The 44,440-nt window shown below is 61.7% G+C and carries 39 protein-coding genes; 9 read left to right on the forward strand and 30 right to left on the reverse strand.

Annotated features, from left to right (window positions below):
• Positions 1-220: 220 nt before the first annotated feature.
• The 6 genes from HU720_RS12425 to HU720_RS12450 all read right to left on the reverse strand — a co-directional run bounded on the left by HU720_RS12425 (position 221) and on the right by HU720_RS12450 (position 6,730).
• Positions 221-1,846 carry a methyl-accepting chemotaxis protein gene (locus HU720_RS12425; RefSeq protein ID WP_186520222.1) on the reverse strand — a complete coding sequence of 542 codons (1,626 nt, stop codon included), beginning with the start codon at positions 1,844-1,846 and terminating at the stop codon, positions 221-223.
• A gap of 92 nt (positions 1,847-1,938) precedes the next feature.
• Positions 1,939-2,955 carry an amidohydrolase family protein gene (locus HU720_RS12430; protein ID WP_186520223.1) on the reverse strand — a complete coding sequence of 339 codons (1,017 nt, stop codon included), beginning with the start codon at positions 2,953-2,955 and terminating at the stop codon, positions 1,939-1,941.
• Positions 2,956-3,009: 54 nt separating this feature from the next.
• Positions 3,010-3,735 (reverse strand): dienelactone hydrolase family protein, encoded by a 726-nt coding sequence (locus tag HU720_RS12435; RefSeq protein WP_186520224.1) that lies wholly within the window; start codon positions 3,733-3,735, stop codon positions 3,010-3,012.
• A 62-nt stretch (positions 3,736-3,797) separates the two neighbouring features.
• Positions 3,798-5,705, reverse strand: coding sequence for a molecular chaperone HtpG (gene htpG / locus HU720_RS12440; protein ID WP_186520225.1), 1,908 nt, complete (start codon positions 5,703-5,705; stop codon positions 3,798-3,800).
• A gap of 93 nt (positions 5,706-5,798) precedes the next feature.
• Positions 5,799-6,257, reverse strand: a complete 459-nt coding sequence (locus tag HU720_RS12445; protein WP_186520226.1) for a PaaI family thioesterase — start codon at positions 6,255-6,257, stop codon at positions 5,799-5,801.
• Positions 6,254-6,730 (reverse strand): PaaI family thioesterase, encoded by a 477-nt coding sequence (locus HU720_RS12450; RefSeq protein ID WP_186520227.1) that lies wholly within the window; start codon positions 6,728-6,730, stop codon positions 6,254-6,256. Before HU720_RS12450 ends, HU720_RS12445 begins: the two co-directional genes overlap by 4 nt.
• A 134-nt stretch (positions 6,731-6,864) precedes the next feature.
• On the opposite strand from HU720_RS12450, the gene HU720_RS12455 reads away from it, so the two are divergent.
• Positions 6,865-7,152 (forward strand): hypothetical protein, encoded by a 288-nt coding sequence (locus HU720_RS12455; RefSeq protein WP_186520228.1) that lies wholly within the window; start codon positions 6,865-6,867, stop codon positions 7,150-7,152.
• Between the two features lie 67 nt (positions 7,153-7,219).
• Here HU720_RS12455 and HU720_RS12460 read toward each other — a convergent pair whose 3' ends face one another.
• The 11 genes from HU720_RS12460 to sdhC form a co-directional block, all read right to left on the reverse strand.
• Positions 7,220-7,969, reverse strand: a complete 750-nt coding sequence (locus HU720_RS12460) for a DUF599 family protein (RefSeq protein WP_186520229.1) — start codon at positions 7,967-7,969, stop codon at positions 7,220-7,222.
• 220 nt (positions 7,970-8,189) lie between these two features.
• Positions 8,190-9,503, reverse strand: a complete 1,314-nt coding sequence (gene brnQ, locus HU720_RS12465; protein WP_186520230.1) for a branched-chain amino acid transport system II carrier protein — start codon at positions 9,501-9,503, stop codon at positions 8,190-8,192.
• A 519-nt stretch (positions 9,504-10,022) separates the two neighbouring features.
• Positions 10,023-10,907 carry a succinate--CoA ligase subunit alpha gene (gene sucD / locus HU720_RS12470; RefSeq protein ID WP_003254203.1) on the reverse strand — a complete coding sequence of 295 codons (885 nt, stop codon included), beginning with the start codon at positions 10,905-10,907 and terminating at the stop codon, positions 10,023-10,025.
• Positions 10,907-12,073: an ADP-forming succinate--CoA ligase subunit beta gene (gene sucC / locus HU720_RS12475; RefSeq protein ID WP_186520231.1), complete on the reverse strand. Its 1,167-nt coding sequence runs from the start codon at positions 12,071-12,073 to the stop codon at positions 10,907-10,909. The genes sucD and sucC overlap by 1 nt, the downstream gene beginning before the upstream one ends.
• Positions 12,074-12,245: 172 nt before the next feature.
• Positions 12,246-13,682 carry a dihydrolipoyl dehydrogenase gene (gene lpdA / locus HU720_RS12480; RefSeq protein ID WP_186520232.1) on the reverse strand — a complete coding sequence of 479 codons (1,437 nt, stop codon included), beginning with the start codon at positions 13,680-13,682 and terminating at the stop codon, positions 12,246-12,248.
• 95 nt (positions 13,683-13,777) lie between these two features.
• Entirely contained in the window at positions 13,778-14,989 is a 1,212-nt protein-coding gene (gene odhB / locus HU720_RS12485) for a 2-oxoglutarate dehydrogenase complex dihydrolipoyllysine-residue succinyltransferase (RefSeq protein ID WP_186520233.1), read from the reverse strand.
• A gap of 42 nt (positions 14,990-15,031) precedes the next feature.
• Positions 15,032-17,863, reverse strand: a complete 2,832-nt coding sequence (locus HU720_RS12490) for a 2-oxoglutarate dehydrogenase E1 component (protein WP_186520234.1) — start codon at positions 17,861-17,863, stop codon at positions 15,032-15,034.
• Positions 17,864-18,108: 245 nt separating this feature from the next.
• A complete protein-coding gene (locus tag HU720_RS12495; protein WP_186520235.1) occupies positions 18,109-18,813 on the reverse strand; it encodes a succinate dehydrogenase iron-sulfur subunit in 705 nt (234 codons plus the stop codon).
• Positions 18,814-18,824: 11 nt separating this feature from the next.
• On the reverse strand, positions 18,825-20,597 hold the full coding sequence (gene sdhA, locus HU720_RS12500) for a succinate dehydrogenase flavoprotein subunit (RefSeq protein ID WP_186520236.1): 1,773 nt from the start codon (positions 20,595-20,597) through the stop codon (positions 18,825-18,827).
• A gap of 3 nt (positions 20,598-20,600) precedes the next feature.
• A complete protein-coding gene (gene sdhD / locus HU720_RS12505) occupies positions 20,601-20,969 on the reverse strand; it encodes a succinate dehydrogenase, hydrophobic membrane anchor protein (RefSeq protein ID WP_186520237.1) in 369 nt (122 codons plus the stop codon).
• Positions 20,963-21,349 carry a succinate dehydrogenase, cytochrome b556 subunit gene (gene sdhC, locus HU720_RS12510; RefSeq protein ID WP_186520238.1) on the reverse strand — a complete coding sequence of 129 codons (387 nt, stop codon included), beginning with the start codon at positions 21,347-21,349 and terminating at the stop codon, positions 20,963-20,965. The genes sdhD and sdhC overlap by 7 nt, the downstream gene beginning before the upstream one ends.
• A 352-nt stretch (positions 21,350-21,701) precedes the next feature.
• Here sdhC and gltA point away from each other — a divergent pair, with 352 nt between their 5' ends.
• From gltA to HU720_RS12525, 3 genes are all read left to right on the forward strand, one after another.
• The gene (gltA, locus tag HU720_RS12515; protein ID WP_186520239.1) at positions 21,702-22,991 is read left to right on the forward strand and encodes a citrate synthase; all 1,290 of its coding nucleotides are present in this window, start codon (positions 21,702-21,704) and stop codon (positions 22,989-22,991) included.
• A gap of 152 nt (positions 22,992-23,143) precedes the next feature.
• Positions 23,144-23,902: a hypothetical protein gene (locus tag HU720_RS12520; protein ID WP_186520240.1), complete on the forward strand. Its 759-nt coding sequence runs from the start codon at positions 23,144-23,146 to the stop codon at positions 23,900-23,902.
• 33 nt (positions 23,903-23,935) lie between these two features.
• The gene (locus tag HU720_RS12525; RefSeq protein ID WP_186520241.1) at positions 23,936-24,571 is read left to right on the forward strand and encodes a hypothetical protein; all 636 of its coding nucleotides are present in this window, start codon (positions 23,936-23,938) and stop codon (positions 24,569-24,571) included.
• Positions 24,572-24,617: 46 nt separating this feature from the next.
• On the opposite strand, the gene HU720_RS12530 is transcribed toward HU720_RS12525, so the two are convergent.
• From HU720_RS12530 to HU720_RS12570, 9 genes are all read right to left on the reverse strand, one after another.
• Positions 24,618-25,223 carry an START domain-containing protein gene (locus HU720_RS12530; protein WP_186520257.1) on the reverse strand — a complete coding sequence of 202 codons (606 nt, stop codon included), beginning with the start codon at positions 25,221-25,223 and terminating at the stop codon, positions 24,618-24,620.
• 33 nt (positions 25,224-25,256) lie between these two features.
• On the reverse strand, positions 25,257-25,511 hold the full coding sequence (locus HU720_RS12535; protein WP_186520259.1) for a YkgJ family cysteine cluster protein: 255 nt from the start codon (positions 25,509-25,511) through the stop codon (positions 25,257-25,259).
• Positions 25,512-25,618: 107 nt separating this feature from the next.
• Complete coding sequence (locus HU720_RS12540) at positions 25,619-26,065, reverse strand: hypothetical protein (protein ID WP_186520242.1); 447 nt, start codon at positions 26,063-26,065, stop codon at positions 25,619-25,621.
• Positions 26,066-26,131: 66 nt separating this feature from the next.
• Positions 26,132-27,574, reverse strand: a complete 1,443-nt coding sequence (locus HU720_RS12545; protein WP_186520243.1) for a PLP-dependent aminotransferase family protein — start codon at positions 27,572-27,574, stop codon at positions 26,132-26,134.
• A gap of 199 nt (positions 27,575-27,773) precedes the next feature.
• The gene (locus tag HU720_RS12550) at positions 27,774-28,583 is read right to left on the reverse strand and encodes an OmpA family protein (protein WP_186520244.1); all 810 of its coding nucleotides are present in this window, start codon (positions 28,581-28,583) and stop codon (positions 27,774-27,776) included.
• Positions 28,580-28,900 carry a DUF4398 domain-containing protein gene (locus HU720_RS12555; RefSeq protein WP_186520258.1) on the reverse strand — a complete coding sequence of 107 codons (321 nt, stop codon included), beginning with the start codon at positions 28,898-28,900 and terminating at the stop codon, positions 28,580-28,582. Before HU720_RS12555 ends, HU720_RS12550 begins: the two co-directional genes overlap by 4 nt.
• A 196-nt stretch (positions 28,901-29,096) precedes the next feature.
• A complete protein-coding gene (locus HU720_RS12560) occupies positions 29,097-29,906 on the reverse strand; it encodes a transporter substrate-binding domain-containing protein (RefSeq protein WP_186520245.1) in 810 nt (269 codons plus the stop codon).
• A gap of 80 nt (positions 29,907-29,986) precedes the next feature.
• On the reverse strand, positions 29,987-30,916 hold the full coding sequence (locus HU720_RS12565; RefSeq protein WP_186520246.1) for an FAD-binding protein: 930 nt from the start codon (positions 30,914-30,916) through the stop codon (positions 29,987-29,989).
• Positions 30,917-31,666 (reverse strand): electron transfer flavoprotein subunit beta/FixA family protein, encoded by a 750-nt coding sequence (locus HU720_RS12570; protein ID WP_186520247.1) that lies wholly within the window; start codon positions 31,664-31,666, stop codon positions 30,917-30,919.
• Between the two features lie 540 nt (positions 31,667-32,206).
• Between HU720_RS12570 and HU720_RS12575 the strand changes: the two genes are divergently transcribed.
• On the forward strand, positions 32,207-33,889 hold the full coding sequence (locus HU720_RS12575; protein WP_186520248.1) for an electron transfer flavoprotein-ubiquinone oxidoreductase: 1,683 nt from the start codon (positions 32,207-32,209) through the stop codon (positions 33,887-33,889).
• A 70-nt stretch (positions 33,890-33,959) separates the two neighbouring features.
• Here HU720_RS12575 and HU720_RS12580 read toward each other — a convergent pair whose 3' ends face one another.
• The 3 genes from HU720_RS12580 to HU720_RS12590 all read right to left on the reverse strand — a co-directional run bounded on the left by HU720_RS12580 (position 33,960) and on the right by HU720_RS12590 (position 36,469).
• Entirely contained in the window at positions 33,960-35,285 is a 1,326-nt protein-coding gene (locus HU720_RS12580) for an MFS transporter (protein ID WP_186520249.1), read from the reverse strand.
• 51 nt (positions 35,286-35,336) lie between these two features.
• The gene (locus HU720_RS12585) at positions 35,337-35,822 is read right to left on the reverse strand and encodes a histidine kinase (protein WP_186520250.1); all 486 of its coding nucleotides are present in this window, start codon (positions 35,820-35,822) and stop codon (positions 35,337-35,339) included.
• Between the two features lie 170 nt (positions 35,823-35,992).
• On the reverse strand, positions 35,993-36,469 hold the full coding sequence (locus HU720_RS12590) for a sigma-70 family RNA polymerase sigma factor (RefSeq protein WP_186520251.1): 477 nt from the start codon (positions 36,467-36,469) through the stop codon (positions 35,993-35,995).
• Between the two features lie 217 nt (positions 36,470-36,686).
• Between HU720_RS12590 and HU720_RS12595 the strand changes: the two genes are divergently transcribed.
• Genes HU720_RS12595 through HU720_RS12605 form a run of 3 tightly spaced genes read left to right on the forward strand, consistent with a single transcriptional unit; the run spans position 36,687 to position 41,238 of the window.
• Positions 36,687-37,865: an efflux RND transporter periplasmic adaptor subunit gene (locus HU720_RS12595; protein WP_186520252.1), complete on the forward strand. Its 1,179-nt coding sequence runs from the start codon at positions 36,687-36,689 to the stop codon at positions 37,863-37,865.
• A 1-nt stretch (position 37,866) separates the two neighbouring features.
• Positions 37,867-39,831: a MacB family efflux pump subunit gene (locus HU720_RS12600; protein WP_186520253.1), complete on the forward strand. Its 1,965-nt coding sequence runs from the start codon at positions 37,867-37,869 to the stop codon at positions 39,829-39,831.
• Positions 39,832-39,834: 3 nt separating this feature from the next.
• Positions 39,835-41,238 (forward strand): efflux transporter outer membrane subunit, encoded by a 1,404-nt coding sequence (locus HU720_RS12605; protein WP_186520254.1) that lies wholly within the window; start codon positions 39,835-39,837, stop codon positions 41,236-41,238.
• Between the two features lie 373 nt (positions 41,239-41,611).
• Here the strand turns inward: HU720_RS12605 and HU720_RS12610 are convergent, their stop codons facing one another.
• Entirely contained in the window at positions 41,612-43,234 is a 1,623-nt protein-coding gene (locus HU720_RS12610; RefSeq protein ID WP_186520255.1) for a twin-arginine translocation signal domain-containing protein, read from the reverse strand.
• Positions 43,235-43,382: 148 nt separating this feature from the next.
• Here HU720_RS12610 and HU720_RS12615 point away from each other — a divergent pair, with 148 nt between their 5' ends.
• Complete coding sequence (locus tag HU720_RS12615) at positions 43,383-44,315, forward strand: siderophore-interacting protein (protein WP_186520256.1); 933 nt, start codon at positions 43,383-43,385, stop codon at positions 44,313-44,315.
• Positions 44,316-44,440: the final 125 nt, after the last annotated feature.

A 44,440-nucleotide genomic window follows, 5' to 3' on the forward strand; every position in this document is an offset into this window, starting at 1 on the left:
TGCTGCGCAGCCCAACGCGGGGCAAGCCCGCTCGCCACAAGGAGATATATCTGGCGGGAACAGGCTTGTACAAAACCATAGAATCTCCCACAGAAACCGCGCACAGTCGCAATATAGAGGCCTTGCCCAGCCCCTGTGGGAGCTGGCGATAGCCTGCGATGAGGCCGAAGCAGGCCTGCACGTAAAGGTGCCCCCAGAGGAATCCTCAAGCCCCGCCGCGCTATACCGAAAACCGTTGCACCAAGGTATTGAGGTCAACCGCCAGCCGCGACAGCGCATGACTGGCCGCCGAGGTTTGCTCGGCACCGGCCGATGACTGCAGGGCGAGGTCGCGGATAGTGGTGATGTTACGGTCCACCTCCCGCGCCACCTGGGCCTGCTGCTCCGAAGCGCTGGCGATTACCAGGTTGCGTTCGTTGATCTGCCCGATGGCTGCGGCAATCGCCTCCAGCGCAGCGCCAGCGGCATGCGCCCCGTCCAGGGTCGAACGGGCCTGGGCATCGCTGTGCTGCATGCCCAGCACCGCGCGCTCGGCGCCACCCTGGATGGCGGTGATCATCTGCTCGATCTCGCGGGTAGACGTCTGCGTACGGTGGGCCAGCGCCCGCACCTCATCGGCCACCACCGCAAAACCGCGCCCGGCCTCCCCGGCTCGCGCTGCCTCGATGGCAGCGTTGAGAGCCAGCAGGTTGGTCTGCCCGGCAATCGCACCGATTACATCCAGCACCTTGCTGATATCACGCACCTGTTGCGCCAATTGACCGACTTCCTCGGCATTGCCGGCAACGCCACTGGCCAGGGCCTCAATGGCGCTGACAGTGGCCTGCACCTGCTCGCGGCCCTGGCGGGCGATGCGGTCCGACTCGCGCGACGCCTCGGAGGTCGCTACGGCGTTACGGGCCACCTCCTCCACCGCTGCGCTCATCTGGTTCACCGCGGTGGCCGCCTGGTCGATTTCCATGCTCTGCTGCTGCAAACCACGGGTCGCGTCATCGGTGACGGCACTGAGTTCCTCCGAGGCAGAGGCCAGTTGGCCGGCAGAGTCTGAAATCCGCGCGATGGTCTCGCGCAGGCTGGTTTGCATGCGTTTGAGCGCAGCCAGCAAGCGGGCAGGCTCGTCCTCGCCCTGCACGTTGATCTGCGGCGTCAGATCGCCCGTGGCGACCGTTTCGGCCACCTGCAGCGACTGCCCGAGCGGGCGCACGATGCTGCGCGTCAGGGCTAGCGCCAGCACCACGGTTAGGGTCAACGCGGCCACCAGCAGCCCCAACACCCATACCCGCGCACCACTGTAGACCGCCTCGGCCATGGCCGTGGCAAGCCCGGCATGCTGGTTGTTAAGTGCGATCAGTTCATTGAGGGTGGCGGTCACCTGGTCGGCGATGTGGTTCATTTCACCGTTGACCATGGTCGCAGCAGCGTCTATACGGCCCTGGGTGGCCAACTGCACGACTTGCGCCTGCAAGGCCATGTACTGCTTCTCCAGGGCCTGATAGCGGGCGAACAGCTCGCGCTCTTCAGGCAGCACGATCAATTCATCGTAATGGGCCTGAGCCTTGGTCAGCCGGCCTTTGATTTCATCGATACGGGTGCTGTTCTGCTGCTGGGCAGTGGCATCGGTGTTGACCAGCAGGCGCAGGGTCAGGGCGCGGATGCGCAGCATGTCCTGGGTCATGCTGGCGACCGAGATGATACTGGGCAGCCAGTTGTCATCGACCTGCTCGGCCTGCTGGCGCATGTCGGTCATCTGCTTCAGGGCAAGGCTGCCCAGGGCCACCACCAACAGCGCCATGATGCCAAAACCAAGGCCTGCGCGCGGGGCAATGTTCAAGCGTCTCAGGTTCATTCGGGTTCCCTCCCAAAAACGATCATCCATCGCTAATAGAAGGTATCGGGCCATCCAGAATTTGCGTAAGACGAAAACGCGATATCAAAACCCTAGTTCCCAGGCTTCGCCGCTTTTGGCAACACCGCCAGGAAATTATCCCGCGCCACCTTGCGGGCCACCTCCTGCGGCAATGCATCGAGGAACGGCTTGAAACCATGCATTTGCTCGCCAATGCTGTCAAAGCGCCCGACCACGTCAGAGCCCAGCATGAAGCGCTCCGGGAAGCGCTCGACCAGTTCAACCCAGGCCTTGCGCGGCACACCGTGCTCATCCAGCAGATACGGCTTTAGCACGCTCCAGGACAGGTCCACATACAGGTTCGGGTAATCCGCCAGCAGCCTGCTCAACACCGGCAGGAGGAAATCCATCTGTGTCTGGTGGCGGTGGATTTCCATGCTGCTGCCCGCGTGGGCCCAGATGAACCGGGTGTGCGGGTGGTTGCGCAACGGCTCTTCGATCTCCGCCAGGTACAGCGGGTTGCGCTCGCGCTTGGAGGTGACATTGGAGTGCAGCAACACCGGCAGGTCGTGCTCGGCGGCCAGGTGGTAGATGCGCGTCATGGCCTCGTTGTTGGCCCGCGGCGTATCGCCGCTGGTCAGGGCGGTCAGGTCATCATGGCGGGTGAACACCTCGCCGATGCCCTGCCACAAGCCTGGGTAGAGTTCGAGCATGCGCTCGATATGGCTGGCAGCGTTCTTGTCCACCGGGTTGAAACCGGTGAGAAACGGGTGAAAGCGGCTGCGCTGCGCTGGGGTGAGCTTTTGCAGGGCAGCAGCTACGTAAACGTCGGTGGCGCTGTACCAGTAGGCATCGGCATCGTCGCCTGCGTAGTAACGCGGGCGCTTGGGCTCATCCTCGTGCCACTTCTTGGCCACCGAAACGCCGGAGATCATCGACTGCTCAACGCCTGCGGCATCCATGGCCTTGAGCAGCGCCGGCATGCCTTCGGTTTCCTGGAAGAAATCCACATAGTGCAGATGGGCGTCGCTGTAACGGTAGTCTCGGGCCTGGGCGGACGGGTGCAGGCAACTGCTCAACAACAGGCAAGCGAGCGCTCGGGCGATCATGGTCAGTTCCTTGGGGATCCAGAACTGAATAGACCCGCGAGCGCTCGCGGCGGTTCAGCGCTGGAACACTTCCTTGAGCAGGTTGTGCATGGCGCGGAACGCGCGCTCAGAGGTGCGGCGGTCATACTGCATCTTGCCCGGCACGTTGGCGTTCGGGTCGGTGAACGAGTGCACCGCGCCGCCGTAGCTCAGAAGCTGCCAATCAACCCGGGCGGCGTCCATTTCGGCTTCGAAGGCGGGCAACTGCTCTTTAGGCACCAGCGGATCGGACGCACCATGCAACACCAACACCGAGCCCTGGATGCGCTTGGCGTCTTCGGCGTTCGGCGTATCCAGCGTGCCGTGGAACGACACCGTGGCGCGCAGATCAGCGCCGCTGCGGGCCAGCTCCAGCGCACAGCAACCACCAAAGCAGAAGCCAAACGCGCCCACCTTGCCGGGCTCCAGCAACGCCCTGGACTGGCCCAGCAACTGCGCCAGGGCTTCCTGCATGCGCTTGCGCAGTTCACCGCGGTCATTTTTCAGCGGCATCATCGCAGCGCCTGCCTCGTCGGCATTGGACGGGCGCAGCGATTGCCCATACAGGTCGGCGATCAGCACCACATAGCCCTGCTCGGCTACTTCCTTGGCGATGCGCTCGGCACCTTCACTGATACCCATCCAGTTCGGCGCCATCACCAGGCCAGGCTTGCGCAGCGCTCCTGGCTCATAGACCAGACGGCTTTCGTAGGTTTTGCCGGACAGGTGATAGACCAGCGATTCGACGATTACCTTGCTCATGCAAACTCCTCAAGCTTCACCATGAAAAAAGCCCGCCGAAGCGGGCTTTGCTGTGCATCAACTCAAGCAGATAGCTCGACCAGCAGCTTGTTCAAGCGACGAACGTAGGCCGCCGGGTCCTTGAGGCTGTCACCGGCCGCCAGCGCCGCCTGATCGAACAGGATGTGCGACAGCTCGGCGAAGCGGTCTTCGCTCTGCTCGTTGTCCAGCTTGCCAATCAGCGGGTGAGACGGGTTGAACTCGAAGATCGGCTTGGACTCCGGCACTTTCTGCCCGCTGGCTTCGAGGATCTGGCGCATTTGCAGGCCAAGGTCCTGTTCGCCAATGGCGAGAATGGCTGGCGAATCGGTCAAGCGGTGCGAAACACGCACTTCGGCAACGCTGTCGCCCAAGGCGGTTTTCAGACGCTCGACCAAGCCTTCTTTTTCCTTGGCCACTTCTTCCTGGGCTTTCTTGTCCTCTTCGGAGTCCAGCTTGCCCAGGTCCAGGTCGCCACGGGCGACGTCGGCGAAGGTCTTGCCGTCGAACTCGCTGAGGTAGCTCATCAGCCACTCGTCGATACGGTCGGTCAGCAGCAGCACTTCGATGCCTTTCTTGCGGAAGACTTCCAGGTGCGGGCTGTTCTTGACCTGCGCGTAGGTCTCGCCGGTGAGGAAGTAGATCTTGTCCTGGCCTTCTTTGGCACGGGCCAGGTAGTCGGCCAGCGAAACGCTCTGCTCGCCGCTTTCATCGTGGGTGGAAGCAAAGCGCAGCAGGCCGGCGATTTTTTCCTTGTTGGCGAAATCTTCGGCCGGGCCTTCCTTCAGCACCTGGCCGAAGTTCTTCCAGAAGCCTTTGTACTGCTCAGGCTCGTTCTTGGCGAGTTTTTCCAGCATGTCCAGCACGCGCTTGGTCAGCGCGGTCTTCATCGAGTCGATGATCGGGTCTTTCTGCAGGATTTCGCGGGAAACGTTCAGCGACAGGTCGTTGGAATCGACCACGCCCTTGATAAAACGCAGGTACAGCGGCAGGAACGACTCAGCCTGGTCCATGATGAACACACGCTGCACGTAGAGCTTCAGGCCGCGTGGCGCTTCGCGCTGGTACAGGTCGAACGGGGCGCGGGCCGGCACATACAGCAGCGAGTTGTATTCGAGCTTGCCTTCGACCTTGTTGTGGCTCCAGGCAAGCGGATTCTCGAAGTCATGGCCGATGTGCTTGTAGAACTCCTGGTATTCCTCGCCCTTGACCTCGGAACGCGAACGGGTCCACAAGGCGCTGGCGCGGTTGACGGTTTCCCATTCCTGCGCAGACGCTTCTTCGCCTTCGGCTGCCTCAGGCTGCTCTTTGGGCAGCTGGATAGGCAAGGCGATGTGGTCGGAGTACTTCTTGACGATGTTGCGCAGGCGCCAACCATCGGCGAACTCGTCCTCACCGCTTTTAAGGTGCAGGACAATACGGGTGCCGCGCTGCGGCTTTTCGACGGTGGCGACTTCAAAATCGCCCTCGCCTTTGGACGACCAGTGCACGCCTTCGGCTGCTGGCAGGCCTGCACGACGGCTGAACACGTCGACTTTGTCGGCAACGATGAAGGCCGAGTAGAAGCCGACACCGAATTGGCCGATCAGGTGCGAGTCTTTCTTCTGGTCGCCGGTGAGGTTTTTCATGAAGTCGGCGGTGCCGGACTTGGCGATGGTGCCCAAGTGCGCAATGACGTCCTCGCGGCTCATGCCGATACCGTTGTCTTCGAGGGTGACGGTATTGGCGGCCTTGTCGAAGCTCAGGCGGATCTTCAGGTCTGCGTCGCCCTCGAGCAGCTCGGGCTTGGCCAGCGCTTCGAAGCGCAGCTTGTCAGCGGCGTCGGAGGCGTTGGAGATCAGCTCGCGAAGGAAGATTTCCTTGTTCGAATAGAGCGAATGAATCATGAGGTGCAGCAGCTGCTTTACCTCGGTCTGGAAGCCCAGGGTTTCTTTTTGAGTCTCCACACTCATCGTCTTCACACTCCGATCTGTTGGTTGGTGACGCCGGGCGACCGTACGGCCTGCATTTAACGGCGGATGAGCAACAGATGGGGGCAGGCCAGGCTATTTCAAGGGCTTTTGCGGCTCGATCTTGAAATGCGCACGGGCGGTGGCCACTGGAGTGTCGCGCTCGGCTTGCCAGGCGGTGATGGCGACATTGGTCACCCGCCGGCCCTGGCGCCACAGCTGGCAGTGGGCGAAGGTATCGCGCAGGTGGGCCGCGCGCAGGTAGTCGATGGAAAAGTCGATGATCTTGGGAATGCTCACGCTATCGCTATGGATAAGCAGATAGAGCGCCGCCGACAGCTCCATGAAACCTGCCACTACCCCGCCATGGATAGCCGGCAGCAAGGGGTTGCCGATGTTGTCCGGGTTCGCCGGCAAGCGGAACAGCAATTCGTCACCCTGGCGCTGGCACTCGATGCCGATCAACCCGGCATAAGGGATCAACCCAAGCAACGGGCCGTAGTCGCCACGGGCGTGGGCTTCGTTCAGTTGCTGGCGCACGGCTAACGGGATCATCGGCGCGGCTCACTGAGGTGCTTGCCAACATCCAGGCCACCCTTGATGTTGCCCCCCAGGCGCATGAACGTGCCCACTACCTGGCAGATGGGCTGCGTAGCGTCGTCCTGGTAGGCGCTGGCGCGGGTGAAGATGACATCGTGGGTGACCCTGTAGCAGTGGGCATGGGCATAGATAGCCTTGTGCGGCTGCGCCGCGTGCATGTAGTCGATACGCAGGTCGAGCGTTGGGCACACCTCAAAGCGCGGCAGCACGCACAATGTGGCCATGCCGCAGGTGGTATCGAGCAACGTTGTCAGCGCCCCGCCGTGCACGGCGCCCGTTTGCGGGTTACCGACAATGGCCTGGGACCACGGCAAGATCAACGTGATGCCTTGGTCATCGGCATCGACCACGCGCATCTGCAATAGCTGGCAATGCCTGAGCGCCGATAGAAAGCGTTCGGCCATGGCAATCAAGGGCGTCTGGTTCATCTTCCTCGCCGCATAAAATCGCAAAAAAGTCTATATAGGCCCATGGGTTATATATCTGTAACTTCTGTGGAACTAATGCCACGGGGCTGTGTTCGAAGGTACAAGTCGATTATTCCACCCAGGAGAAACACCCCATGCGTAAACCTTTTGCTTTTGCTCTGATGCTGGCCGCTACCATGGGCCTGGCCGCTTGCGATAAAGCGAGCGAAGACAAGGCCCAAGACGCACAGCAACATGCTGAACAAGCCCAGGAAAAAATGGGCGAAGCTCAGGATAAGATGAACGACGCTGCCAAGGAAAACGCCGAAGCCGCCAAAGATCAGGCTGAAGCGCAGCAAAAAGCCGCTGAAGAAGCCGCTGACGAAGCAGCACCTGCTACCCCGGCACCAGGCACTGCGCCGAGCGAGCCTGCCAAGCAGTAATTGCTTAAAACAAAAAAACCCGACGCTGTCGGGTTTTTTTGTGCCTGTTAGTTAAGGATGAAACGCTTCAGTTAACTGCCACCGTAGTGTCTTTGCCCGCCTCGGGCGGTAATTGCGGCGTGGGTGTAAACACCATCACTTCGAGCACATCGGAGTGGAACTCACGCTGATACAGAATAAACACCACGCCCACGCTAACGCCCATGAACAACCATGGGTTGATGAACCAACTGAGCATGGCCATACCGAAGTAGTAAGCGCGCAAACCGAGGTTGAACTGGTTGGCCGCAAGCGACAACACCCGCGAGGCCCGCTGGGCAAATGCATTACGTTCGAGTTCGGTCACCTGGCGCTCGCCAATCATCGGCGCCGACCCCACCAGCACGGCAGCAAAGTTGTACTGACGCATGCACCAGCTAAAGGTGAAGAAGGCGTAGACAAAGACCGTTGCCAGGCACAGCAACTTGATCTCCGACATGCCTTGGGACGCCTGCTGCACCAACGGCAGGTCTGCAAGCAATGACAGCGCGCGGTCCGAGGCGCCAAGCACCGTGAGGATACCGGCCAGGATAATCAGCGTGCTGGAGGCAAAGAACGATGCATTGCGCTCCAGGTTGCCGATCACGCTGGCATCGGCGATACGGTTGTCGCGCAACAGCATGCGCCGCATCCAGTCCTCGCGGTACAAGTGCAGCACACTGGCAAGGCAGGCGGTGTCGCGGCCCTTCCAGATGGCGTAGCGGGTATAGCCGCCCCAGCAGATGACGAACCAGCACGCTGCCAGCAGGTTAGGAAGATTACTTTGGATCACGTTCATGCAGGGTTCCCGAGGGCCAGATGCACAGATAATGGCGACCGGGATTCGACGCTGGCAAGCAGTAAAAGGCACAGAGCGATGGCGAAATCTGCCACCCCCTCTGCCGCTGGCTGATGGCAATAAAAAACCCCACCCCCTGAACAGGAGTGGGGTTTCGGATTGGCCCCCGTCGCTGCGCCATTAGGCTTGTGGCCGGCGTCAGCGCACGGGGTTCAACCTGTCAGGCCAGTGCCTCGCGCGGCTTACCGACCAAGTGGTCGAAGGCAGCAGCGGCGACCAGCATGATGACCGAAGGCACCAGCCAGGCAAGGCCCTGCTCGCTCAACGGCAGGTGGGCGACCACCTCTGGCAGCCTATCGGCAAGGCTGGTGGTCTTGATTGCGTCGACCAGGCCGAACAGCAGCGAGACCAGCATCACCGGCGCCAGGATGCGCACCGGCGAATTCCACAGCTCTTTGACGAAGCTCAGCGCCACGACCACGATGCACGGCGGGTAGATGGCCGTGAGCACCGGGATCGAGAACATGATCAGCTTGGTCAAGCCCAGGTTGGACACCACCAGCGAGAAGCCGGCCAGAATGACCACCAGCGCACGATACGACAGCGGCAGAATCTGGCTGAAGTACTCGGCGCACGCGCAGGTCAGGCCCACGGCGGTCACCAGGCATGCCAGGGCGATCAGCACGGCCAGGAAACCACTGCCAAGCGAACCGAAGGTGTGCTGCACATAGGCATGCAGAACCGCAGCGCCGTTGCTGGCATTGGCGGCGATTTCATGGCTGCCGGCGCCCAGGCGGAACAGGCTGATGTACACCAGCGCCAGGCCCACACCGGCAATCAGCCCGGCAATGATGGCATAGCGGGTGATCAGCTGCGGCGATTCCACACCGCGCGAGCGGATCGCGTTGACGATGACAATACCGAAGACCAGCGCCCCGAGGGTGTCCATGGTCAGGTAGCCATTGATGAACCCCTGCGAGAACGGCGCGGCAACGTACTGTGGCTGGGCCTCGCCGATGGTCCCGGCAGGCAGCGCAAACGCAGCAATGCCGAGCACCGCCAGGGCGATGATCTTCAACGGCGCGAGGAAGCGGCCGACGGTGTCGAGCAGCTTGCCTGGGTACATCGAGACAGCCAGCACCACGAGGAAGTACACAAGGCTGTAGATGAACAGCGCAGTCGGGCTTTCACCGGTCAGCGGCGCTACACCTACTTCGAACGACACGGTGGCCGTGCGCGGGGTCGCGAACAGCGGGCCTACCGAGAGGTAGCACACCGCCGCCAGCAGGCCGCCGAAGAACTTGCCAATGGGGCTGCTCAGGGCGTCCATCCCGCCACCGACCTTGGCCAGTGCGACCACGGTAATGACGGGCAGGCCAACGGCCGTTACCAAAAAGCCCAGGGCTGCCATCCATACGTGCGGCCCGGACTGCAGGCCAACGATAGGCGGGAAGATGATGTTGCCCGCGCCGACGAAAAGCGCAAACGTCATAAAGCCAAGTGCCAGGATATCCTGGCCTTTCAAAACTTTCATTTGGGGTAGTACCACACTGCTGAAATCGGGATTCGAGAGGGAATTTCCCCATGAATGAGGGAAATGTTGCCCGGCTTGATGAGCCAGACCCGTTTAGCGTGTCGTTCCCTTTTGGGGCACGGGCACAAAGTGAGCGCGTAGATTAACCGTTTTGCCGGGCAAGCGCACTGTAACGGTGCTGTTTGTCCGATGTACGTAGCGGTTTGTCGTCTTGCTGACCGTGGACAGGCGAAATTATCGCAGGGTGCGGGAATTAGTCTGTGTGAAAAATCCGAGTGATGCTGCCGATAATTCTCGCTGTAGCAGATATCTATCGCGGGGCAAGCCCGCTCCCACAGTGACTTTGGCCAGGCTCTGGGGGAGATCCCATGGTTCTGTGCAAGCGTGCGATGAGGCCACACGCAAGTGCCCCCTAAACTCTGCGTGGGAGCGGGCTCGCCAGGCGATGGGGTCTACAATTCAATAACGACAAAGGCCACCCGAAGGTGGCCTCTGTGCGCGTGGGGGGGTGTCGCAGTATTACTTCTTGGCTTCCCAGCCAGTCAGCTCGGCCAGGGCCTTGCCGATGTCAGCCAGCGAACGCACGGTCTTCACGCCAGCGTCTTGCAGTGCGGCGAACTTCTCGTCCGCAGTGCCTTTGCCGCCGGAGATGATGGCGCCTGCGTGGCCCATACGCTTGCCAGCTGGTGCAGTCACACCGGCAATGTAGGAAACCACTGGCTTGGTGACGTGGGCCTTGATGTAGGCCGCGGCTTCTTCTTCAGCCGAACCGCCGATCTCACCGATCATGACGATCGCTTCGGTCTTCGGGTCTTCCTGGAACAGCTTCAGGATGTCGATGAAGTTGGAGCCCGGGATCGGGTCGCCGCCGATGCCGACGCAGGTCGACTGGCCGAAGCCGGCGTCGGTGGTCTGCTTGACAGCTTCGTAGGTCAGGGTGCCGGAACGCGAAACGATACCGACCTTGCCTGGCAAGTGGATGTGGCCTGGCATGATGCCGATCTTGCACTCGCCCGGGGTGATGACACCTGGGCAGTTAGGGCCGATCAGGGTAACGCCCAGCTCGTCGCACTTGACCTTGGCGTCCAGCATGTCGAGGGTAGGAATACCTTCGGTGATGCAGACGATCAGCTTGATGCCACCGAAAGCGGCTTCAAGGATGGAGTCCTTGCAGAAAGGAGCTGGAACGTAGATGACCGAAGCGTCAGCGCCGGTAGCTTCTACAGCTTCTTTCACGGTGTTGAACACCGGCAGGCCCAGGTGAGTGGTGCCGCCTTTGCCTGGGGTCACGCCGCCAACCATCTTGGTGCCGTAGGCGATGGCTTGCTCGGAGTGGAAAGTACCTTGCGAGCCGGTGAAGCCCTGGCAGATGACTTTGGTGTCTTTATTGATCAGGACGCTCATTACTTGCCCTCCGCAGCTTTGACAACTTGTTGAGCAGCGTCGGTCAGGCTGGTTGCCGCAATGATGTTCAAACCGCTTTCTGCCAGTACTTTAGCGCCCAGTTCAGCGTTGTTGCCTTCAAGGCGCACAACAACCGGCACTTTAACGCCAACTTCTTTCACAGCGCCGATGATGCCTTCGGCAATCATGTCGCAGCGAACGATGCCGCCGAAGATGTTGACCAGTACGGCCGCGACATTGCTGTCGGACAGAATGATCTTGAACGCTTCGGTAACGCGTTCTTTGGTAGCGCCGCCGCCCACGTCGAGGAAGTTGGCTGGCTTGCCGCCATGCAGGTTGACGATGTCCATGGTACCCATGGCCAGGCCAGCACCGTTGACCATGCAGCCAATGTTGCCTTCCAGCGCCACGTAGTTCAGCTCGAAGCTGGCTGCGTGGGCTTCACGAGGATCGTCCTGGGACGGGTCGTGGAAGGTTTTCAGCTTAGGCTGACGGTACATTGCGTTGGCGTCGATGTTGATCTTGGCATCGAGGCAGTGCAGATCGCCGTCGGCCTTGATCACCAGCGGGTTGACTTCCAGCAGGGCCAGATCGTGCTCTTTGAAGAGCTTGGCCAGGCCTACGAAAATCTTGGCGAACTGAGCAACTTGCTTGCCTTCCAGACCCAGCTGGAATGCCAGTTCACGACCCTGGAACGGCTGAGCGCCGACCAGCGGATCGATGGTTGCCTTGATGATCTTCTCGGGGGTGTCGTGCGCAACTTTCTCGATGTCCACGCCACCTTCGGTGGAGGCCATGAACACGATGCGGCGGCTCGAACGATCGACCACAGCGCCCAGGTACAGCTCTTTGGCGATGTCGGTGCAGGATTCGACCAGGATCTTGGTCACTGGCTGACCGTTGGCGTCGGTCTGGTAGGTTACCAGGCGCTTGCCCAGCCATTGTGCAGCGAACGCCTTGGCGTCTTCCTTGCTGCGAACCAGCTTGACGCCGCCCGCTTTACCGCGACCACCAGCGTGGACCTGAGCCTTGACGACCCACTCCGAACCACCAATCTTGTCGCAGGCTTCTGCTGCAGCTTCAGGGGTGTCGACTGCGAAACCCTTGGAAACTGGCAGGCCGTATTCAGCGAACAGCTGCTTGCCCTGATACTCGTGAAGATTCATGCTTTTTACCGTCTTCGTTAGGTACTGCGCTTCGGCGCTGCGCCATTACCGGCGCCGCACCACCTGTGACCGTTGACCCCGGGTTATCCCATGTGATCCGGTCCGGCGGACGTTCCGCGGTGAGTCATGCACGCAAGACTCACGACGGGCAGCCCGCCGTGGTTTCTTATAATTAACGCTTCTTACGGTTGGCAACGTGAATGGCACCGCCATTCACTGCCAGCGCTGCTTCGTGCAACGCTTCGGACAGGGTTGGATGGCTGAAGACCATCATGCCCAGATCCTCGGCACTGGTGCCGAATTCCATTGCGATCGCGCCCTGCTGTACCAGCTCGGCAGCGGATGGGCCGATGACGTGCACACCCAGTACGCGGTCGGTTTTCGCATCGGCGATAACCTTGACGAAACCACCGGTGTCGTTGGCTGCCATCGCACGGCCGCTGGCGGCGAACGGGAAGGTGCCCACGTTAACCTCAACGCCTTCAGCTTTCAACGCCTGTTCGGTCTTGCCGACCCATGCGATTTCCGGGTGGGTGTAGATAACCGAAGGAATCAGGTCGTAGTTCATCTGGGCCTTGTGGCCCTTGATGCGCTCGACAACCATGATGCCCTCTTCCGAGGCCTTGTGCGCCAGCATCATGCCGCGTACCACGTCGCCGATGGCGAACACGCCAGGAACGCTGGTAGCGCAGTGATCGTCGACGAAGATGTAGCCACGCTCATCGATGGTCACGCCACTGTCGGCAGCCAGCAGGTCGGTGGTCACCGGACGACGGCCGACCGCAACGATCAGCTTGTCGAAGGTGATCTTCTGCTCGCCTTCAGCGTTGGTGTAGGTGACTTCGACTTCATTGCCATTGACTTTCGAGCCGGTGACGCGAGCGCCCAGCTTGATGTCCAGGCCTTGCTTGGTCAGGGTCTTCTGGGCTTCTTTCGACACCGCGGTGTCGGCAGCCATCAGGAAGGTGTCCAGCGCTTCGAGCACGGTGACTTCAGCGCCCAGGCGAGCCCAGACCGAACCCAGCTCCAGGCCGATGACACCGGCCCCGATCACGCCCAGGCGCTTGGGTACCGATTGGAATTCCAGGGCGCCGGTGGAGTCGACGATGACGTTCTGGTCGACCGGAGCCGGCGGAATGTCGATTGGGCGCGAACCGGAAGCCAGGATCACGTTCTCGGCTTCGATGATTTCGGTGGTGCCGTCGGCTTTGGTGACTTCGACTTTCTTGCCGGCCAGCAGTTTGCCGTGGCCCTGGATCGAAGTAACGCCGTTGGCCTTGAACAGGGTGGCAACACCGCCAGTCAGGTTCTTGACGATGCCAGCCTTGCGGCCAACCATCGCAGCCACGTCCATCTTCACTTCACCCGTGGAGATGCCGTGGACGTTGAAGCTCTCTTTGGCTTCCTTGTACTTCCAGGAGCTGTCCAGCAGCGCCTTGGACGGGATGCAACCTACGTTCAGGCAGGTACCGCCAAGGGCCAGCTTGCCCTCGCCGTCAGTGTACTTCTCGATGCAGGCAGTCTTCAGACCGAGTTGGGCGGCCTTGATGGCAGCGACATAGCCGCCAGGACCTGCACCAATCACCACTACGTCGAATTTCTGGGTCATAAAAGATTCCTTTTTAGCTTCAAGCTGCAAGCTGTAAGCCGCAAGCCGGCAAGCCTCGACTCGAAGCTTGCCGCTCGCAGCTTACAGCCGCGCGATTAGATGTCCAGCAGCAGGCGGGACGGATCTTCCAGCAGGTTCTTGATAGTCACCAGGAAGGTCACGGCTTCCTTACCATCGATCAGGCGGTGATCGTACGACAGCGCCAGGTACATCATCGGGCGAATTACCACTTGGCCATTAATGGCCATCGGGCGCTGAATGATGTTGTGCATACCCAGAATCGCAGCCTGCGGCGGGTTGACGATCGGGGTCGACATCATCGAACCGAAGGTACCACCGTTGGTGATGGTGAAGGTACCACCGGTCATTTCTTCGATCGACAGCTTGCCGTCACGGGCCTTCTTGCCGAAGGTAGCGATGCCGTTTTCGATTTCGGCCAGCGACATCGATTCGGCGTTACGCAGTACCGGTACTACCAGACCACGGTCGCTGGAGACGGCAACGCCGACGTCGGCAAAGCCGTGGTAGACGATGTCATTGCCATCGATCGAAGCGTTGACTGCCGGGTAGCGCTTCAGCGCCTCGGTAGCGGCCTTGACGAAGAACGACATGAAGCCCAGGCGTACGCCGTTGTGGGTCTTCTCGAACAGGTCCTTGTACTTCGAACGCAGGGCCATGACTTCGGTCATGTCGACTTCGTTGAAGGTGGTCAGCATGGCCATGTTCGACTGGGCTTCGACCAGACGCTCGGCGATCTTGGCGCGCAGGCGGGTCATCGGCACGCGCTTCTCGGTGCGGTCGCCAGCGGCGACGACAACCTGGGCAGCAGCGGCAGCAGCCGGCTTGGCAGCGGCAGCAGGTGCCGACTTCTTGTTGGCGACGGCGGCGACGACGTCTTCCTTGGTCACGCGACCGCCTTTGCCGGTACCGGCAACAGAGGCCAGGTCGATACCGTTTTCTTCAGCCAGCTTGCGTGCAGCAGGTGCGGCGACTGGGTCGTCTTCGCCCGCATCGGCAGCGCCAGCCGGGGCTGCGGCCGGGGCGGCAGCGGCTGGCGCGGCGGCAGCACCGCCTTCCACGATCGAACCCAGGACTTCGTCGGACAGGACGGTTTCGCCCTCGCCCTTGACGATGTCACCCAGCACGCCATCAGCGGTGGCCAGGACTTCCAGGACGACCTTGTCGGTCTCGATGTCAACGATCAGCTCGTCACGCTTGACGGCTTCGCCCGGCTTTTTGTGCCAGGTGGCGACGGTGCCGTCGGCGACCGATTCCGGGAAGGTTGGGGCTTTGATCTCGATAGCCATTAGCAGTGTTTCCTTAAATTCGGTTTCAGGTGCACGAAGGCGTTAAACAGTGAAGGCGTCTTGCAGCAGTTTTTCCTGCTGTTCGGCGTGCTTCGATGCGTAACCACAGGCTGGCGCGGCGGAAGCGTCGCGGCCGGCGTATTCGAGGTTCAGTGCCTTGTTGTGGCGACCCAGAATACGGCGCATGTGGTGCTGGCTGCTGTACCAGGCACCCTGGTTCATCGGCTCTTCCTGACACCAGACTGCAGCTTTGAGGTTGGTGTACTGAGCCAGGATCTCGACCAGGTCATCCTCAGGGAACGGATACAGCTGTTCCAGACGCAGGATGGCGATGTCTTCACGGCCCTCGGCACGGCGTTTTTCCAGCAGGTCGTAGTAGACCTTGCCGCTGCACAGCACCAGGCGCTCGACCTTGGCCGGATCGATTGCATCGATTTCCGGGATCACGGTCTGGAACGAACCTTCGGCCAGGTCTTCGAGGGTCGAAATGGCCAGCTTGTGGCGCAGCAACGACTTCGGCGTGAGCACGACCAGCGGCTTGCGCAGCGGGCGGATCACCTGGCGACGCAGCAGGTGGTAGATCTGTGCCGGGGTGGTCGGTACGCACACCTGAATGTTGTGCTCGGCGCACAGCTGCAGGTAACGCTCCAGACGCGCGGAGGAGTGCTCCGGGCCCTGCCCTTCATAACCGTGCGGCAGCAGCATGGTCAGACCGCACAGGCGGCCCCACTTGTGCTCGCCGCTGGTGATGAACTGGTCGATCACCACTTGCGCACCGTTGGCGAAGTCGCCGAACTGGGCTTCCCAGATCACCAGCGCGTTTGGCGTGGTGGTGGAGTAGCCGTATTCGAAGGCCAGTACCGCTTCTTCCGAGAGGAAGGAATCGTACAGGTCGAAACGCGGCTGACCCGGGAACAGATTCTGCAGCGGAATATAGGTGCTGGCGTCCTTCTGGTTGTGCAGTACCGCGTGGCGGTGGGAGAAGGTGCCACGGCCGATGTCCTGGCCGGTCATGCGGATCGGGTGACCTTCGAACTGCAGGGTGGCGTAGGCCATGGTCTCTGCATAACCCCAGTTGATCGGCAAGCCACCGGCCTGCATCTTCTGGCGATCTTCGTAGATTTTGGCAACCTGGCGCTGGACGACGAAGCCTTCCGGCAGCTCGAGCAGCTTGGCGGACAAGTCCTGCAAGGTCTTGAGGTCGAAGCGGGTGTCGTGACGCGCAGTCCAGGCATGGCCCAGGTATGGACGCCAGTCGACGAACAGCTCGCGGTTCGGCTCCTTGACCAGGCTCTTGACCACATGCAGGCCGTTATCCAGCGCATTGCGGTAGTCGTCGATCTTGGCCTGGGCGCGTTCGGCGTCGATACGGCCAGCCTGGATCAATGCCTCGGCATACAGCTCGCGAGTAGTGCGCTGCTTGCTGATCTGCTGATACATCAATGGCTGGGTGCCGTTAGGCTCGTCAGCTTCGTTGTGGCCACGGCGGCGGTAGCAAACCAGGTCGACTACCACGTCACGCTTGAACTGCATGCGGTAATCGATGGCCAGCTGGGTAACGAACAGCACCGCTTCCGGGTCATCGCCGTTGACGTGCAGGATCGGCGCCTGAATCATCTTGGCAACGTCGGTCGCGTACTCGGTGGAGCGCGCGTCCAGCGGGTTGCTGATGGTGAAACCAACCTGGTTGTTGATCACGATGTGCACGGTACCGCCGGTCTTGAAACCGCGGGTCTGCGACATCTGGAAGGTTTCGAGCACCACGCCTTGGCCGGCGAATGCCGCGTCACCGTGGATCGAGATCGGCAGTACCTTGTCGCCAACAGCATCGTTGCGACGGTCCTGACGGGCGCGAACCGAGCCTTCCACAACTGGCGAGACGATTTCCAGGTGGGACGGGTTGAACGCCATGGCCAGGTGGACTTCGCCGCCTGGAGTCATCACGTTCGAGGAGAAGCCCTGGTGGTACTTGACGTCACCGGAGCCCAGCTCGTTCATCTTCTTGCCTTCGAACTCGTCGAACAGCTCGCGCGGGTTCTTGCCGAAGGTGTTGACCAGCACGTTCAGACGGCCACGGTGGGCCATGCCGATAACGACTTCCTTGACGCCATAGGAGCCGGAACGCTGGATCATTTCGTCCAGCATCGGAATCAGGCTCTCGCCGCCTTCAAGGCCGAAGCGCTTGGTGCCGGGGTACTTGGTGCCCAGGTACTTCTCAAGGCCTTCACCGGCGGTGACACGCTCGAGCAGGTGCGATTGCACATCGGCGGAAAAATCAGGGCGGCCACGGACGCTTTCCAGACGCTGCTGGAACCAGCTGCGCTGCTCGGAATCGACGATGTGGGTGAACTCGGCACCGATGGTGCGACAATATGTCTTCTCGAGCGCCTCGAAAATTTCGCGTAGGCTCGCTTCCTCTTTGCCGATGAACAGGTCGCCGGCACGGAAGGTCGTATCAAGATCGGCATTGGTCAAGCCGTAGTGATTGATCGACAGGTCTACGGGCGCAGGGCGCTGCCACAACCCCAACGGGTCGAGCTTGGCAGCCTGATGGCCGCGCATACGATAGGCCTGGATCAGTCGCAGAACTTCAACCTGCTTCTTCTCGTGTTCACTGCTCACGCTCCCGGCGGAAACCGGTTGGGCGCGGCGCTGGTTCTTTGCCAGCAGTACGAAATGGTCGCGGATTGTCGAGTGCGATACATCAGTAGCGGTGCTGCCGTCGGCGGGCAACTTCTGGAAGTAGGTGCGCCACTCTTCTGGCACAGCGTTAGGGTCGTGCAGGTAGAGTTCGTAGAGCTCTTCCACATATGCAGCGTTACCACCTGAAAGGTGGGCGCTTTCCCACATGCGCTGCATCACGCTTTCTTGCATGCTTGGTCACCCTCGGTTAGGGGACTAATCGGCGAGAACCTCAGAAAACATGGAAAAGTCCGAACACAGCGACTGAACCACGCCACTTGGATCTTGCTGATCTTCCGGGTACCAGCCCGGAAAGCCCCTGCTGGTCTCATATCTTCATAGGTAATGAGCGAGGGCCTTGTAAGCCCTGCTCGATTATTGCCTTGGTGCGGGCTCACCACCCGCACCTTGGCATACTGCAGTTACAACTTTTTGAATCAGGTGCCGCTTTGCAGCAGCATGTTACGCACGTGGCCGATAGCCTTGGTCGGGTTCAGACCCTTGGGGCAAACGTTCACGCAGTTCATGATCCCGCGGCAGCGGAATACGCTGAACGGGTCATCCAGGGACGCCAGGCGCTCCTGAGTTTTGGTGTCACGGCTGTCGGCCAGGAAACGGTAGGCCTGCAGCAGCGCAGCCGGGCCGAGGAACTTGTCAGGGTTCCACCAGAACGACGGGCAGGAAGTCGAGCAGCAAGCGCACAGGATGCACTCGTACAGACCGTCCAGCTTCTCGCGCTCTTCTGGCGACTGCAGACGCTCGATGGCCGGAGCCGGCGTGTCGTTCTGCAGGAATGGCTTCACCTTCTCGTACTGCTTGTAGAAGATGCTCATATCGACGACCAAGTCACGAATGACTGGCAGGCCCGGCAGCGGACGCAGAACCAGCTTGCCCTTCTTCACCACACCCGACAGCGGGGTGATGCAGGCCAGGCCGTTCTTGCCGTTCATGTTCATGCCGTCGGAACCGCACACGCCTTCACGGCACGAGCGACGGTACGAGAAGCCCTCGTCCTTTTCCTTGATCAGTGCCAGCACGTCCAGAACCATCAGGTCCTTGCCGCCGGTATCGACGTCGAACGACTCCATCTTGGGGGCCGCGTCGGTGTCGGGGTTGTAGCGATAAACTTCGACTTTCAACATAGCAGCCACCCTTAGTAAGTCCGGATTTTCGGCTCGAAGGCCGGAACGGTCTTCGGCGCAAAGTTGACGCCACGCTTGGCTACGCGCTTCTCACCCGGGTAGTACAGGGTGTGGCACAGCCAGTTCTCGTCGTCACGGTCTTCGAAGTCTTCACGGGCGTGAGCGCCGCGGGACTCTTTACGGGTTTCGGCCGCGATGGCGGTAGCTTCAGCGACTTCCAGCAGGTTCTGCAGCTCCAGCGCTTCGATACGCGCGGTGTTGAAGGCCTGGGACTTGTCGTTGATCTTGACGTTGGCGATGCGGTCACGCAGGCCAGCCAACTGCTCGATGCCCTTCTGCATGTATTCGCCGGTACGGAACACACCGAAGTAGTTCTGCATGCAGCTCTGCAGTTCGCGGCGCAGGCTTGCAACGTCTTCGCCGGTGGTGCGCTCGTTGAGCTTGTTCAGGCGGTTCAGGGCAACGTCGATGTCGGTGTCGCTGGCATCGTTGTAGCTGACGCCGTCGCTCAGGGCCTTTTCCAGGTGCAGGCCAGCGGCGCGACCGAATACCACGAGGTCGAGCAGCGAGTTGCCGCCCAGGCGGTTGGCACCGTGAACCGATACGCACGCCACTTCACCTACGGCGAACAGGCCAGGGATGATCTGGTCCTTGCCTTCGGTATCCATGGTGATGGCCTGGCCATGAATGTTGGTGGCAACGCCGCCCATCATGTAGTGGCAGGTTGGAACGACCGGTACCGGCGCGACCACTGGGTCGACGTGGGCAAAGGTCTTGGACAGCTCGCAGATACCTGGCAGGCGGCTGTGCAGCACTTCCTCGCCAAGGTGGTCGAGCTTGAGCAGCACGTGGTCCTTGTTCGGGCCCACGCCGTTGCCGGCGATGATCTCTTTGACCATGGAACGGGCAACCACGTCGCGACCTGCAAGGTCTTTGGCGTTCGGCGCGTAACGCTCCATGAAACGCTCACCGTGGGCGTTGATCAGGTAACCACCTTCACCACGGCAACCTTCGGTGACCAGCACACCAGCGCCGGCGATGCCGGTCGGGTGGAACTGCCACATTTCGATGTCCTGCACCGGTACGCCGGCACGCAGGGCCATGCCGATACCGTCGCCGGTATTGATCAGGGCGTTGGTGGTGGAGGCGTAGATACGACCAGCACCGCCAGTGGCCAGAACGGTGGCCTTGGACTTGATGTACATGGTTTCGCCGGTTTCGATGCAGATTGCGATCACGCCGACGAACGCGCCGTCCTGGTTCTTCACCAGGTCAACCGCGTAGTACTCGTTAAGGAAGGTGGTGCCTGCCTTCAGGTTGCCCTGGTACAGGGTGTGCAGCAGTGCGTGACCGGTACGGTCGGACGCGGCGCACGTACGGGCAGCCTGGCCACCCTTGCCGAAGTCCTTGGACTGGCCACCGAACGGACGCTGGTAGATACGGCCGGTTTCGGTACGCGAGAACGGCAGACCCATGTGATCCAGCTCGAAGACCGCAGCCGGGCCTTCCTGACACATGTATTCGATAGCGTCCTGGTCACCGATGTAGTCGGAGCCCTTGACGGTATCGTACATGTGCCAGCGCCAGTCATCGTTCGGGTCGGCCGAGGCGATGGCACAGGTGATGCCACCCTGGGCGGAAACGGTGTGCGAACGGGTCGGGAACACCTTGGTGACTACTGCGGTCTTGTGGCCGCCTTGAGCCAGTTGCAGCGCTGCGCGCATGCCGGCGCCGCCACCACCAATGATGATGGCGTCGAAGGAAATCGTTGGAATGCTAGCCATGAATCAGATACCCCAGAGAATCTGCACACCCCAGACGAAGTAAGCGAACATCGCAACGCCGCATACCGCCTGGAACAGGAAACGTACCGCAGTGGCCGACTTGCCCAGCGCCATCGGCGTCAGGTAGTCGGTGGCAATGGTCCACATGCCGACCCAGGCGTGAGCGCCCAGGGCCACCAGGGCCAGCAGACTGAAGATACGCATCGCGTTGTTGGAGAACAGACCGTGCCACTGGGCATAGTCGATCCCTGGATGGGCGACGAGGTAGCCGATCAGGAAGATGAAGTAAGCCGCGAGAACGACCGCAGAAACACGCTGCGCCATCCAGTCATAGAGGCCCGAACGCGAAAGGTTCGTGACGTTAGTTACCATATCCAAACTCCTGCCAGAACGATCACCACTACAGACACAGCGATGATGATTTTCGAGCCCAGTCGTCCGCCTTCAAGCGTCTCGCCGACGCCCATGTCCATGATCAAGTGGCGCACACCGGCAACCAGGTGATACAGCAAGGCAGACAGCAGACCCCATGCGATGAACTTGGCCAGCGGGCTGGTCAAGCACGCCTTCACTTCACCGAAACCTTCAGCCGATTCCAGGGACTTGCTCAATGCATAAAGCATGATGGCCAGGCCGAGGAAAAGAATGATGCCGGAGACACGGTGCAGGAATGACGTTACGCCGGTAATGGGGAGTTTGATGGTCCTTAAGTCTAGGTTTACAGGTCGTTGGCTTTTCACGGCTTTTTTCACACTGAAGAGCCCCTAGCAAGCAGGGCAAAGTTGTTGGTAAGTGTACTGGTCAGGTACCCACCATCGGAGAGAGCGACGACACCCAGCGGGTCAGGCAAGAAAGCCTCTGGGAGTCGGCTGCCGAGTATAGACAGTTAGGTTGCTCATGACAACGCAGGGGGCTAGCCCGAATAGCGCATTGCCTTTGGCGAACAAAAGGCGTAAACGGGCGATAATTTCTCGAAAAATCAGGCTTCAAGGGGTGTTTCAACCAGCCTTTAGGCAAATTGACATCTGAATTTATCCCTCTATAGTGGTGCGGGCCCTGCGTGGGGGGTCTGTCTGATGATTTCAAGCATTAATAGGAGGCCACATGGCTGACAAAAAAGCGCAGTTGATCATCGAGGGCAATGCCCCCGTCGAACTGCCCATTTTAACCGGCACCGTTGGTCCCGATGTCATCGACGTCCGCGGGTTGGGGGCATCCGGTCACTTCACCTTCGACCCGGGTTTCATGGCGACCGCCTCGTGCGAGTCGAAGATCACCTACATCGACGGTGATAAAGGCATCCTGCTGCATCGCGGCTACCCGATCGAGCAGCTCGCCGAACAGTCCGACTACCTTGAAACCTGCTACCTGCTGCTGAACGGCGAACTGCCGAACGCCGAGCAGAAAGCCCAGTTCGTCAGCACCGTGAAGAACCACACCATGGTCCACGAACAGCTGAAGACCTTCTTCAACGGTTTCCGTCGCGACGCCCACCCGATGGCCGTGATGTGCGGCGTAGTCGGCGCACTGTCGGCGTTCTACCACGACTCGCTGGACATCAATAACCCGCAACACCGCGAAATCTCCGCGGTGCGCCTGGTCGCTAAAATGCCGACCCTGGCAGCGATGGTCTACAAGTACTCCATGGGCCAGCCCATGATGTACCCGCGTAACGACCTGACGTACGCAGAAAACTTCCTGCACATGATGTTCAACACGCCGTGCGAGATCAAACCGATCAGCCCGACGCTGGCCAAGGCCATGGACCGGATCTTCATCCTCCATGCCGACCACGAGCAGAACGCCTCCACCTCCACCGTGCGCCTGGCAGGCTCTTCGGGTGCCAACCCGTTCGCCTGTATCGCTGCCGGTATCGCCGCACTCTGGGGCCCGGCCCACGGCGGCGCGAACGAAGCCGTACTGACCATGCTCGATGAAATCGGCGATGTTTCCAACATCGACACATTCATCGCCAAGGCCAAGGACAAGAACGACCCGTTCAAGCTGATGGGCTTCGGTCACCGCGTTTACAAAAACCGCGACCCGCGCGCCACCGTGATGAAGCAGACCTGCGACGAAGTCCTGGGCGAGCTGGGCATCAAGAACGATCCGCAGCTGGAACTGGCCATGCGCCTCGAAGAGATCGCACTGACCGATCCGTACTTCATCGAGCGCTCGCTGTACCCGAACGTGGACTTCTACTCGGGCATCATCCTCAAGGCCATCGGCATTCCGACCAGCATGTTCACCGTGATCTTCGCCCTGGCACGTACCGTGGGCTGGATCTCGCACTGGAAGGAAATGCTTTCCGGCCCGTACAAGATTGGCCGCCCGCGCCAGCTGTACACCGGCGAGCCGCAGCGCGACATCGTCGAGCTGAAAGACCGCAAGTAAGCCTTTCGCACTATCCGGACTGCCTCGGCACAACGCTGAGGCAGCCCCCTCCTCCCCCTACCGGGAACCAACTCCGCCTTACACCCCGCAGCGCATTTCAAGATGATCGGCACGGCCATCGTGCAACCCAATCATCACGTGAGATGCAAAACATGCCAATAGACCAAAGCTACGATTTCTTCGACAACCTCGAGCTGCTCGCCCCCGCCCCACAACCTGGCCTGGCGATGCCAGACTCGTTTGCCCCCTCCCCACCCACTGACGCACCCTCACTCGCTGGCGTCATGGACAACAAAATCATCACCTTCACCGACAACCTCGAATCCAAGTTCAAGGAAGCCGCCAAATACAGCGTGCAGATCTCTCAAGCAGCCGCCAACAAATCGTTCAACCAAATAACGCAACGCCTGGAATGGCACGGGGCGTACTCAGAGGCGCTGAGGCATTGCGGCTGGATCGGCACATCCAACAACTTTGTCAAATATAAAGAAGCCGAAGCCGAAGTGAACATGGAGCTTGTAGCGATCGAACTCCTCAAGCTCGCCATGGGCCCTACTATCTCACGCGTCCTGGACGTTACCATCGCTGCGATCCAGGCCCTGAAGGCGAACACCGAACTGACGGCGAAACTACAGAAATCAGCATCCCAAGGCGAGAGCGGGTCATTCAACATCTTGCCGTGCCTGCAGCAGGGTAAGGACGTAGTGATGTACGACCAAGCCATGACGTACCAAAGGAGAAGTAACAGCGGCGGTTTCTGGTTCTGGTCATGGAAATCGTCAGACATCAACCTGGAACAAGTCGCCAACAAGTGGGAGCTCAACTTTGACCACTACCAGGCACTGGAGGCTCAAATAAAGGCCAAAATTGGCAAGCATTCATCCGATTTCTTCGATGAACTCGACCTCTGAGCGACATGGCCACCCCCAAAAAGGGCTCCCACTGTGGATACGTTTCCCAGCCTCTACCGCAACGCCGGAATAGTACTCATCGACCACACACCTGCAAGCGAACCGCAACAGGGGTACATGAGCTCGATTTTGCTCGCCCAACTAATTGCAAATCAGCAACACAAGGTCGACACCCCCAAGGAGTGGCAACACACCCTGCTGACAGCATTTGCAAAATTAGGCTGGCTCGTCACGACGTCCAGCAGTCGACACGTCACTCAAAAGACGCCCTTTACCCTGGGGGACTTGCTTGCCAGAGAGCCAAACCTAGGAAAACCGACCCTGCAACACTGCCTTCGAAGGCTCACAACAGCACAATCCAATGCATTATGCGCACACTGCATTTTGCCTCTAGAGAATGGAAACACAGCCATTCGCGTTGGTCTGGGGGTGATTGCTGACAACGGATTACTAGACCTGACAATAGTGTCATTCATTGCCAGTTCGCCCTCGGGCGCATGCCTGGCAGCGCGGTTTGAAAGTTGCAGCCGCGACCCCCTCACGGTGGCGATAGATCATCACGTCATCATGGCACCAGAGACATATGCCCCCGCGAAAGACCGCAAGGTGACCGACGCCTTAGGGAACCATTACAGCAAGGAGATTGAGAGAATCTACCCCCTTAATTAACCGCACCGACCAGAAGCGCCTCGGCGGCTTCTGGTCGGCAGCGCGATCAAGGCCGTTCGGCGCGTTCGCGCAAGGCCTTCAAGGTATTGAATGGCGCATCCACCACAAACTTGTTGGCCAGCCACGAAGGTACGCTGCCACCCGGCTCGGTATGCACCTGGTACGTGACCTCGGTGCTATCACCCTTGGGCACCAGCTTCCAGAAGCCTTCGACCTGCACCACCCGCACATAACCGCTCTCTTCAGGCAGATACGTAGGCACCTCTTTGAGCGTGCGCGTGACGCTGCCGTCAGCCTCCTGCACGGTGGTCACCTGCAGCACCGAATCGCGCGGGGTGACTGGCCATGGGGTATTGAACTGGGTGTAGGTCCAGCTCTGCGCGCCTTCGTGCTTGAGCAGCTTCTGCGACTTGCACTCGTGCACCCAGGCACAGGCGCCGGCTACGTCCTCCTGCAACGCCTTGACCTTGGCCAGCGGCGCCTTGATCAGGGTAACGCCGCGATACGCCTTGTACTTGGAACCCGCCACTTCACTGAGCGACACCTTGATGCCGTCTTCATCTTTGGCCACCTGCCAGTTCTCGGCCCAGGCGCTCGGCGCCAGCACCGCACCCAGGCTACACAGCAGAGCAATACGCTTGATCGATCTCATCATCTTGTTCCTTGTTGTCGAAGATCCAACCTGTCACGCCGCCGTCACTTGCTCCAGCCAGCCAATGATGCGTATGGCTTCATCCCGATCATTGCCGCACACCGCCACCTCCGCCTTGAAACCACCACACACTTTGGGCCGCTCGGGCTTGCCGAACAGAGCGCAGAGGTTGTCTAGGTTCAGGTGCAGGCAGCGCTCCCCCGCCGGCTTGCCCAGAGGCATGCCAGGAATGGCAGAGCTGATGGATGGGGCGATGCAGCAAGCACCACAACCCTCACGGCAATTCATGAAAACAGGACTCCCAGGAGCAAGACGGGACGAACGTCCCTGGATACTAACCGCTCAAACATACGTTTGAAATTACCAGGCAGATGAAATCGACAGTGACCCGGTAGTCAGTTACGGAATTCGAAATCGAGGGCAGCGCCGTCAACATCGCGGCGGCTGTCATTGCGCATCTGCAACTGCATTTCGTTGCTGATCAGCCGGCCGTTGAGCTGGAACGGGCTACCGTCTGACTCCGGCTTTGCGGGGAACATGGATGGCAATATCGGCTTGCGCACCACAGGCCCATCACCGACATCAGGCTCAAGCTGGTTGACCATGCTTTTGGGTAGCGAGAGGTCCAGCTTGGGCTTGGGCAATGGTTTGGCCACTGCCGTGTTACGGGCAGCGCGCCTGGCCTTTGGCTTGGCCTTGCTGGCCGCCTTGGGCTTGGCCTTGGTCACAGGCTTGGCCGAGGGCTTTACCTGGGCTTTGCTTACCGGCTCCGCAGCCGCCGCCATGCCTGCCGGCAGCCAAGGCAGCGCTAGACACAAGGCAAGGACAAGAGGACGAAACACGTTGAGGGCCACCGCAGGCAGAGTCAGAGGTGCGTATGCTCCCTTTTCCCTGCCGCTCTGACAAGCCTACAAAAGTGATGGGGTCGTGTCTCTGCACAATTGATGAGCCAGCAGACCGAGCGTAATCACGGCACGTTCGGCCTCTTTATTCCACGGAATGCCGCAATTTAGCCGGATACAGTGATTGAATTGCTCGGTGTTACTGAATATCAGCCCAGGGGCGATGCTGATGCCCTGCTCCAGCGCCCGCACGTGCAGGTCCTGGGTGTTGACCCTGCCCGGCAGGCTGACCCACAGGATGAAGCCACCGGTTGGGCGCGTCATCTGCGTGCCGTCAGGGAAGTGCTGCTGGACAGCCAACTGGTAGGCGGTCAGGTTCTTGCGGTATTCCTGGCGAATGAAACGCAGGTGGCGGTCGTAGCCGCCGTTTTCCAGATAAGCCGCCACGGCCATTTGCGTCACGCTGCACGCCGAATGGGTGGTGAAAGTCTGCAAGCGCTGGATCTCATCCTGGTAACGCCCCGCGATCATCCAGCCCACCCGCACACCCGGCGACAGGGTCTTGGAAAAACTCGAGCAGTAGATCACCCGGTCCAGTCGATCGTAAGCCTTGAGCGCCTTGGTACGGCCCTGCTCGAACATCAATTCGCCATAGATATCATCTTCGACGATCTGGATATCGAAGTCCGAGGCCAAACGCAGCAACTGCTTCTGGCGGTCTTCCGGGATAGTGCCGCCCAGTGGGTTGCTCAGCCGCGCGGTCAGCACCAGGGCCTTGATCGACCATTGATTGGCCGCCAGTTGCAACGCCTCAAGGCTGACACCGGTGGACGGGTCGCTGGGAATCTCGATGACTTTCAGGCCCAGCAGGTCAGCAAGCTGCAACAGGCCGTAATAAGTCGGCGACTCAGCAGCAATCAGGTCCCCCGGCCGGGTCAGTACCCGCAGCGCCATTTGCAGCGCATCGACGCAACCATGGGTGATCACTACCTCGCGCGGGTCTACCAGCACACCGGCGTCGCGCATGCGAATGGCAACTTGCCGGCGCAACGGCTCGAAACCTGGGCTGAACATGTAGCTGAAGGCGCGAGGGCTATGGAACCGAGTGACCTTGGCCAACTGCTGGTGCAAGGCGCGCACCGGCAAATAGTCCACGTGCGGGACCGCCGCGCCGAACGGGAACACCCCGTCACGGCGAGCCTCGGTCAGCACCTGCTGGATGATACTGGCGCGAGTCACCAGGCCCGGCCGCTCGACGCGGGCGATATCGGGGGTGAGCGCAGTCAGGGCGGGTGTCTGGTGCACGTAGTAGCCCGACTGCGGGCGCGCGCGAATCAGGCCCTGGTCCTCGAGATTGGCGTAAGCCTGCAGCACGGTGGCGTGGCTGACGTTGAGCTGCGCGCTCATCTTGCGTACCGAGGGCACTCGCTCGCCCGGCTGGTAGACACCGCGACGGATGTCTTCGGCCAGTTGCTGGGCGATGCGCTGGTACAGCAGCAGGTTGGTCATGGCGTGTTCTCGAAGCGCGGACAGGTCATTGTTCTTGTGTGGCCTACAGCCAAGCCAGAATACCGTAACAGTTGCAAAGTGTACTGGGACAGATCAGAGATTAGTCAACAATACAGTTACGTGACAGCGAAACGGTGAACAGCCGCACTTACAAAAAGCCCCGCTGATCGACTGCAGCCGATCGCGGGGCCCTTTACGCTTAGCGTGCGGGAGACAGCTTGCCTTTATCGTCCGAGAAGACGATCTCGACCCGACGGTTCTGCGCCCTGCCCCGCTCCGAGGCATTGGCCTCGACCGGATACTGGTCGCCATAACCGACCACCTCGATGCGCTCTTCCTTCACACCCAGGTCGACCAGCATGTCGCCGACCGATTGCGCACGCTCGCGAGACAGCCGCAGGTTGTCTTCCGGGGTGCCGGTGCTGTCGGTGTAGCCCTCGATGCGCACCACGCGACGCGGGTTGAGCTGGAGGAACTGCACCAGCTTGAGCACGGTGCGGCTGGCAGTGTTTTTAAGATCCGCCTGGCCCGTATCGAACAGCACATCACCCAAGGTCATTACCAGGCCCCGGTCGCTCTGCTGAGATGCCAGCGCAGAAATTTGCGCCTCGATGAATTTGCCCTGTTGCTGCACGCTGGCAAGCTTGGCTTCGCGCAGCGCCAATTGCAGCCGCTGGCGGTCGAGGTCAAGCTTGGTCACGCGCTCCTGGTTGAGCGCAAGCTTGGCGTGCTCGGCAGCGATTTCGCTGTAGCGCTGGCTCAGGTAGGCATAGTGGCGCACGTCGGGACCCGTGCCGATGTAACCGGCCAGGCGCTCGGCACGGCCCAGCGACTCGCCGGCCCGGATCACATCGCGCGGCGCACTGCGCAGCACCTCGGATTTGTCCTTGACCTGCTGGTAGGCCGCGGTGGCGTCATCGAGCGCCGACTCGCTGCGCTGGCTGGCGCAACCTTGCAAACCGACCAGGGCCACCAGGGCCAGTGCCGCCATTGGCTTGCTGCGCTTCATGGCTGCACCTCCAGCTGTTTACGCAGGCGCTTGACCCGTGATTGCAGCACCTGCAGTTGCTCTTCGCTTTTTTGCGTCAACACGCGGGCCTCGGCCAGGCGCGCATCAAGTTCAGCCTGCTCGGCGCGCATGCGCGCATCGCGATAGCTTTCGCTGGCCATGTTGGCCTTGGCGCGGGTGAGTTTGTCTTCGGCCAGTTTGTATTCCGGCACCTGCTCGGTCGCCCCGACCGCCTTGGCCTGTTCCAGCGCCTGCTCGGAAAGGCGCAGCTGTTCGACAGGCGCCGGGTCGCTGGCGCAACCGGCCAGGCCAAGCATGCCGAGGGCAATTATTGAGAAACGTATATTCAAGCCGAATGAGCCTCTTACGCCGAATGACTGGGTGAGAGCCACGAACGCTCAGGGCTGAGGCTCGCGCGCAAAGCGGCAATAGTAACGTGTTTGCGCTGCATTTGAGCACCTGACGGGGGAAGTGTTTCCCTTGCCCGCCAATTCGCGGCGTAACGGCGAGAAACTACTGGGCAGCGGGCTGCATCTGGGCCTTCCAGCGCTCCACGTTGCGCTGCAACACCGCCTCGGAGGTACCGGAAAGCGGCAACTGTGCGAGCTTGCTGGCCAACTGGCCGCGCAACCAGCTGTCGTTGCAGGCCGAGTTGTGCGAAACCGCCAGGTACAACCCCGGGCGGTCCACGGGCAGGCCACGGGCGATCACATCGTTGCCAACCCCCAGGCTTTGCGTCAGGGCCATGCCTGAATAGCGCCCGGCCAGCACGTAATCGACCTGACCCAGCACCAGCTTCTGGAAGGCTTGGGTAAGGTTTTGCGCACGGTCCAGCTTGAGCTGAGCCTTGGCGAAGGCATCGAAGACCGGGGTCAGGCGTGCCTTCTGCGAAACGCTGCCCTGGTAGCGGGCAAGGTCGGCTGGGCCGTTGAACTCCAGTACCGCGTCGTGACGGGTCCAGACCAGGTATTCGTTAAGCTGCAGCGGCGGGTGGATGTAGTCCAGCGCAGTCAGCTGGGCGACCTGCATCGGTGTATCGAGCAGCAGGTCCATGCGCCCGCTGCGCACCTCTTCGAGAGCCTGTTCGCGCCTGCCGGCGTGCAGCACTTCGACCTTGAGCCCCAGCTCGTCAGCCACTTGGCGCAGCAGGTCGACATTGGCGCCGATCAGGTGCTTGGGGTCTTGCGGGTCCTGCCAGGAATACGGCGGCGCATCGGGGCTACCGGTGACCACCAGGCGCTCGCACTTGCCTACCGCCCACACGGGCGTGGACAGTAACGCCAACACACAGGCCAGCACCTTCTTGCTCGAACCAAACGCCATGCACACCACTCCCTGCCTTGCATAAAAAAAGCCCGACCCCCATGACGGGGCCGGGCTTCTTTATAAGTGAAGCCGCTGGATCAGACCAGCTTTTCCAGCTCTGGAACGGCTTCGAACAGGTCGGCCACCAGGCCGTAATCGGCAACCTGGAAGATCGGCGCCTCTTCGTCCTTGTTGATCGCAACGATCACCTTGGAGTCTTTCATCCCGGCCAGGTGCTGGATCGCACCGGAGATACCGACGGCGATGTACAGCTGTGGCGCAACGATCTTGCCGGTCTGGCCGACCTGCATGTCGTTGGGCACGAAGCCTGCGTCGACGGCGGCGCGCGAGGCACCTACCGCAGCGCCAAGCTTGTCGGCCAGGGTGTACAGATGCTTGAAGTTGTCACCGTTACCCATGCCACGGCCGCCGGAAACGACGATCTTGGCAGCGGTCAGCTCAGGGCGGTCAGACTTGGCCAGCTCTTCGCCAACGAACGCGGAAATACCGGCGTCGTGGGCAGCAGCCACAGCTTCGACGGCAGCGGAGCCGCCTTCTGCGGCCACCGCATCGAAGCCGGTGGTACGCACGGTGATTACCTTGACCGCAGCGCTGGACTGCACGGTGGCAATGGCGTTACCGGCGTAGATCGGGCGCTTGAAGGTGTCGGCAGACTCGACCGTGATGATCTCGGAGATCTGGTCGACATCCAGCAGCGCCGCAACCCGCGGCAGGATGTTCTTGCCGTTGGTAGTAGCCGGGGCCAGCACGTGGCTGTAGCCCTTGGCCAGCTCGACGATCAGCGGCGCGACGTTTTCCGGCAGGGCATTGGCGTAGGCGGCGTTGTCCGCCACCAGCACCTTGGCTACACCGGCAATCTTGGCGGCGGACTCAGCCACGCCACCTACGTTCTGGCCGGCGACCAGTACGTGGATGTCACCGCCGACTTTGGCAGCAGCGGCGACAGTGTTCAGGGTGGCCGGGGCTACGGCACCGTTTTCGTGTTCAGCGACAACCAGGATAGTCATTTAGATTACCTTCGCTTCGTTCTTCAGCTTCTCGACCAGTTCGGCCACCGACTTGACCTTGATACCTGCGCTGCGTGCAGCCGGCGCTTCAACCTTGATGGTCTTGGTGGTAGAGGCGAGCGATACGCCCAGCGCGTCCGGAGTCACAGTCTCCAGCGGCTTTTTCTTGGCCTTCATGATGTTCGGCAGCGACGCATAGCGCGGCTCGTTCAGGCGCAGGTCGGTGGTGACGATGGCCGGCAGGTTCAGCGCAACGGTTTGCAGGCCGCCGTCGATTTCGCGGGTGACGTTGAGCTTGTCGCCAGCCACTTCTACCTTGGAGGCGAAGGTGCCCTGGGCGAAACCGGTCAACGCAGCCAGCATCTGGCCGGTCTGGTTGTTGTCGCTGTCGATGGCCTGCTTGCCCAGGATCACCAGTTGCGGCTGTTCCTTGTCGACAATGGCCTTGAGCGCCTTGGCCACGGCGAGCGAGTTAAGCTCATCGGCGGCTTCGACCAAGATGGCGCGGTCGGCACCCAGCGCCAAGGCAGTACGCAACTGCTCCTGAGCGGTGGTCGGGCCTACCGAGACAACGACGATTTCGGAAGCAACGCCTTTTTCCTTCAGGCGCACGGCCTCTTCCACGGCAATTTCGCAGAAGGGGTTCATGGACATCTTGACGTTAGCAAGGTCGACGCCGGAGTTGTCCGCCTTGACGCGAACCTTGACGTTGTAGTCGACCACTCGTTTGACAGCTACAAGAACCTTCATGGATTCCTCGTTACTCTCCGGTGAAAAGAAGATCGCCTGGGGACTGCCCGGCGAATGCGCGTGGGTACAAGGGCACCTCTAAAAACGTACCGGAGCGGGCCGGATTCAGCACAAACGGCAGATGACCGATCAGTCTTGCTGCGACCCGGCGGGCAAAACCCGCGGGTCATTTTCTGTCGTGGCGTGTAGACTCCACTACAAAACCTGATTCAGCCCGTAAACCCTGCTCCACGCCTGGTCTTTAGGGGTGCACCTGCGCCCGACGGACAGCCTACGGCGAACGCAAAAGCGCTCGTATCTTGACCGCATCACCCAATCGGGTCAATACGGCAAATTGGCCAGCCTCAAGCCGCGTTCCTTTGATTTTACTGGGCTGCGGCAAATTCAAACGAACGTTTGTATTGGACCGGCCAAGTGGTGTAGATATAATGCGCGGCCAAGACAAAACGGTGTAGTCCGTCATTTGCGCAGCTACAGCAAAGCCAGTTGCGCATGACCGCCATGCATCTAAAAAAAGACCAAGCAACAGCACGAGCCTTGATGAGTAGGAGAGAACCTGTGGAACGCGAATACATGGAATTCGACGTGGTCATCGTCGGCGCAGGCCCGGCGGGCCTGTCCGCCGCCTGCCGCCTGAAGCAGAAGGCCGCCGAAGCCGGTAACGAGATCAGCGTCTGCGTGGTCGAAAAAGGCTCCGAAGTCGGCGCCCACATCCTCTCTGGCGCGGTGTTCGAGCCGCGCGCCCTGAACGAGCTGTTCCCCGACTGGAAAGCCCTCGGCGCGCCGCTCAATACCGAAGTGAAGCGCGACGACATTTATGTGCTACGGGACGCCGGCAGTGCTACCAAAGTGCCTGACCTGTTCGTGCCCAAAACCATGCACAACGAAGGCAACTACATTATTTCGCTGGGCAACCTGTGCCGCTGGCTGGCGCAACAGGCCGAAAACCTTGGCGTAGAAATCTACCCAGGCTTCGCCGCCCAGGAAGCGCTGTTCGACGAAAACGGCGTAGTACGCGGCATCATCACTGGCGACCTGGGCGTAGACCGCGAAGGCAATCCAAAGGACGGCCTGTACACCCCGGGCATGGAACTGCGTGCCAAGTACACCCTGTTTGCCGAAGGTTGCCGCGGCCATATCGGCAAGCAGTTGATCAAGCGCTTCGACCTGGACAACGAAGCCGATGTGCAGCACTACGGCATCGGCCTCAAGGAAATCTGGGAAATCGACCCGGCCAAGCATGAGCAGGGCCTGGTGGTGCATACCGCGGGCTGGCCGCTGGATGTGGTCAGCAAGGACAACACCGGCGGCTCGTTCCTGTATCACCTGGAGAACAACCAGGTGGTGGTCGGCCTGATCGTCGACCTCTCCTACGCCAACCCGTATCTGTCGCCGTTCGACGAATTCCAGCGCCTCAAGCACCACCCGGTGATCAGCCAGTACCTCGAAGGCGGCAAGCGCATCAGCTATGGCGCCCGCGCCCTGGCCAAAGGCGGCATCAACTCGCTGCCGAAAATGGTCTTCAACGGCGGCGCGCTGATCGGTTGCGACCTGGGCACCATGAACGTGGCCAAGATCAAGGGCAGCCATACCGCGATGAAGTCTGGCATGCTCGCCGCCGAAGCGGTGGCCGAGGCGTTGTTCGCCGGCAGCGAAGGCGGCGACCAACTCAACGGCTACGTGGCTGCATTCAAAGCCAGCTGGCTGTATGAAGAACTGTTCGCGAGCCGTAACTTCGGCCCGGCCATGCACAAGTTCGGCCCGCTGCTGGGCGCTGCGTTCAACTACGTGGACCAGAACTGGTTCGGCGGCAAGCTGCCGTTCACCCTGCGCGACACCAAGCCTGACTACGCCTGCCTCAAGCTAGCCGCCGACTCGAAAAAGATCGATTACCCCAAGCCCGACGGCAAGCTCAGCTTCGACAAGCTCAGCTCGGTGTTCCTCTCCAGCACCAACCATGAAGAGGAACAACCTTGCCACCTGAAGCTCGCCGACCCGAGCATCCCGATCGCCAGCAACCTGCCGCTGTACGATGAACCGGCGCAGCGCTACTGCCCGGCCGGTGTGTACGAGGTCGTCGCCCAGGAAGACGGCAGCAAACGCTTCCAGATCAACGCGCAGAACTGCGTGCACTGCAAGACCTGCGACATCAAGGACCCCGCCCAGAACATCACCTGGGTCACCCCTGAAGGTGCCGGCGGGCCGACTTACCCGAACATGTAAGTCTCAGCCCCAACAAAAAGCCCCCTGGCCGCAAGGCCCGGGGGCTTTTTGGTGTCAGGGCGCTAGCCCTTCATTTGTCACCGCACAGGACCGGCGTCGCCTGGGTAGCAAACATCAGGGGTTCGCGCCGCCTGAAATACACGGCGGTAAGCGCCCCGACCATGCCCATGATCAGACAAAACACGACACACACCCATGGGCTCCACGGCATCAGCGCGATCAGTGCCAGCGGCGTAATACTGGCCCACAGCGCGTAGGCAACGTTATAGGTAAAGGAAATACCCGACACGCGAATCTGCGCCGGGAACAAGCCAACCATCACCGACGGCACCACCCCCACAACGCCGCAGCACAACCCCGCCAAGGCATACGCCAGCCAGATAGCATCCCACTGCCCCACCAGGCTCGCATACAGCGCGCCGATGCCCAGCGGCAGCAGCAGGCTGTAGATCATCAGCGCACGCCACGCACCGATGCGGTCGACCAACAAGCCAGCCAGCACGCAACCAATATTGAGAAACACGATGCCGACGCTGCTCAAGGCGAAGGTGTGCCCCGCGCTCATGCCGAAGCGCTGCTGCATGACGGTCGGGGTGATCACTACCAGCACCACCACTGCCGAGGTCAGCACGCAGGTCAGCAGCGCGGCCGGCAGCAGTGCGCGGCGATGCTCGCGCAACACGCTGCGCAGTGGAAAGCTCACCGGCTGCTCCTTGCGCTCACGCAGGGCCAGAAACACCGGCGTTTCGCTGAGCCAGCGGCGCAGCCACACGCCAATCACACCGAACACCCCACCCAGCAGGAACGGGTAACGCCAGGCGTAATCGAGGATTTCCTGGGGGGTGAAGACCTGCGCCAGCAGCGTCGCGGTCAGCGCGCCGAGCAGATAGCCGAAGGTCAACCCCGCCTGAAGAAACCCCAGCGCATAGCCGCGCCGCCCTGCCGGAGCGTGTTCAGCAACAAAGGTCCAGGCGCTGGGCACCTCGCCCCCCACCGCAGCACCCTGCAAGATACGCAGCGCCAGCAGAATCAGCGGCGCCGCGTAGCCGATATCGGCGTAAGTCGGCATTACCCCGATCAGCAGGCACGGCAACGCCATCATCAGGATGCTCAGGCTGAACACCCGCTTGCGTCCCAGGTGGTCGGCAAAATGCGCCATCAGGATGCCGCCCAGCGGCCGCGCCAGGTAACCGGTGGCGAAAATCCCGAAACTCTGCAACAGGCGCAGCCACTCCGGCATTTCAGGCGGAAAGAACAGCTTGCTCAACGTCAGGGTGAAGAACACGAAAATGATGAAGTCGTAGATCTCCAAGGCACCGCCCAGCGCCGCCAGGCCCAGGGTACGGTGGTCACCGCGGCACAAACGCGGCGCGCGGGCGGGATCGATGGCAGTCATGGCAGGTCCGCTAGCTCGACAAGGGGCCAAGAGGATAGCAAAAGCTGCGCCTCATGAACTGCGGCTGAACACCGTGTGGCCGAAGTTGCGCGGGCGCATAGCCGGCACTCCCCGGCCCACGAGCGAGTCTGGCAGCGCCAACTGCCCCACCACTACCGGCAGATCGATGATTGCCATGAAGGACTCGAGCGCTTCGTTGTCCGGTGCGCGCGGCAGGCTGACGCTCACCGCCTGGCGCTCGCCCGGCGGCACAACCGGAACCCTCAGTTGACGCGAGTGGTACAGCAAGGCGTGCTGAATCTGCGTGCTGACCTGGCAGAACCGCGCCAGGTCGACCCCGGCGTGGCTTGCCAGCTCGATATTGCCCAGCAACAGGTTGAACGGTTGCAAGGCGCTGTGCACCAGACGCTGCAACTCATCGAAGCTCTCTACCGGAGCAATTCGGAAGTACCCCAGGCCGTTGAGCAGCCGTTCCAGCTGCAGCCTTTGTTCGGGGTGCTCATCAGCGATAAGGATGCGCAGGGATTTGTTCGGCATCGTCCTGACCTTGGCAGCAAGCGGAAATTGACTCCATGACCATTACTGCGCCGGTACAGGCAAGCCGCAGGCAGGCAGCCCGGGCGGTCTTGTTTGATAGTTGTCGGTAAATGCCGGGAAATCAAGTTGCCATCAGTGGAAATTTTTACCGGCCGCGCAACACCCTGCAATCAGCCTTCCCACTGGCGCATGCGCTGGCGGCAATGCTTCATGGCATTGACGATGTGTTTCTCCACCAGGCTGCGCGATATGCCAAGGCGTTCGGCGATCTGCGGGTGCGACAAGCCATCAAGCTTGCGTAGCACAAAGCAGTCGCGGCAAGTCGCAGGCAATTCGTCCAATGCCTGCTGGATCAAGGCCAGGCGCTGATCATGCTGCACTGCCTGCGACAGCGCCGGTGTCTGCCAACGCTCGTCGTTCTCGATCGCCTCCAGAGGTTCAGCCTGACGCACCAGATGGCGCCGATGGCGGTCGACCACCAGATTGAGTGCAGTGCGGTAGAGAAACGCGCGCGGGTGCTCGATCTGCTCGCCAGCAGTGCGTTCGAGCACGCGCAAGTAAGCGTCATGGGCGACGTCTTCGGCGGCCTGGCGGTTGCCCAGGCGAGCACAGAGAAAACTCACCAATTCGCGATAGTAATGTTCCACGACGGCACCTGGCGCCTACCTGCGCAAGCACTGCCCAAGGTCGGCAGCGTATCTGAATGATATCAACGTGCGATCTTACAAATTATAATGATTCTCAGCAACCTTAAGCCTTACCATCCAACCTGCTAAATCGTAACGCCGCCCTTTCGTTTATCTGGAGCCCCCGAGCGCATCGCCACTGGCCGCGCTCGGCCACTATTCCCGGCTGGAAGCCCGCATGACTCGCACATCCAACCCCCGTCGCCGCCTGCTGTTCGCCGCCCTGGGCGTGCTTGGCCTGGGCAGCCTGCTCGCCTGGAAAGCCCTGCCCCTTGGAGGGGCGCCGGTGAGCACAGTGCCGGTGACGCGCCACGACATTGAAAGCAGCGTTACCGCACTGGGCACGCTGCAACCGCGCCGCTATGTGGACGTCGGCGCACAGGCCTCGGGGCAGATCCGCAAACTGCACGTCGAGGCGGGCGATCAGGTACGCGAAGGCCAGTTGCTTGTGGAAATAGACCCCTCGACACAACAGGCCAACCTCGACGCCGGGCGCTACTCCATCGAAAACCTCAAGGCCCAGCTCGCCGAGCAGCGCGCGCAGTACCAACTGGCCAATCAGCAACACCAGCGCCAGCGCGACCTGGCAGCCTCCGGCGCGACCCGCCAGGAAGACCTGCAGGCCGCCCAGGCGCAGTTGAAAGTGACCAAGGCCCGCATCGAGATGTACCAGGCGCAGATTCTCCAAGCCCAGGCCAGCCTGCGCAGCGCCGAGGCCGAGCTTGGCTACACACGCATTTATGCCCCCATGAGCGGCACCGTGGTCGCAGTCGATGCCCGCGAAGGCCAGACCCTCAACGCCCAGCAACAGACGCCGTTGATCCTGCGCATCGCCAAACTGTCGCCGATGACCGTCTGGGCACAGGTTTCAGAAGCCGACATCGGCAAGGTCAAGCCTGGCATGAGCGCCTACTTCACCACCCTCGCGGGCGGCAAACGGCGCTGGGCCAGCAGTGTGCGGCAGATCCTGCCGATTCCGCCGCAACCCTTGGAACAATCCAGCCAGGGCGGCGGCAGCCCGGCCAGCGCGACGGCCGGAGCCACCGGCAGCAAGGTGGTGCAGTACACCGTGTTGCTGGACGTCGAAAACCCCGATGGCGCACTGATGGCCGAGATGACCACCCAGGTGTTCTTCGTTGCAGGCCAGGCCAGCCAGGTGCTCAGCGTGCCGCTAGCGGCGCTGGACGACACCGCCGAAGACGGCCTGCGCCTGGCCCAGGTGCTGGGCAGCGACGGCAAGATCGAACCGCGCCAAGTGCGCACGGGCCTGAGCGACCGCCTGCGCGTGCAGATTCTCGACGGCCTGCGTGAAGGCGAGCGGCTGGTCATCGGCAGCCCCGCGGCCAGCGGGAGCTGAAATGAGCACTCCACTGATTGAGCTATGCGACATCCGCAAGGTCTACGGCGGGGTCGACTCCCCCACTGTTGAAGTGCTGCGCGGCATCAGCCTGAGCATCCAGCCCGGCGAGTTCGTGGCCATCGTCGGCGCCTCGGGCTCGGGCAAGTCGACCCTGATGAACATCCTCGGCTGCCTCGACCGCCCAAGTTCTGGCAGCTACCGCTTCGCCGGCCGTGACGTGGCCGAGCTTGGCAGCGACGAACTGGCCTGGCTGCGCCGCGAGGCGTTTGGCTTCGTGTTCCAGGGCTACCATCTGATCCCCTCGGGTTCAGCCCAGGAAAACGTCGAAATGCCGGCGATCTATGCCGGCATCCCACCCGCCGAACGCCACGCCCGCGCCCGCGCCCTGCTTGAACGCCTGGGCCTGGCCAGCCGCACCGGCAACCGCCCGCACCAGCTTTCCGGTGGCCAGCAGCAACGGGTGTCGATCGCCCGTGCATTGATGAACGGCGGCCACATCATCCTTGCCGACGAACCTACCGGCGCTTTGGACAGCCACAGCGGCACCGAGGTCATGGCGCTGCTCGACGAACTGGCCAGCCAAGGGCACGTGATCATCCTGATCACCCACGACCGCGAAGTCGCGGCCCGGGCGCAGCGCATCATCGAAATCCGCGATGGCCAGATCGTCAGCGACTCGGCTGGCGAACAGGCGCGAACCGCGCCCGGCGAACAACTGCAAGCCGACGACCTGCGCCAGCGCCTGGACAGCGGAGCCACACTCAAGGGCGCCTGGAAAGGCGAAGTGCTCGAAGCCCTGCAGGCGGCCTGGCGAGTGATGTGGATCAATCGCTTTCGCACTGCCCTGACCCTGCTCGGCATCGTCATCGGCGTTGCTTCGGTGGTGGTCATGCTGGCCGTGGGCGAAGGCAGCAAGCGCCAGGTGATGGCGCAGATGGCCGCGTTCGGCTCCAACATCCTCTACCTCAACGGCAAGCACGCCACCGACCGGGAACCGGCCGGAGTGGTCAGCCTCGACGATGTCGCCGCCATCGCCGAGCTGCCGCAGGTGTTGCACGCGATGCCTGTCATCGGCGACAAGCTGATGGTGCGCCAAGGCAACAACAGCCAGGAATTCTATGTCGGCGGCAACAACACCTGGTTCCCGCAGATCTTCAACTGGCCGGTGGTCGAAGGCAGCTTCTACACCGAAGCCGACGAAGCCAGCGGCGCGGCAGTGGCGGTCATCGGGCAGAAGGTGCGCAGCAAGATGTTCGGCGAGAACAGCAACCCGCTGGGGCAGTACCTGCTGATCGGCAACGTGCCGTTCCAGGTGATCGGCATCCTCGCCAGCAAAGGCGCAAGCTCTGGCAGCGAAGACAGCGACGAGCGCATCGCGGTGCCCTACTCCGCCGCGGCCATCCGCCTGTTCGGCAGCCGCGACCCTGAATACATCGCCGTCGCCGCCCAGGACTCCAGCCGCGTGGGCGAGACCGAACAGGCCATCGACCGCCTGCTGCGCCAGCGCCATCAAGGCCGCCACGACTTCGAACTGACCAACGACGCCGCCCTGATCCAGGCCGAGGCGCGCACGCAGAACAGCCTGTCGCTGATGCTCGGTGCCATTGCGGCGATATCGCTGCTGGTGGGCGGTATCGGGGTGATGAACATCATGCTGATGACCGTGCGCGAGCGCACCCGGGAGATCGGTATCCGCATGGCCACCGGCGCCCGCCAGCGCGACATCCTGCGCCAGTTCCTCACCGAGGCGGTGATGCTGTCGATGGTCGGCGGGGTCACCGGCATCGTGCTGGCCTTGGGTATCGGCGGCGCCTTGCTGCTGGCCGGTATCGCCGTGGCCTTTGCCCTGCCCGCCATCGCAGGCGCCTTCGCCTGCGCGGTGATTACCGGCGTGCTGTTCGGCTTCATGCCGGCGCGCAAAGCCGCCCGACTCGACCCGGTCAAAGCCCTTACCAGCGAATAATCCATGCCAATCCCAAGCCGTATCAGCCTGTTGACCTTGAGCCTGTGCCTGGCCGCGTGCAGCACCCCTGCGCCACCCGCCAGCGACATTACCCCGCCGCAGGCCTGGCAAGGCCCGGCACAGCCCACCCAGGCGCTGCCAGATACACAGTGGTGGCAGGCCTTCGCCAGCCCCGAACTTGACCGCCTGATCGAGCGTGCCCGGCTTAACAGCCACGACCTCGCAGCCGCTACGGCGCGGGTGCGCCAGGCCCAGGCCAACGCGGTGATCGCCGGCGCGCCGCTGCTGCCTGAACTGCAACTGGGCCTGGATGGCAGCCGCCAGCGCCTGCTACGTGGCGAGGGTAACGACCAGCTCGATGCAAGCAGCAGCGAGCGCACCAGCACCTCGTTCGATATGCAACTGGCTGCCAGCTACGAAATCGACTTCTGGGGCGGCCTGCGCGCCACCCGTGCCAGCGCGTTACGCAGCCTCGATGCCAGCCGCTTCGACCGCCAGACCGTGGAGCTGACCCTGCTTGGCGCCGTTGCCGAAAGTTACCTGCAGGGCCTGGCGCTGGACGAACAACTGCGCATCGCCCGGCTTAACCTTGAAAACGCCCAAGACGTGCTGGGCGTGGTCGAGGCGCGCGAGCGCGCAGGCTCTGCAACGCGCCTTGAGCTTGCGCAGCAGCGCAGCCTGGTGGCCGCCCAGCAGCGCCAGTTGCCGCTGCTTGCGCAGCGCGTGCAGGACAACCGCGTTACCCTCGCGACCTTGCTCGGTGACCCGGTGCAACAGTTGCCTGCAACCCAGCAGTCGATCAACACCCTGCGCTGGCCCGGCATTGGCAGTGGCGTGCCCAGCGAGCTGCTCGGCCGGCGCCCGGACATCGCCGCAGCCGAGGCGCGGCTGGCGGCAGCCAGTGCCAACGTGCAGGTGGCCCGCGCAGCGATGCTGCCGCGCCTGGTGCTCGGCGCCAACCTGGGCAGCGGTGCGCGCACGCTAGCCAATGTGCTCGACAGCCCCTATTACACCCTGACCGCAGGCCTTACCGCGCCGATCTTCAACAACGGCCGCCTGCGCGCCGAGCGCGAGCTGGCAAGTGCCGAGCAGCAGGAACTGCTGGAGGATTACCGCGCCAGTATCGTCAATGGTTTTGCCGATGTAGAAAAAGCCCTGAACGCGATCAGCGGGGTGGAGCGCCAGCGCCAATGGCAAGACGAAGAAGTCGCCCAGGCGCGCATCGCCTTCGACCTGGCCGAGCAACGCTATCGGGCCGGTGCCGAGACGCTGCTAAGCGTCCTGGAAACCCAGCGCACGCTGTACCTGGCCGAGGATGAGCAAGCGCAATTGCGCCTGGCGCGCCTGCAAGGCAGCGTGGCGTTGTACAAGGCGTTGGGCGGCGGGTGGCAGGCTGGGGCAATGTAGCCTGTCGCGGTGGTTGGGCATCCACGGTTCTGCGCAAACCTGTGCCGGCCTCATCGCAGGCTGTCGCCAGCTCCCACAGAGATCGCGGACAGTCGCAGAATTGAGACCTTGCCCAGATCCGGTGGGAGATTCTATGGTTTTTGTACAAGCCTGTTCTCGCCACAACTATCTATGATTCCCCACAGGATTGGGTCCAACCAGCAATGTTGCGGTTGAGCATGACCTCTATGAGAGCTGGAGACAGCCTGCGATGAGGCCGGATCAAGCCTGCACAGAGCTGAGCCCCCAAGACTCGGCATTGGCGGGATTGCCCGGAATACCGACCGCCGTGATGGGCCGCAAAGCGGTCCCAATTCACCCAACCCACCGCCACTCAAGCACTGATATTCTTCATCGACAGATGCCGCGCATACCAGGGCCGCTGCGGGACCTTGCGCACAAGATCGCCGATCTTGTCGTCTTCGCCAAAGGTGATACGCAAGGCCAGCTTCATCACCTCGACATCCATCTCCACCGACTTGCCCGGCCGCGTCCCCGGCTGGGTGCTGCAACCATGGGTATCAGGCCCCAGCCACGGGTCATCGACTTCCACCCAACGCCCCGGCGCAAACCACGGCACACCGTTGGCCTCATGGCGCCGCACTTGGCCTGGGTGATAGCGCTCATGGGCGCGGAACCAGTCGTCGATGCGGTCATCGATCCAGCCATGGAAGCCCCAGAACACAGGGTGCACATGGGATGAAAACGGGTCGCCGAGGAAGTCGTTCTCACGCTCGAACCAGCGCGCGGCAAAGTCCGCAGGGTCTCGCGCAAAGGGCACCGGCGCGCCACTGCTGGGGTCACGTGGCACCGAGGCCCAGCACATGTGCAGCCAGTCGTGCAGGTTCATCTCAAGCTCCGACCCCAACTCCCCCAGCGACAGCTTGGCCAGGTAGTGCGGGTCCTGGTACTGCGATTCCCACACTTGGAAATTGCTGCAGAACGTCTCGCCGGCCTTGATCGCGCCTACCCACTGCCCATACGCCTCATCGCCCGGCGCCTGCCAGGCAGGCGGCACGCAGCAGCCGTCGTGGTTGTCGTAAAAGCGGGCAAAGCCTGCGCGGTCGACCTCGACGCTGGGCTGTGGCAATGGGAAGCGCTGCCAGGACGGCAGGTCCTGCAGGGTGCGGGCATGCATCAGCATGTGCCGGTGCATGAACAGAAAATCGATGCCCGAGCCATTGCGATGCTTGCGCGGCCCCCGGGCGTCACGCTCACGGTCACGCGGGCCAGGCTGCCAGCCCAGGCCACGCAGCGCGTCCTGCTTGGGTTTGGCCAGTTTGTGCCATTGGTCGCGGGTGGCATGCCAGAGCTGGTGGAACAACCGGTGCTCGGCGCCGATCACCCAGGCTTGCATCAGCGGCGTGTAGGGCAGGCGCTCGCGGGCCTCGGGGAACGGGCGCTTGACCGCGACCATGCGGTTGTCCTGCAGCGCAAGCGTAAGCGGCCGGTCCAGGCGATACAGGCGCACGCTCAAGCTGCCGCTGCCGGCGTTGGAAAACTCGCCCCAGACCTCATCGAGGCTGGCCACACACTCGTAGCCAGGGCCGCCGTTGCGGCCGACCAGGCGCCAGCGCACCTCGGCAGTGCTGGCCCCCACCAGGTCGCCCAATACCCGATACGCAGGCTGGTCAGCGCCGCGCAGGCTGGCACCGCTATCGACAAAGCCGCGCAAGCCGCGGCCTTTGGTGGCGACGTCGAGGAACATCTCGATGCCCTGCTGCCCCAGCCCTTCAAGGCCTGCATCCGCGCCTTCGAAGCGGATGTCCCACACCCCGCGCAACAAGTCGGCCAGCACCTGGCCGTTGTAGTCGGCAAGGTCCACGCTGGCCTCCCCGGGCGTGACGATATCGTCCTCGGGGTCGTGGGTCAGTTGCTTGTGGGCGTAGTAGGCCGCCGTACCGGTGGCGCCAGCCACTGCCAGGCCTGCGATGAATCCTCGTCGAGAAATTGTCATTGCGCCTCAATCCGTCTCCGCGTGACGCGGCTTCTATCCAAGCTAGGACGTAGGTTGAGGCGGGAAATTTAGCGCCAGGCCGCGCTTGGGTAATTCAGCCGGTGCAGCACTCGTCTGTCAGGTATCCCCCTTCAACAGAGGTAGAACCATGACCTCCCTGCTTTCCCGGCTGATCCGCCCGAGCAAGGCCACCGCCTACCGCGTCTTCGATATTGAGCTTAAAACCATCGAACGCCTGAGCACGTCGATGTGTCGCTTCGTTTTCACCGGCAACGATGTGGCGCACATGAAAACCCTGGCCCCGGACCAGCGCGTCAAACTGTTCTTCCCAACCCCGGCAGGCGCGCCCCCGGCCCTGCCCAAGACCGGCGAATGGCAACACGCGCGCCGCGACCTTGCGCCGCAGCACACCCCGCCGATGCGCACCTACACCATCCGCGCCCTGCGCCGAGAGGCGCTGGAGGTGGAGGTGGACTTCGTGCTGCACGGCATCAACGGCCCCGCCTCGGCATGGGCCACGCGCGCGCAGGTGGGTGATCGCCTGCAGATGGTCGCGCCCAACCTGGCCTACAGCGCCGACCCCGGGGGCTATGAATGGAAACCGCCGCGCAGTGCCCGGCGCATCTTGCTGGTGGGCGACGAAACCGCGCTGCCGGCGATTGCCGGCATTCTTGAGCAACTGGCCGATGACGCCCCTGAGCTTGCGGTCGAGGCGTTTATCGAGGTGCCGTTTGAAAGCGACTGCCTGGCGCTGCGCCACAGCCCGGCGACGCGGCTGCACTGGCTGCCCCGCGACGTACTGCGGTGCGAGCATGGCCAGGGCATGCACCATGCGGTGCACGAACTGGCGAGCCTTCCAGGCGTGCAGGTGGCAAGGCCAACGGAGCTTGAAGACATCGACATCGACCAGCGCATTGTGTGGGAACTGGCCAGCGATGCGCAGGGCGAGTTTTACGCCTGGGTTGCCGGGGAGTCCGGCACGGTGATGGACATTCGTCGGTATCTGATCAAGGAGCGTGGGCTGGCGCGGGAAAGCCTGACGTTGATGGGCTATTGGCGGGCTGGGCGCACGCTGGATTAGCGGGGGGGCTGCTCCACAGGAGAATACATCACCCTGTAGGAGCGGCCTTGTGTCGCGAAAGGGCCGCGCAGCGGCCCCGGCGATATCAGTTTGAAGCACAAATCCTGGGGCCGCGTTTGGGCCCC

The sequence above is a fragment of the Pseudomonas sp. SWRI51 genome (assembly GCF_014268825.1).
Lineage (GTDB): Bacteria > Pseudomonadota > Gammaproteobacteria > Pseudomonadales > Pseudomonadaceae > Aquipseudomonas > Aquipseudomonas farsensis.

Excerpts from the sequence above, each read along its gene's own strand:
- lpdA (WP_186520232.1), bottom strand. The coding sequence starts at position 13,682 with ATGACCCAGAAATTCGACGTAGTGGTGATTGGTGCAGGTCCTGGCGGC.
- HU720_RS12575 (WP_186520248.1), top strand. The coding sequence starts at position 32,207 with ATGAGTAGGAGAGAACCTGTGGAACGCGAATACATGGAATTCGACGTG.
- HU720_RS12425 (WP_186520222.1), bottom strand. The coding sequence starts at position 1,846 with ATGAACCTGAGACGCTTGAACATTGCCCCGCGCGCAGGCCTTGGTTTT.
- sdhD (WP_186520237.1), bottom strand. The coding sequence starts at position 20,969 with ATGGTAACTAACGTCACGAACCTTTCGCGTTCGGGCCTCTATGACTGG.
- HU720_RS12555 (WP_186520258.1), bottom strand. The coding sequence starts at position 28,900 with ATGCTTGGCCTGGCCGGTTGCGCCAGCGACCCGGCGCCTGTCGAACAG.
- sucD (WP_003254203.1), bottom strand. The coding sequence starts at position 10,907 with ATGAGCGTCCTGATCAATAAAGACACCAAAGTCATCTGCCAGGGCTTC.
- HU720_RS12545 (WP_186520243.1), bottom strand. The coding sequence starts at position 27,574 with ATGACCAACCTGCTGCTGTACCAGCGCATCGCCCAGCAACTGGCCGAA.
- HU720_RS12455 (WP_186520228.1), top strand. The coding sequence starts at position 6,865 with ATGCGTAAACCTTTTGCTTTTGCTCTGATGCTGGCCGCTACCATGGGC.
- HU720_RS12460 (WP_186520229.1), bottom strand. The coding sequence starts at position 7,969 with ATGAACGTGATCCAAAGTAATCTTCCTAACCTGCTGGCAGCGTGCTGG.
- HU720_RS12435 (WP_186520224.1), bottom strand. The coding sequence starts at position 3,735 with ATGAGCAAGGTAATCGTCGAATCGCTGGTCTATCACCTGTCCGGCAAA.
- HU720_RS12600 (WP_186520253.1), top strand. The coding sequence starts at position 37,867 with ATGAGCACTCCACTGATTGAGCTATGCGACATCCGCAAGGTCTACGGC.
- HU720_RS12530 (WP_186520257.1), bottom strand. The coding sequence starts at position 25,223 with ATGAGATCGATCAAGCGTATTGCTCTGCTGTGTAGCCTGGGTGCGGTG.
- HU720_RS12445 (WP_186520226.1), bottom strand. The coding sequence starts at position 6,257 with ATGATCCCGTTAGCCGTGCGCCAGCAACTGAACGAAGCCCACGCCCGT.
- HU720_RS12595 (WP_186520252.1), top strand. The coding sequence starts at position 36,687 with ATGACTCGCACATCCAACCCCCGTCGCCGCCTGCTGTTCGCCGCCCTG.
- HU720_RS12430 (WP_186520223.1), bottom strand. The coding sequence starts at position 2,955 with ATGATCGCCCGAGCGCTCGCTTGCCTGTTGTTGAGCAGTTGCCTGCAC.
- HU720_RS12495 (WP_186520235.1), bottom strand. The coding sequence starts at position 18,813 with ATGTTGAAAGTCGAAGTTTATCGCTACAACCCCGACACCGACGCGGCC.
- HU720_RS12615 (WP_186520256.1), top strand. The coding sequence starts at position 43,383 with ATGACCTCCCTGCTTTCCCGGCTGATCCGCCCGAGCAAGGCCACCGCC.
- sdhA (WP_186520236.1), bottom strand. The coding sequence starts at position 20,597 with ATGGCTAGCATTCCAACGATTTCCTTCGACGCCATCATCATTGGTGGT.
- HU720_RS12490 (WP_186520234.1), bottom strand. The coding sequence starts at position 17,863 with ATGCAAGAAAGCGTGATGCAGCGCATGTGGGAAAGCGCCCACCTTTCA.
- htpG (WP_186520225.1), bottom strand. The coding sequence starts at position 5,705 with ATGAGTGTGGAGACTCAAAAAGAAACCCTGGGCTTCCAGACCGAGGTA.
- HU720_RS12610 (WP_186520255.1), bottom strand. The coding sequence starts at position 43,234 with ATGACAATTTCTCGACGAGGATTCATCGCAGGCCTGGCAGTGGCTGGC.
- brnQ (WP_186520230.1), bottom strand. The coding sequence starts at position 9,503 with ATGAAAGTTTTGAAAGGCCAGGATATCCTGGCACTTGGCTTTATGACG.
- HU720_RS12585 (WP_186520250.1), bottom strand. The coding sequence starts at position 35,822 with ATGCCGAACAAATCCCTGCGCATCCTTATCGCTGATGAGCACCCCGAA.
- HU720_RS12605 (WP_186520254.1), top strand. The coding sequence starts at position 39,835 with ATGCCAATCCCAAGCCGTATCAGCCTGTTGACCTTGAGCCTGTGCCTG.
- sucC (WP_186520231.1), bottom strand. The coding sequence starts at position 12,073 with ATGAATCTTCACGAGTATCAGGGCAAGCAGCTGTTCGCTGAATACGGC.
- HU720_RS12535 (WP_186520259.1), bottom strand. The coding sequence starts at position 25,511 with ATGAATTGCCGTGAGGGTTGTGGTGCTTGCTGCATCGCCCCATCCATC.
- HU720_RS12570 (WP_186520247.1), bottom strand. The coding sequence starts at position 31,666 with ATGAAGGTTCTTGTAGCTGTCAAACGAGTGGTCGACTACAACGTCAAG.
- HU720_RS12560 (WP_186520245.1), bottom strand. The coding sequence starts at position 29,906 with ATGGCGTTTGGTTCGAGCAAGAAGGTGCTGGCCTGTGTGTTGGCGTTA.
- HU720_RS12550 (WP_186520244.1), bottom strand. The coding sequence starts at position 28,583 with ATGAAGCGCAGCAAGCCAATGGCGGCACTGGCCCTGGTGGCCCTGGTC.
- odhB (WP_186520233.1), bottom strand. The coding sequence starts at position 14,989 with ATGGCTATCGAGATCAAAGCCCCAACCTTCCCGGAATCGGTCGCCGAC.
- HU720_RS12520 (WP_186520240.1), top strand. The coding sequence starts at position 23,144 with ATGCCAATAGACCAAAGCTACGATTTCTTCGACAACCTCGAGCTGCTC.
- gltA (WP_186520239.1), top strand. The coding sequence starts at position 21,702 with ATGGCTGACAAAAAAGCGCAGTTGATCATCGAGGGCAATGCCCCCGTC.
- HU720_RS12450 (WP_186520227.1), bottom strand. The coding sequence starts at position 6,730 with ATGAACCAGACGCCCTTGATTGCCATGGCCGAACGCTTTCTATCGGCG.
- HU720_RS12565 (WP_186520246.1), bottom strand. The coding sequence starts at position 30,916 with ATGACTATCCTGGTTGTCGCTGAACACGAAAACGGTGCCGTAGCCCCG.
- HU720_RS12580 (WP_186520249.1), bottom strand. The coding sequence starts at position 35,285 with ATGACTGCCATCGATCCCGCCCGCGCGCCGCGTTTGTGCCGCGGTGAC.